Here is a 57,671-nt window from a genome sequence, read left to right as displayed (position 1 = left end):
TGTAACGACATCTGCGACAATCGGAAAAGTTATTGACATGGGATTGTCTGATCCTTTTAATATGGGTGGTGCCATGGCACCTGCCGCGGCTGATACGATTATGGCTCATTTTCGGGATATGGAAATAGATCCTTCTTACTATGATCTAATCATTACTGGTGATTTAGGAAGAATCGGGCATGATACAGCCTTTGAATTACTAGGCAAGAGTGGAATCAAATTAGAACGGAAACAATTCCAAGATTGTGGGCTGTTAATTTATAAGGATGATCAGCCAGTTCAGGCTGGGGCCAGTGGTGCAGGATGCTCAGCAACAGTCGTATACGGTCATTTACTAAATCAAATGAAAAAGGGGATTTATAAGAGGATATTAGTTGTTGCAACAGGTGCTTTGTTGTCGCCTCTTAGTTTTCAACAAAAGGAATCCATTCCATGTATTGCACATGCGGTGGCGATTGAAATGAATGAAGAGGGAAGGTAATGGTATGTTAGCAATGTTTTTTTGGGCTTTTGTGGTTGGCGGAATCATTTGTGTTATCGGCCAATTATTATTTGATGTGGCTAAGCTGACACCAGGCCATACGCTAAGCTTACTTGTAGTGGCAGGTGCCATTCTAGATGGCTTTGGCCTGTATGAGCCTTTAGTTGATTTTGCTGGTGCAGGTGCAACGATTCCAATAACAAGCTTTGGAAACTCTTTAGTGCACGGTGCCATGCAGGATGCAGAAAAGCATGGCATAATCGGAGTTCTAACGGGCATGTTCCAAGTTACTAGTTCTGGTATCTCAGCAGCGATTATTTTTGGTTTTATCGGGGCACTTATCTTTAAACCAAAAGGGTAAGAAATTCATAGGTTGTCTCTAGAGGAGCGCCCGGTACACTTTGAAGCTAAATCTCATATGTTATAAATGAGACTTACAAAGTGAGGTGACACTCTATGTTCGGTGGATATGGTGGATATGGCGGCTGTGGCTACGGCGGTGGATATGGCGGCGGTTGTTCAACTTTTGTTTTAATCGTCGTATTATTCATTCTTTTAATCATCGTCGGTGCAAGCTTTTTTTAAAAAAACTGCATTAAGGTGCAGGCGAAAGTAGAGGTTGGCCAAATCAGTGGCCAGCCTTTTCTTTTAGTCATTTCTTTCACGTTTTATATCTTCCTTCATACAATATCAGTAGCCTATGAAGGAGCGTGATATTTATCATGGATAATGGATTTTTTAAAAATGTCGAAAAGAAAACTGGCGTAAATATGAAAGATATTTTTGACTTAGCCAATTCCTTACAAAATGCAAATTTTAAAGATGAAAAGACCGTTCGAAATGTCATCAAACGTGTTTCGGAAATTGCGAATAAGCCAGTTAATCAAGAAACGGAAGATAAAATTGTTCAATCAATCATTGCCGATGGCAAACAGCTTGATATCAATACGATTTCTAAGATGATCAATAAGAAATAAAATAAAATGGCCTTTTTCCATAATGGAATCAGGCCAATTTTTATTATTTATTCTTTTTTTTCATTAATGGTGCTAAAAAGCGAGTAGGATGAGCCTTTTTCCCTCTTCGATTCTGGGGAACTGAAATAAACAGTTCTTGCATTGCACGGGTCATCGCTACATAAAACAGTCTTCTCTCTTCTTCAATTGCAGTAAAATCACCATTTCTACTACTATCTAATGCATAATCATGGGGCAGGCTGCCATCAACCGCTCCAATGATATATACGTTTATATATTCTAAGCCTTTTGCACGGTGAATGGTACTTAGGCTAATTGCTTCAGTAAAATGTTTACTCAAATTTTTGATTTCTTTATTCATTGCTGACATATGTTCTGCATGTGACAATAAAGCTTGAATGCTATCAAAGCTTTTAGCAGCTACTTTTAAATCTTTTAAATCATCAGAGCCTTTGTCTTGCTGATTCGATTCATTTCCTCTTTTTTTCAAGAAGTCGATGAAACCTAGTTCCTTTTCAATGGTTTCAATCGTCTTAAGGGGGGGAGAAAATTTCAATGAACGAATTAACTGAACAGCTTTCTTTAATTTCTTTTCTTGAAAAGCATGTTTTGTTTTTATATGTGAAAGCGCATCAAGATAGGTACAATCTTTGAGGATGCTTTCCGCTTTTAAATCTTTAAGGACAGTCTGCTTCAGAAATAAAATAGGTAAAATATCAGATAATGCCTGATGATTATCTTCATTTAAGCTCAATCTTAGAAAAGAAAGAACACTTTTTACAATTCGACGTTCGTAAAAAGCTTCTGAATCTAAATCAATTTTAAAAGGCAGGTTCGAACTTGCTAATCGTTCGAATACAGCCCGAGAACCGGCATTGGTCCGAAATAAAATTGCAAAATCAGATGGGTTTGCTCCATGCATAATTTTCTCGTGGATGTCGGTTACAATCATTGTTGCTTCCTCCTCCTCATCATAAGGGTAGAAGAGCACGGGATGTATTCCCGATTCAAATTGTGCCTTCATTTTCTTTTTTCTTCTTATTTTATTTTTCGAAATCATATCATTGGCAGCAGTTATAATTTCATGAGATGACCGGTAATTTTGTTCAAGTGTAACCATTTTTGCATTGGAGAAGTCTTTTTCAAACTCTAACAGATAGCTAGGATCGCTTCCTCGAAAAGAATAAATCGCCTGATCATCATCACCTACGGCACAGACATTTTTGTGCTTGCCTGATAGCAGCTTTATCAGTTCATACTGAACTTTATTGACATCTTGAAATTCATCAATGAGAAAATAGTGAAAGCGATTTTGATACACTTCGAGAATAGAAGGTGAAGAAACTAGAAGCTGATAGCAGCCAATCAGCATATCATCAAAATCAAACAGACCTTCTTGGACTTTATATTCCTCATATTTTGTATAGAGGAAGGCAGCCTTTTCCTCCCAATCTGATTTCGGCTTAATATCATGTGGGAAAAGTAACGAGTTCTTCCAAAGACCAATTTGCTGAAGTACTAAATCATAGGCAAATTCCTTTTCAGATAAATCGAGTTCTTTACCTGCTTCCTTCAAAATCCTATCCCGTTGCCAATCTTTTTTCAGAAGACGTTCCGAGGACCAATTACTCCCTTCATGGAACATAAGAATTCGATAAAAAATGCTATGGAAGGTGCCTGTCACCAACTTGTTTATTTGCTCCTTTTTAATTTCTGGGTACGAAAGTAAACGATTTTTCATTTCCCCAGCTGCTTTTGAAGTAAAGGTAACGAGCATAATCGTACGCGGATCAATTTTTTTAACATCGAGCATATAGGCAGTCCTTGCTGTGAGTACTCTTGTTTTGCCGCTGCCAGCTCCAGCTAGAACTAGTAAAGAGCCTTCTGTTTCAATAACAGCAGCTGACTGATTATCGTCAAGTACGACTCCATTTGAAGCCAACTGTCTTAAATAGGAGTCGTATTTAAGTGGGTTAGCAGTAGTATTTTTTTTAAAGGGTATCGTGCATTCTATCGGTTTTGCTGAACGGAATAAACTAGTGCCTTTTGTTGTTTCGATAATGGTTCTTCCTTGCGGGATACGAAATCCATTCCGCTCAATGATAATAGGATCAAATTCTTCTATAACAGGTTCCGGGCATGCTTTTTCCGGGGATTTTATATGATAAAAATGAGGATGTTCCTGTATTCCAAGAAACAAACGTACTTTTTCATTGCATACAGGGCAGGATAAATCACCATTTTTCCCCTGTAAGTATATTTGTTGATATTGTTCTCTGGCTATTTGGTCAAGAACAATCCTTTGATTATGTTTCATAGCAGTTTTCATTTTTTAGCCTCTTTTTTCAAAATACGACAAACTCCATCATAACAAAATACGTTCATATCGAAAAGTGCCTGAAATTTCAAGGAATATAAAAAGCACTTGCCGCGAAAGGGCAAGTGCATGAATTTAAATATTTTTTATCATTGTTTTATGAGGAATTCCTGCATCTAAAAATTCTTCCGAAACAACCTCATAACCAAGACCAGCGTAAAATGGGATGGCATGTGTTTGAGCATTTAACTTTAACTTATGTTGACCATTTTTTCGAGCATAGGCTTCAATTTCGTTCATCATTGCTTTTCCAGAACCCGTTTTTCTAGCTTCTTTTAACACACAAATGCGTTCTACCTTTCCGTAACCATCAACAACACGAAACCGGCCGGCAGCAATCGGTGAACCTTCTAGGTAGGATACAAAATGTGTTGCTTCATCCTCAAGCTCATCAATCTCTTCTTCTGCAGGGACGTTTTGTTCATCGATAAAAACGGTTCTTCTAACAGAAAAAGCATCTTCAAGTTCTTTTTCGTTTTCTACCACTTTTACATTCACAATCCATTATTCCTTTCCAAGTCGAAATGTTTCATATACTGTCCACGAACCATTATCTAATTGATAAAGAAGATGGAAGCGGTCAATTATTTCTTCATGGTCAAAACGTTTCATCCTTAATGATCCATAAACATCGGAATGTTCATCATTGGATAACTTTTGACCAATCGTAATATGTGGTACGAAAGCATAGTCTAGATGTTGCTCACTAAATTCTTGGTTGATTTCATTATACAATTTTGTAAGCTCTTCCGTAGGTTCTACTTTAAAGTAAATAACATTATTTACCGGCTGGAAAGAGCTGATTTTTAACGTTTTTAATGGGAAGACATTTGTATTGCTAGCAATTTGTCTTAATTTATCTGCAATATTTACAACTTCTTCTTCAGTTGCTTCAAATGCATTTTTTAATGTTAGGTGCGGAGTTATGAGTGAATAATGCGGGTCATAGCGTTTACGATACGAGTTTGCTAAATCTTGTAGCTTTTTTGATGGAAAAATTACAACCCCAAATTTCATATGATAAACCTCCATTAAAAAGAATTTTTCAGTAATTAGAAAGGTGTTATCGAAAAGAACTTCCTGTTATTATAGCAAATTTTCAAAAAATATGAAATGATCGCTAAAACATCATTTTTAGTGCCCTTTTTAAATCGGGCTGCCAATGGGTCCATGTATGGTCGCCATTAAATTCATCATAGTAATATGTAATTGACTTGCTTTTAATGATAGACGAGAGCTTCCGATTTGGAGTTAGAAAGTCACTTGTTTTGCCGTTCGTCATTTGGACTACTGTTTCTTGATTTCCAACGACATGATATATTTCTAAAAGCCCTTTTTCTGTAAAGCTCTCGACCAAACCATTCACTTGATCATCCACATATGGTGATTGTAGAATTATTTTTCCAAAGGTGTGCGGATAGTGGAGAGCAGTCATTAACGATACTGTGGCTCCAAGGGAGTCCCCGATTAGTGCTCTGGTGGAGCCCATATGGTAGGTTGGAAACTCTTTATCTAGGTATGGCACTAATTCATGGGCTAGAAAGCGAATATACGCCTGATTCTGTTTACCAGCGGGATGGTATTTCTTGCGACGATCCTTTACATCTTTATAGGGTATCCCAATAATAATTAAATTTTCAATTTCCCTCTCAAAAAGGTACTCATCTGCTATTCGTCCGATTTTGCCAAGTTGAAAATAATCCCGTCCATCCTGGGCAATTAACAGTGAGTATTTATATAATGGTGAGAAGTTTGCTGGCATATAGATAAGAAGAAGTACTTCTTCTCCCAGTTCATTGCTCTTTATTGTATGTTCTTTTATTGTGCCTTTTGGTATCTCCATGCAACAATTCCCCCCATGCTCGATAGATACAAATGAATTTTATCATAACTATGTTGGAAATGCTCAAGGGGAGAGGAGGAAAAAAGAATGTTAGATTAGTGTAGGAAGCGATTATTGGAGCGAGTATTTGGCATTAAGGATAAGATATTTTCCCGGCGGAAGGTGCGAACCTGTTTACGGAGCAGACAATAAGCGCGAATGTACTCATCATTCACTTCCTTCACAATTAATTTTCGTTGTGAAATTTGCTGGTCTTGTGATAGATAGATTATCTCTAACGGAATATTTTCCTCTATAGAACGTAACAAAAGTCCATCCATGTCATACCCGCCATTCTTAATGTATTGTACTATTATATCCGAACATTCGTTCTTTATTCAAAGTGTTTTAGAACGTGTGTTCTTTTTTTAAAAACTATTGACTTTTTGCGAGTTTTTACTATAATTATATTTGTAGCTTAATACGACTTGTTAGCTCAGTGGGAGAGCACTTCCTTGACAGGGAAGGGGTCGTGGGTTCGAATCCCTCACAGGTCATCAATAGAAACACAGTAATAACGCCACTTTCCGAGGGTATCAGAGAGTGGCGTTTTGCATTGGTATATAAAAAAGTAACGAAAAGGTAACGATTTAAAAAAAGTATCGAAGCAACGTGTATTATGAGCCGAGTAGGTTGTCCAATTTTTTAACGGCTTGAAGGAATTTCTTCATGTCTATCAGCGAAAGGACGTTCATCCTCCCAGGTATCAATAATTGCCTGCTCACCGTTTGGTAGGGTTATTTCCTTTGTTTTCACCAAGTTAAACAATTTATACTCTCCGAACAACCCATACTCTCCATCAGGTAATTTTTCAACAGACGCTTTTACAATTTTACCAATTGGCGGTAGTAAAACATCATGCTCAATTCCCATTCCTACTACAAATGGACCGTTAATTTGTTCTGCGGCTCTGTCCAATGCCGTCTTACTCATTCTCATGCCATGACGATCTACATGGGTTGATGATAGCAACTGTTTTTTTTCCATCTTTTGACCTCCAATCAGAAAGACATATGTATGAATACGATTTGATAAAAAAAAGTTTCGTCCGATTTCCATATCTACTGTTTTCGTTTGATGACTTTAATATAAAAATCTTTATTGGTCGCTGCTCTCTTAAAGTAAATTTCAGGTCATTCAGGTCATTATGACCTATGTGACCTCAAAAATAAATAAAACACATGTGTCCTTTTATTACATAAGCCTCCTTAACTGCAGTCTGACTGTACAAAAAAAATTACGCCTGTCCACTTAATATTTTTCCTTGAAACTTCCCCCAAAACCTCCCCCAACAAATTGGGGGATACTACATTATTCTACAATGCAGACAAAAATAAAAAACCCTAGAAACTGCGTTATATCAACGCTTCTAGGGTTTTTATGATTGCTTTTAATTAGCAAATCTATTAACGTGAGTAATGCTCTATGCCGCTTGAAAACTGGTGCAAGGTCCTGGTGGAAAGACTAACCTCAGCACAGTAGAAATTATTGTGGATAAGGAATCAAAAAGCAGCAGATGAAACATCCCCTGCTTTTCTTCATAAGTCGATTCTACATGCTCATGGTATCCGACTTATCATTTTTAAAAGGTTGATATTCAATGGTTTTAGCTATAGGGCTTTTATGATTAATCCACAATTCAACTAGATCGATCCCATTGATTAAATCGATGTTTAATCCTTCGGCATAGGAACGAGCATTTTCGTTGAATCCTGCGGTCGATACAACATATCCTCTTGATGCATTTTGCTTAACCATATTGGAATGAAGAATGGCAATCGGTTCATAGCCCATATCTTCCCGATAACACTTGACTTGACCTAACACCTTGCCGTCCCCAACTCCATGCTCTATGTCAACCCCAAAGTCTCCTGAGCTTTTGGTTACAAAGGCTTCAAATCCGTACTTATGTTTTAATACATCAGCAATAAAATGTTCAAAGTCTAAGGGATCACTTTTTAAAAATGTGGGGGAATATCTTTTTTCTTCTACTTCTTTGCAAAACCTTTGATAAAGTCCCAATGCAATGGTCTTTTTAAATTCTTCTGTCACCGTGATTTGTCTATAGTATTCTTCATCTTTTAAACTACGTCGATTCTTCCACTGAAAAATGAGTAATCCTAATAGAACCGCAATAATTAAATATTCCATATAGTAACATCACCTCAATTGTAAGGATTATCACTTCAATTGAAATATATACGGATATTAATCAATAATTGATTAATAAAGGCAATAAACTTTAAAAGTGTTTGTCCTCCTGTTTGTCCTCCTGTTTGTCCTCCTAACATTTTATTTTAATTAGAAAACATTAAAAGGAAATTTGGGAAAACAGCGATAAAAAGCGACCTTTTTAGTATTATTTCTCCTTATTATAAAACCAAATGAATGGGCGGCATGATGTAACTATTCGAATTGATTTTTGACCGCATTTTGACCGCGAATCATGTAACCTAAAAAAGCCTTTTAATCAGGCTTGCTTAGGTACTATATTGTTTCGTTTTTCTTCCTATTATATATATAAATTAAAGAACGTAAAAAAGTATGGTCTTAAAGGTGCTCGTCGTGCACCTCAGTTCTCAAAACGTTAATTATTGGCGTTTCAAAGGCTCTCAACCGATTTGGTTGGGGGTCTTTTTTTGCTCTAAAAAAGCTTTTGACTACGAAATGCTTCTTAAAGTGATCAATATTCTATTCACACCTTCAACGTAAAATAGGCTGTTAAATCAGTGGCAACAACCTAAAAAAATCATAATTTGATGAAGAGAGTACTCGTGGTACTTTAAAGTTTGATTTACACCAAACTGACATAATTACCTTCGTTTCCACTCTCTATTCAGGTGCATCCTGTTGAATAAATACAAAGGGGAGGAAAAAATGCATAATTTTCAAAATGATTTACAAATGTTGGGGATGGATAATTACCAGGTTGGTCAGCTAATTCCTATAGATTATCAGAGCCAAGATGCGCTTCAGGTTGGTGATATGCGTCGCTGTGGCGGCTGTGGTCGTTGCGGTGGCTTCGGACGTTGTGGCGGTTTTGGTTTTGGTTGTGGCGGTTTCCGTTGTGGCGGCTGTGGCGGCTGTGGTGGCTGTGGCGGCTGCTTCGGTTTTGGCTGTTTCGGTTTAGGTTTCGGTTTGGGTTTTGGCTGTTTTGGCTTCGGTTTTATTTAGTCGTTTTGGAATCTCAGAAAAAAATACGTTATTTTATAATAAGGAAGTGCCCCCTGCATGGATATGTGCCGCAGGAGCACTTCTTTTTTGGGGTAATATCAGAATTTATATCATTGGACGTTGAGAAATGTCCAGCTCCAGTGCCCTAGCGGCTAGTGTCCTTCGGTCTCCACAAGTAAAAATCTTTTAGGATTTTTACCTACCTATGATAAGTCTAGCACAATGCGCTTCGGGCTCTTCGTGTTTCCTTTATCTCATTTGGAGCGCTCCACAGGGAAAGCATCGGCAGCATAGGCATCGCACGAAGAAAAAGCGTTAGCTTTTTCGAGGAGGCAATACGCCGCTGACCACTAAGGAAAGCTCCTTTGAATAATCATCGCAGGACCAAGCTGCACTTTGGCTTGGTCCGAGGGCGCTTCCGCTTTTCTATTCATAATGGACAAATAAATGAACATATAATGATAGTGCATAATTAGGATTGCTTTGAATGAAGGAGGAGCTGAATGACAAAACTTACCTCGTCCACACGTTTGAAGGTCAAAAGGGATTCATTTTATCTACCAGATCCAAAGGGTGGTGTGTATTTTCGAAATAACTTAAATTCATTCCGAATGGAAGGAAATACAATCTATCAATGGATTGAAAAATTAATGCCGCTGTTTAACGGGGAGCAATCATTGGGAGATCTAACAGAGGGATTAACGGCGCCGTATCGCAACAGGGTATATGAGCTTGGAGAAACATTGTACAAGAATGGCTTTGTTCGAGATGTTAGCCAAGATAGGACACATGAATTAAACCCAACAGTCCTAGAAAAGTATGCTTCACAAATTGAATTTATCGAGAATTTTGTAGATTCTGGTGCGTACCGTTTTCAAGAATACCGTCAAACTAAAGTTCTGGCTATCGGTTCTGGGGCCTTTATGGTTTCATTGGCTGCCGCATTAATTGAATCGGGACTTCCCAAATTCCATTTCATGATGACTGATTCAGTACCAACAAATCAATTGCGGATAAATGAGTTAGTGCGCAATGCCTACTATGCTGATTCTGAAGTGGAGGTTGAGCAGGTACCACATGAAAAAAGGGAGGAAAGGAGTTTTTGGCAAGAAGCTTTGCGTCCGTATGATTGGATTCTATATGTCACACCGGATGGAAATGTAAATGAACTTAGGAATCTGAATATGGTTTGTAAAGAGCAAAAGAAAGCATTTTTTCCTGCCATATGTTTAGACCAAGTGGGGCTTGCTGGTCCATTGGTTCATCCGGAATCAGAGGGATGCTGGGAGTCAGCATGGCGACGAATCCATCAATCCTCATTGCAATTAGATCGGCAGCCCCAATCTTTCTCTACAACTGTCGGAGCCATTCTGGCCAATGTCACCGTATTCGAATTTTTTAAGAAGGCTACAGGAATTGCAGAGTCAAATCAGAGTAACCAAATTTACAAACTTGATCTTGAAACGCTTGAAGGAGACTGGATTTCATTCATCACACATCCATTGGTTTCCAATAAAGCTGCCCCTTCTAAACTGGTGGAAGATCTTGATGTAAGGATAAAGCAAGAAAAGAGTAAAAACGAACCTTCGAGTAACCTTTTGGAATATTTCAGTCTATTAACTTCGGAAGAAACAGGAATTTTCCATACCTGGGAGGAGCGAAACTTGACACAGCTTCCTCTTTCGCAGTGCTATGTTCAAGCGGCTAATCCAGTGTCAGAGGGGCCAGCAGACCTACTGCCAGAGGTTGTCTGTTCGGGTTTTACACATGAGGAGGCAAAGAGGGAAGCGGGACTGACTGGTATTGAAATGTATGTTTTACAAATGTTCAAGGAATGTAGTGATCTAAAAGATAAGGCTGGTGAAAACATAGCAGGGGATTTGATTGGCATTGGTGCAGGGGAAACAATCGAAGAGGCAGTTTGTCGCGGCATGCAAGCCTATTTAGAGAAAGAATTGAGAAATAAAAAGGACGATCCACTGAATCCTGTTTTTCGCGTACAATTGGGACAAATTGAAGATCAACGCTGCAGATTTTATTTAAATGCCCTGACTACCTTAAATGGTACACCGACCATCGGTTTAGAAAATGAAATACTAGGCTTCCCCGTAATATGGGTAAAGTCGCAGGGGCGTCGGTACACTTGTACAGGTTTAAATACAACGATGGCTTTACGGAATGCATTACAACAAGCGCTTTTGGATAAACAAAATCAGGTGCATGCAACCGAAAGAATATCGGAGTCAGCTGTTTTTTTGAAAGAAAAGGAATTTAAACTCGAAGTCCCTTCTTGTGAAGAAATAACACAATTGGAGCTATTACAATCTTCCATTCAGGTTTTGAACCAAAACAGCAAACATCTAATCGTTTATGATCTTGCGTTCGAACCTTTTTTAAAACAGGAATTAGCAGGGGTGTATGGTGTGCAGGTTCGAGAGGAGGAATCCTAATGGCCGCCCATATTCTCATTGACGGTGAGGGTTTATTAGCGGATTATGTTTTTGATCAATTGTCCGGCAATTATCTCGTTAGGCGTCAAAGCCTATTAGAAGAGGTACCCGAAGAAACAGAATTAGCTCTGGTGCTGCGCGATGCCTGGAATCCAGCCATTCATCAAAAAGCAGAAGAAAAATACAGGAACACTGGGATCCCGTGGCTTCGAGGTTTCGTTTCGTTTGGAGAGGGAATCATTGGTCCTTTAGTTCGCCCCAATACACCGGGATGTTCATTCTGCGCTGACATACGGCGCATGATAGCTGGATCCGATCGGAAAGAAATGTGGCAGCTACAGCTAAAGATGGCAGCAGGAGAAGGTGTCATGCAAGATGCATGGGCATCAAGAACAGGACTATCACAAATGGCAGCTTTGATATGTAATGAAGTGAAGAGGGTTCTTCAAGGAGAACCCTGCAATTTAGAAGAAAGAGTGTTCATTATTAACTTAAGAACGTTAACTAATTTTATTCACTATTTCTTGCCTAATCCCTCATGTCCAATTTGCAGTCCATTACCTGAAGATACACCAGAATTAGCTCAAATTAGGTTAGAATCTAGTCCTAAATTTAATAGCAGTGGTTATCGCAGCCGTTCGATGGATGAATTTAAAACAGTACTGGTCAAAGACTATCTGGATTACCGTACTGGTATCATGAATGGAAAAATGCAGGATTTCACCCTGCCATTTGCTGATGTTTTAGTGAACATGCCATTATTTGAAGCGGACGAGGGAGTCGCTGGCCGGTCTAATTCTTATGAAATGAGTGAGCTGACTGCCATTTTAGAGGGTTTGGAACGATATTGCGGAATCGAGCCTCGAGGCAAAAGGACGGTAGTTCGTGATAGTTATCATAATTTAAAGCAAAATGCACTAAACCCTGAAAGAGTAGGTTTGCATGAAAAGGAACAATATACAAAGCCACAGTTTCCCTTTAAACCGTTTGATCCTGATACTCCAATGAATTGGGTCTGGGGCTATTCGTTTTTACAAGAACGTTCTGTATTGGTCCCGCAGTTACTCGCCTATTACAGTTTGGGGCATGGGGAGGGCTTTGTTTATGAAACCTCCAATGGATGTGCATTAGGGGGTAGTTTAGAAGAAGCCATTTTTCATGCCATTATGGAGGTTGTCGAGCGAGATTCTTTCTTGTTAACCTGGTATGCAAAACTTCCCCTTCCACGTCTTGACCTTAGTTCGGCTAACGATAAAGAATTACAGTTGATGGTCGACCGTATGCGTGAGGTGGCGGGATACGACCTTCATTTTTTCAATTCGACGATGGAGCATGGAATTCCAAGTGTGTGGGCAGTGGCAAAAAACAGAAGATCCAAGGGTGTAAACCTCATTTGTGCAGCTGGAGCTAACCCTGATCCTGTAAGGGCTGTAAAAAGCGCAATTTACGAGCTTGCGGGAATGATGGTGCATGACGAAAAATTGGAGGCAAACGAGCAGAAATATCAACATATGTTACAGAATCCGTACGAAGTACGTACCATGGAGGACCATGGTTTGCTCTACGGGCTGCGGGAAGCAGAGGAACGGCTGAATTTTTTACTGGATGATCAACGTCCATTACGTACATTTGCAGAAGAATTCAAGGAGACGCCTGCAACTACTGATTTGAAGGAAGATCTTCAGGATATTCTTCAGAGGTTCCACCGGTTAGATCTGGAGGTCATTGTGGTGGACCAAACGACACCGATAACCAAACGGAATGGATTATTCTGTGTGAAGGTATTGATCCCTGGTATGTTACCGATGACATTCGGACATCACCTGACCCGCGTAAAAGGGCTGGAGAGGGTCCTTAAAGTGCCAATGAAACTTGGATTTATGGAACAGCCGTTATCGTATGAACAGCTTAATTCAGATCCCCACCCATTCCCATAATTGAAAAGGAGGAGGTGTTAAATTGGAACTAGAAACATTTGTACATCATCTTCACTTTGATACGGAAAAAGTTGCTCCTCCAGATTGGCAAGTGGATTGGGAGGATGCACCACTTCCCTATAAACTGTACCGGGGCTTGCCAGAGATTCCGCTGAACGCAGATGTACCGTTAACACTCAGCGGACGGGAAGCTAAGGCTGAACCCAGCCGGGAGGAGCTAGGTTATTTCTTATTGTATGTATACGGCCTTACTCATTACTCGCAAATCGCATTAATCGAGGACACCGAGGAAAAAGGTGCTGTGAGCTATGCCCAGTTATTACGCAGATTTGTACCCTCTGGCGGGGCGTTATATCCCAATGAATTATATGTGTATGTGAAGCTGAAGGACACACCAATGGGAATTTACCATTATGATGCGGCTCACCATCGCCTCCTCTTGCTGCGAGAAGGAAATTACGATTCATACTTATCAAGAAGTCTTGGAAATAGCTGTGATCTTTCTGACTGTTTCTGTACTGTTTTTGTCTCGACGCTATTTTGGAAAAATTTCTATAAATACAATAATTTTTCCTACAGGCTCCAAGGGTTAGATGCAGGCGTGCTAATTGGGCAATCTTTAGAAGTGGCCAATACGATGGGGTTTTCATCTCGGGTATGCTACCAATTTCTTGATAGGTCTATCAATCATTTGCTTGGGCTGTCTGATCAGGATGAAAGTGTATATGCCGTTATTCCTTTATCTGTTAATCAAAACGTCAATAGTGCAGGCAACGATCATAATAGAATGGAAATTGTTTCTGCCACTGAATTGTGCCGGGAAGTGCCGCTGTTGGAGCATGCCTCCTATAACCGTTCAAAGAAGGTAATAGATTATCCTAGCTTGAGAAAATTTAATGAAGCATCCATGTTTGAAACAACAGAGTCGTTTGTGAAGATAAAGAAAGATAGTAGTGTGAAAGTTTCCTTAGATTCGGAAATGATCCTGCTTCCCTTTGCAGAGCGCTTTTCATACGATCTTACATCCGTTTGCAGGGAGCGGCATTCTCCAGATATCGATTTTATGATGGGTCAAGTCCGTCAAACGCAGCTATCCACTTTGTTAAAAGAGACCTTTTCCTTCTCGTATCAGAATGACCTTGATGGTACACATGGGAATGTGGAGAGTCCTGTTTCTTTATATGGTAGTTTTTACAACGTGGAAGGAGTTCCAAATGGTGCCTATTCTTATGACAATGCCACTCATGCACTTCGAAGAATAACTCAGGGAGATTTTCGAGAGTTTTTACAAAATGGATTAACAATGCCCAATGTAAATCTGTTTCAAGTTCCGCTCTGTCTGCATGTTGTTGGAGACAGGGAACATCTCAAAAAGGAATTGGGATATAGAGGATACCGCATTCAACAAATGGAAGCAGGCATACTCTTGCAACGATTGCTCTTGGTATCGTGTGCTTTAGGAATGGGAGGGCACCCGCTATTAGGATTTGACGCAAACCGATGTGATGGACTTTATAGGATTAATTCGAAAGAAAAAACAAGCCTAATCCAAATCCCGGTCGGTCCATACCGTCCCCGCGCCTGGTTAAAAGGGAGTTTGATTAGCTAGGAAAAACAAGTGTGCACTAATAAAACCCGCATTCATGCGGGTCAGATTGTCGAGAAAGGGTATTTTTCTCGGCAATTTTTTATTTTTCTTGTTCTAACCAACCGAATTTAATTAAAAATAGTGCCTGCTAACTGGCCTGCTGATTTCCGCTCCAGGTGTTTCGCTTTCCGCGGGCGTGCCGGGGAGCCTCCTCGGCGCTATTACGCCTGCGGGGTCTCCCCCTGCCCCGTATTCCCGCAGGAATCTTCGCACCTTCCGCTCCAATCAACAGGGGAGAAATAACCTTAAGAGTTGCCACACACTATTTCCAACCTGGCTAAGTGTGTGGCAATCTTTTTTATATTTTGGCATGCTGCGGTGAGTAACACTTGCTCACTCGCATTATCCAATCCCCGTAACCTACAATAGCGAAGCCCATGCAGTTCTTTTGAATCTGCGAAGCTTCGCTCTACTTTTTCCTTTCTAAATTTATAAAGTACTTTCCCTGATTTTGAAAGCCGATTGAGTCGTACCTCTTCCTTATGATTTTCCCAAACATGTCTTGTAACAACTTTGGTTTTGTTTTGAGATTTTGTACACTCCGACAGGAGTGGGCAGTTGGCACACTTTTTAGAATCCGATTTATATTCCCGATATCCTTCTCTTGTAGTAGTGCGATATGGTAACTCTTGGCCATTTGGGCAAATATACACATCTTGCTCTTTATCATATGTAAATTTCCATTTCGGAAATAAACCTTTTGTTGGTTGATATTTTCTATGCGCAATAACTCCAAAAATATTACGGTCATGTAGTCCCTTACATATCGGATTTGTCAGGTAACCGGAATCAAGTGCAACAGCTTCCACATTAAATCCAAAACGTTCGACCTGACGGTCTAACCGTGATAGATATGGGACAGAATCATGAACATTTCCAGGTGTAACAAACGCATCGGTTATGATGTTGAACTTCATATCTGTAGTCCGATGATCAAGATAACAGAACATTTCCTGTTTATTTTCTCGTGACATAAACCCACATTCAGGGTCTGTTGTACTTTGGCGTATTTCCTTTTTCTCATTCACCTCTTCCTTTTCCTTTAGAGGCTTTTTTCCATGATTCTCCCGATCTTCCTCAACCGCTTTGTTAAGTTCTTCTATGTATTCTCGTGTTTCAACTTCCACTTCGACTCTAGTGAATTTATTTTTGTTCGCGTTCGCCTTTAAGGTGAGTGGAATCGGAAAATAAAACTCTTCCTCCTACCATCTTGTGATGCATCGCTAGGAAGACAATTTCATCAAAAATCTCCTGAAATATATTCGTATCTTTAAAACGGGTACGCCGATTCCAGCTGATGGTTGAATGATGGGGGACGGTATCGTTTAGCTTTAGTCCTAAGAACCATCGATAGGCAACATTTGTCTGAATCTCGCGTTCTAATTGGCGTTCGGAACGAATGCCATAAAAATACCCGATTAACATCATTTTAAAGAGTTGTATAGGGTCCGAAGGACGCCCATTATTTTCAGAGTAAAATGGACGAACTCTCTCACCAATAAAAGAGAAGTCGATATATTTGTCCACCTTTCTTAACAGGTGATCTTGGGGCATTAAATCATCAATAAATACAAATTCGGCTTCATTTTGAAATTCTCTTTTTGGCTTGAACATTTATACACCGTCCTATACTTAATACATATATTATAACAAATTAACGCGGTGAATTGCTAAAGTAATAAGAAAAAATAATGGCTGTCGTGACTTTCTCGACAGCCTGAATCCTAACATCTAATTGATGTTAGGATTTTTTGTTTTTTGAAGGTAATCAAAAACCCAATAAATATATGTAAAAACTGTATGAAAAAGGAGATTGATAAGAAATGTACAAAACTATTTGGGTGCTTTAACACTATACTGGGTTACAAAAAGGAGGCATTCAGTTGGAAGCCTCCTTTTTATATTTGAAGAATGAAAAAGATTTGCTTATTCCGTTACTTTAAACTTTTCATATCATAACCCATTTTTTTTAATTTTCGATAAAGGGTGCTTCGGCTCATTTTCAATTCTTTCGCTGCATCTGTGACGTTCATCTGTGAACGTTTTAACGCTTGTATAATCCAGTCTAACTCAGCCTGTTTGACGGGATTAATGCTCACCGAATTAATAGGTAAGGTCTGTTGGTTATGGAAATGCATTGGTAGACTTTCGGGGGTAATAATGCCGTTGGCTGAAAAATTGACGGCATATTCCACCACATTCTCCAACTCGCGAATATTTCCAGGCCAAGAATAATTTTTTAAAATCCCCATAGCTTCTGCCGTTATATGATGAGGACCGTGGTGTTTTTTTACTGACAGCTTTTGAACAAAATATTCAGCTAATAAAGGAATATCTTCTGACCGTCGACGTAAAGAAGGTAACTCAATTTGAATGACATTGAGACGGTAATAAAGATCCTTACGAAATTTCCCCATTTGAATTTCTTCCACAAGATTTTTATTCGTTGCTGCGATCACTCTTACATCTATAGGGGTACGTATTTTATCACCGATACGAATGATTTCTTGTTCCTGAATTACCCGAAGCAACTGGACTTGTAACTCCAGAGGCATATCCCCTAATTCATCTAGAAAAAGGGTTCCCTTATTCGCCAATTCAAACTTTCCAATGCTGCCTTTCGGATTAGCACCCGTAAAGGCACCTGCCACATATCCAAAAAGCTCACTAGGGAGCAAATCCTTTGGTATAGCAGCACAATTCAGGGCTATAAATGGATGGTCAAATCGATTGCTGGCTTGATGAATGGCATTCGCAACTAACTCTTTCCCTGTGCCGCTATCCCCAGTAATCAGAACGTTAGAATCACTTGAAGCAGCAACTTGTGCTAAATGAATAGTACGCTTAAATTCTTCTGAATTACCAATTAAGCTTTGAAAAGAGTATTTTGCAAAGTGATTATGAATAGTAGTTGAATGACTTAATCTACTTTTTTTCTCTAAAATAGAAATAAACCCTATGAATCTATCGTACCAAAAAATTTTTTTGTGAATAGCCCGATACTGACTGCCATGAAGCGTTACTTCATCCTCCCATTCCTTTTTCGTGGTACATTCATTGTTTTCTACTGTAACTGACATTAATGATGTTATTTCATTGATTTGAGTATCATTGTTTATCTTTAAAATTTTCCCCTTTGAGTTACATAAGATAACGATTTGGTTTTTCCATTTACTAATGGCTTCAATATATATGTTTTGCATCATTTCACGTACTTGGTAGTAATTGTGAAATAGGATTCTTTCTATTTGATTCACTAATCCAATCGTTTTCATCATGCTGAGGTAATGAAAACTATTAGCCGTAGTAGAAAGGTTTATTACCCCTAACAGTTCGTTTGTTAGCGGATCCAAAATTGGCGCCGATGAACACACCCATTCATGACAATTATAAGAAAAATGTTCGGAAGAAAAAATTTGAATAGGCTGTTTCAAAATGATGGAGGTCCCAATTGCATTCGTACCGGCCCAACGTTCTGACCACTGAGCTCCATTATTTGCATTCACTGAGTTTCCTATATTTCGACTTACAGAGTGATTCCCATAGTTATCTATGATTATGCCATCACTGTCACAAAACAGGAGTACATGGTTTTCATCAGAAAGTTCTTGCCCCGCCTGTTTAAGTACTGGTTCCGCTAGGTGAAAAACTTCATTTTTTTTCCTTATTTCTTTGAGCTCTTCATCCGAGATATTTTTTACAGAACCTTCAATCATCGGATTCAGATCTTGATATTCCTTACTCCGATTCCAAGATTGTAAAATAACATCTCTTACTTCTGTAAATTCCGTATGCTTTTGCCCGATTTGAATTGGATTTAAGAAGTAGTGTTCCCATTTTTCAAACTGTTTTTTTCTTAGTAGAGTAACCTCATTTTTTGTTAACGGCTGATAAACTGAATATGGAACATAGGACATATAGTACTCACCTCTTAATTATTCCGAATATTATTAATTTACATACTAATAGTAGGAAATGTCAACTATCACCGTTGTGTAAAATTATTTCCATTTTTAGCAGAATTTTTTTCTGGCATATGTACTGTAGCAATAGTGAGAATTACTGTTGCAAAATTAAGAATAGTTGACTATATGGGAGTTCATTTACCCTTTTTTTTATATTGTTGTTTCAAATTTGCTACAAAAATAAAAAACAAAAATTAAGAAAAGGCTGAAATATCCTAAAATTCAGTTTGGCACGGTACTTGCATATTAGTTAAGCGAATCACCCAAGAACACTCAGTAATGAAACCGTATTCAAATGAACGAATATAAAAGGGAGGAAAACAATTATGAAATCAATGGAGCAAACAACAAAAATTATATCGAAGGAAGCAGAATATCTGCGGGCATTGTACCAGGATTGGAGCGACCGTATGGAGGCCAATCCGAACATGACAATAGCGGACTTCCGAAGCCTTTTTGACGAATGGGAAAAACCTACGTTTGAGCCTGAGGATGTGACTTATAAGACGGATAAGGTAGGTGGTGTCGATGTCATCTGGGCATACCCTATTGGATGCGACAAATCAAAAGTATTAATCTACACTCACGGCGGCGGATTTGCCGTAGGATCTTCCACAAGCCATCGGAAGCTGGCTGGCCATATGGCCAAGGCACTGGGCGTGTCCTCTGTAGTATTAGACTACCGTCGCAGCCCGGAGAATCCTTTCCCAGCACAATTGGAGGATGCTGCTGCTGTATACAAAGCCTTGCTAGCGTCAGGCATTAAGGCAAAGGATATCGGCACAATCGGCGATTCTGCTGGAGGAAACCTTGCCATAGCATCGGTGCTGAAATTCCGTGAATTGGGACTTGAGCTTCCAGGTGCTGTCATTGCTTTCTCGCCATGGCTCGATATGGAACTAACCGGCAGCACGCTTGAGAGCAACGCCGCTACTGACGCACTAATTACCGTCCCATTGCTCCAAGGAATGATTGGAATGTTCTTCGGAGATGACAGCACGAAGGCCCGAAATCCATTTGCCAACCCGCTGCACGCCGATTTCAATGGTTTTCCGCCGCTTTACATCAACGCGGGTGGAGTTGAAATGCTGCTGGACGATGCGCGCCGACTGCATGCTCGCGCCACTGAAGCAGGTGTACAAGCTACACTATCCGTTGTCGATGGAATGCAGCATGTTTTCCCATGCCTCGCCGGACGCGCTCCTGAAGCGGATGAGGAAGTCAGCAGGATTGCAGCTTGGTATCAGGCACTGCAAAAATAAGAAATAACCTTTCAAAATATAAGATTGTGATCCAATGAAAAACCAAACTGAAACTCAATAATAGGGGGAAGCAATGTGAATCAACTGAATAATCATAAGACAAAAGGGTTAGAATTTGATGCGGTTGTTGTTGGGGCTGGGTACGGCGGCCTTTACGCTGTTCATAAACTCCGCAATGAGCTAGGCCTAAACGTACGCGCTTATGATAATGGCTCTGATGTCGGTGGTACTTGGTATTGGAACCGCTATCCGGGAGCGCTTTCGGATACCGAAAGCTTTGTCTACCGCTACTCTTTCGACAAAGAACTACTTCAGGATGGAAATTGGAAGCACAATTACCTGACGCAGCCGGAAATCCTATCCTATATGAGCGACGTCGCCGATCGTCTCGACCTGCGACGCAGCTACCAGTTTAACACTAAAGTTACAGCAACCTATTTCAACGAGGAAAAGAACGTTTGGGAAGTCACCACGGATAAGGGTGAAACCGTCACGGCAAAGTATCTTGTGACCGGACTTGGTCTGCTATCAGCAACGAATGTGCCGAATTTTAAGGGCAGAGAGACCTTCAAGGGTGAACAATATCACACTGCTAGATGGCCAAAATCAGGCGTTGATCTGAAGGGTAAACGAGTAGGCGTAATTGGTACAGGTTCAACCGGGGTTCAGGTAATTATTGCCACTGCCCCTGAGGTCGAGCATCTGACGGTTTTCCAGCGGACTCCGCAATACAGTGTACCAATCGGATTAAAGCAACAATCCGATGCTGAGAAAGCGGAAATAAAGGCAAATTACGAAGAAATATGGAAACAAGTGAAATCTTCCGCCGTGGCCTTCGGATTTGAGGAAAGTACGGTATCAGCGGTTGAAGTTTCGAAAGGGGAACAAGAGCGTGTGTTTGAGGAGGCATGGAATATTGGAGGTGGATTCCGCTTCATGTTCGGTACCTTCAACGACATTGCCATCAATCCAGAGGCTAATGAGGCTGCAGCCAATTTCATCCGCAAGAAGATTCAAGAGATCGTTAAGGATCCTGAAACGGCACGCAAGTTGATGCCAACCGGTTTATATGCCAAACGTCCGCTTTGTGACAATGGCTACTACAATACATTTAACCAAGACAATGTCTCACTCGTCGATGTCAAGGAGAACCCAATCGTGGAAATTACACCAAAAGGTGTGCGCACCACGGATGGCGAGTATGAATTGGACGTACTGATCTACGCAACCGGATTCAATGCGGTGGATGGCAACTATACCAAGATCGACATGCGCGGACGCGGTGGTGTCACGATGCGCGATAAGTGGGCGGATGGACCAACGGGGTATCTCGGCATGACGAATACTGATTTCCCTAATTTGTTCATGATTCTCGGACCAAACGGACCGTTCACCAACCTGCCGCCAAGCATTGAAACTCAAGTTGAATGGATTTCGGATACCGTGAAGTACATGATTGAAAAAGGCATCAGCACGATCGAACCAACGATAGAAGCTGAGAATAATTGGGTTGAAACCTGCCGTACAATTGCAGATATGACCCTGTTTCCAAAGGCTGAATCGTGGATTTTCGGTGCGAACATCCCTGGTAAGAAAAATGCGGTCTATTTCTACATGGGAGGCTTGGGGAACTATAGAAAAGCCTTGGAAGAGGCGGGTTATAAGGGCTTTGTTCTCGACAGTGCCATGGCAAACGTGGAATAAAATTAGTCCTACTAACGGAGCCGGGGACAGTCAGGCCCGGCTCTAATAAATCAAACCCTGTATGGGTTTGATAATTGGATTATGCCTTAAGGGCGCCACAATCATGGGAATAATAACTAATCCCACTGTTCCCAATCCCTGCTTTACGATCAAACTCTAAAGGAGAGTACTAGGGAGGAATATTATGTATTTAAGTCAGCAATTTTTTAATTCTGCATTACCTACAAATGTGATTTTTGGAGTAAACAGTGTCGAGGAAGGCTTAACAATAAAAATTAAAGAATTCAATAAATTAAACGTTTTTATAGCCACTGATCCAGGGCTTGTTCAAGCTGGAATTCCAAATAAAATACAATCTCTTTTAAAAGAAAACGGGATTCATTCAATCATATTTTCAGAAATTGAGCCAAATCCTCATGCCGTAACTGTCATGAAGGGGGCTGAAGTTTATAAGGCCGAATCTTGTGACATGATTCTCGCCGTTGGCGGAGGAAGTGCGATGGACTTCTCAAAAGCCGTTGGTGTAATGGTTAGTCATCCTGGCCATATCCTTGATTATCGCCGTGGGAAAAAACCAGTTGTTAACGATATTCCCACGTTGTTTGCTATTCCAACAACTGTTGGTACTGGCTCTGAAGTAACCACTGTTACAGTGGTCACTGATCATGAGGCAGGCAGGAAATATGTTGTTGTTTCACCAGAATTGGCACCTAAGATTGCATTTGTTGATCCATCGTTAACCAAGTCACTTCCACGCCATGTAGTTGCATCTACAGGAATGGATGCTTTGGTTCATGCGATAGAAGCTTTTACTTCTGTACGTTCAACCCCAATAACTGATGGCCTAGCCCTGCAAGCAATTAAAATGCTCAAAGATCATTTGCTGCCTAGTTATGCACATCCTAATAACCTTGAAGCAAGATCACAAGTGCATTTAGCAAGTACAATCGCTGGTATGGCTTTTGGTCTTGGCGGTGTTGGACTTGTTCACTCTTGTTCACATCCGATGTCAGCTATATACCATGCACCCCATGGACTGGCGAATGCAATTATATTACCTTATGTTATTAAACACAATCTAATCTCAAACTATAAAAAATATGCTGATATTGCTAGAATCTTTGAACCTTCTTTAACATTTGAGAATGATAAAGTTGCTGCGGAAAAACTAATAGACTTACTAAATGATTTTAACCAATCATTGAATATACCAAAAGATTTTAGTTATTTAGGAATTGAATTTACAAAGGAAATGGTTGATCGTTTAGCACATGATGCCATGGATGATAAAGGGACCATTCCAAATAATCCGCGAAAAGTTGTCAGAGAAGATGTTATTAAAATCTATAATCAGGTTTTACCATTCTATCAAGAAGGGGAATCAGCAGAATAATGTACATTAATGGAAAGTGGTTAGAAGCTGAACAAATATTAGAAGTAAAAAACCCCGCTAATGGTCAAGTGGTTGATAGAGTCTTTTTAGTAGGAAAAGAAGAAACAAATCGAGCTATAGAAGCAGCAAAAAATGCGTTCCCGCTATGGTCTGGATTGACTGGTGAACAGCGAGGGGCTTATTTGCATAAAGTAGTTGAACTATTGGAGGAAAAAAAAGAACACTTTGCCCAGACCATTACGAAAGAGATGGGCAAATCAATTCATAATGCTCGCTATGAAGTGGGGAACACGATCGCCTTTTTTAGATGGTATGCAGAAGAAGCTCGCCGCGTCTATGGAGATATCGTCCCTGCATCTGCACCAAATAAAAGAATTTCTGTAATAAAGCAGCCAATTGGGGTTGTTGGGGCAATTACGCCATGGAACTTTCCGTTATCTATGGCTGCAAGAAAATTAGGGCCTGCATTAGCTGTTGGTTGTACGGTTGTATTTCGGCCATCCCGTGAGGCACCTTTATCATCTCTAGAGCTTTTTAAAGTGCTTGATGAAGCCGGTCTTCCAGAAGGTGTTGTGAACCTTGTCATTGGGAATTCTTCTGATATTGTTGGAGAACTAATGGCTAGTGACACGGTTCGTAAAATTTCATTTACAGGATCAACAGAAGTTGGAAAGAAGCTCATTCGTCAATCGGCTGACACAGTAAAACGTGTATCCATGGAGCTTGGTGGACACGCTCCATTTATCATTTTTGAAGATGCTGACATTGATCTTGCCATTAAAGGTACCATCGCCAGTAAGTTTGCATCAACTGGTCAACAATGCGTTTGTGCGAATCGTATTTACGTACATGATTCGATTTATGACACATTTGCACAGCGTTTTGCAGATCAAGTTGCATCCATGGTGGTCGGCGATGGATTAAATGAAGATACTCAAGTAGGTCCAATGGTTAACCAAGAGGCTGTTGATAAAGCACACGATCATGTTACCGATGCGGCAGGGAAAGGCGCTAGAATTCTTTGCGGTGGTAAAGTGCCAACTGAGAATGAATATGAAAATGGCTATTTTTATCTACCAACGGTACTAGCAGATGTTAACGAAGAGATGAAAATTACCTATGAAGAAACTTTTGGTCCAGTAGCACCATTAATCCGTTTTAGTACTGAGGATGAGGTTGTCGAAAAAGCAAATAATACTGAATATGGGCTGGTCTCTTATTTCTATACGAATGACCTTTCAAGAGCACACCGGGTTTCAGAAAAGCTTGACTATGGAATGGTAGGAGTAAACGATCCCGCCCCATTTGCTGTTCAAGCGCCATTTGGAGGAGTGAAACAAAGCGGGTTAGGAAGAGAAGGTGGTCGCTATGGTTTGGAAGACTATCTTGAAACAAAATTAGTTTCTATAGCAATACGTGGTGAAAATCGGTAAAACTATGAAACTATTAGAAAAGTTGACACAAATTGTTTAGTAATGAAAGGCTTAGTTCAAAAATTGGAATTGAGTTATCCTGATTACGAAAAATTGCCTGACCAATGAGTGGTTGCTGTGTAAACCAGTATCCATCTAATATAATTGAATAAATTTTAAAATAAAATTTGGCAAAGGGGGAGAAAGCTAGATGAATTTTTCAACAAAGCTTCATGAAACGGCAAAATACTCCGGCAGCAAGATTGCGTATTGCTTTATGGACCAATCAAGTACATATGCTGAATTGAATCAAGCGATTACACAATTCGCTTCGGGTATGGAAAAATTAGGGATTAAGAAAGGAGACCATATTGCATTATTGTTGGATAACTCTCCTCAATTTGTGATTAGTTTACATGGGGCGTTCCGATTGGGAGCGACTGTCATTCCGATTAATCCTATTTATACAGCCGATGAAATAGGGTATATCCTTGATAATGGTGATGTTAAGGCTGTTGTTGCCTTGAAATCGCTAATCCCATTACTGGAGCAAAAGCAAACATTGATGCCAAAAGTAGAGCAATATGTGTATGTTGATACGGATCAAAAGACAGAGGATTCAGATAGCCTTTCTAATTACTCTAACTTGAAATCTAAATTGAGATCGTTTACTAGTCTACTGGCTTCCGGGAATTTGGACTTTCAAGAACCGGAAATTCATGGTGATGATGTTGCCATTATTCTTTATACATCCGGAACAACTGGAAAACCCAAAGGTGCAATGCTGACCCATAAGAATTTGTATTGTAATGCCATGGATGTAAGCCATGATTTAAAAATGACCAGCGATGACAGAATTATTACAGTACTGCCAATGTTTCATGTCTTTAGTTTAACGGATTGCTTGAATGCACCGATTTTATCTGGGGCAACTATTCTGATTGTACCCAAGTTCAGCCCGAGGGAAATTTTCCGTTTAGGTAAAAAATATAAACCAACGGTATTTTTTGGCGTACCAACGATGTATAACTTTCTCTATCAATTCCCTGAAGGAAACCCGGAGGATCTTGAATCACTAAGGTTCTGCTTCTCAGGCGGAGCCTCCCTTCCTGTTTCCCTGTTAAGAAATTTTGAGGAAAAATTTAATGTGGTGATTTTAGAAGGATACGGATTATCCGAGGCATCGCCAACAACTACCTTTAACCCTCTTGACCGTGAACGTAAACCGGGATCAATTGGGACATCAATCACCAATGTGGAAAATAAAATTGTGAATGAGTTTGGCGAGGAAGTTCCTGTTGGAGAAGTAGGAGAGCTTATTGTCCGCGGCCCAAATGTCATGAAAGGCTACTATAAAATGCCTGAAGAGACAAAAAGGGCGATTAAAGATGGCTGGCTTTATACAGGTGATCTGGCAAGAATGGATGAAGATGGATATTTTTATATTGTCGATCGGAAAAAGGATATGATTATAGTAGGAGGGTATAACGTTTACCCGAGGGAAGTCGAAGAAGTCTTCTATCATCATCCCGACATAGTGGAGGCAGCGGTCTTTGGGGTACCAGATCCAAATCGCGGTGAGGCAGTGGTAGCTTATGTTGTCACCAAAGACCCTTTAATAACAGTGGAACAACTGCATGCCTACTCTAAGGAACATCTGGCAAAATATAAACTTCCTTCGGTCATTGAAATCATCGAGGAACTGCCGAAAAGTGGAACGGGGAAAATTTTAAGAAGGGCTTTAAAAGAACAGCTGGTGGAAAAAGTTGCACTTTAAAAAAAGGGCTGTTTAAAATATAAAACTCCTAATTCGGAAGAATGGGTCTAATCTTTCCGGATTCGGAGTTTTTATAAAAGTCTAATTGTTATTTTGGACTGGCAAAGGGAAATAAGTATCTTGCAGGTGTGTTTGTATAGGTTGCAATCAATGATGCAACTGTCATTTCTGTAGAAAATAGTAGGGTTAATTTTCAGAAACTTAACATTATTATGAATAAGTCAAAAATCAGGAGGTTTCAAGATGAAAATGGATGAAAGCGTTAGAAAAAAACAGATGAAGAAGGTTGCCATAGCTAGTGTTGTAGGAACTTCTATCGAGTGGTATGACTTTTTCCTTTACGGAACCATGGCTGCACTCGTTTTTCCACAATTGTTCTTCCCAGAATCTAGTTCTTACATGGGAATCTTACAATCTTTTATTACACTATTTGTAGGTTTCTTGGCTCGTCCTATTGGAGCCATGGTCTTTAGCAGTTACGGTGACAAAGTTGGGAGAAAGGCTGCTTTGGTTACTTCCTTATTGTTAATGGGGATTAGTACTACCCTTATGGGATTATTACCAACCTATCATAGCATTGGTGTTGTCGCACCGATATTACTTGTCATATTAAGATTTATTCAAGGGATTGGTGTCGGTGGAGAATGGGGTGGTTCGGTCACTCTATCAGTTGAATGGAGTTCGGAAAAATCAAAAGGTTTAATGGGAAGTATGACGCAATTGGGTGTTCCAATTGGGATGATATTCGCTACTATAGTTGTTTCTCTTTGTATGTCCTTAACAGGAGATTTCTTTGAAGCTTGGGGTTGGAGAATTCCATTTCTTCTGAGTTTTGCTCTAGTGTTTATTGGTTTATATATCCGATTAGGGATTGAAGAGTCTCCAGAATTCGAGAAGTTGAAAGAAGAGAAGGCCACAGCAAAGCAGCCAGTCTTGGAAGCTATTAAAGGATATCCAAAACAGATTCTTTTAGCTGCTTTTACACGTCTTGCAGATAATGTACCTTTTTATATTTGTACAACATTTACTGTTTATTACGCTACAACTCAGCTTAATATGGATAAACAATTGATCACGAATGCTGTAATGCTCGTTGCGATCACATTCTTATTTATTGTACCTTATGCAGCTCATTTGTCTGATAAATTTGGACGAAAGAAAATTATGTTCTCTGGAATGATCATGACACTTTTAGGAGCTTTGCCGTATTTTTATTTAATAAATACAAAAGAGATCGTACTTATTGCAATCGCTATTGTACTTTTAAGTATCGGGCCAGCTGTTATCTATGGTCCACAAGCAACTCTACTTGCTGAAATCTTCCCTGCACATATAAGATTTAGTGGATCATCTCTTGCCTATCAATTTGCTGCAATCATTGCAGGTGGATTAGCACCTACAATATCCTTAACATTACTTGAGAAATTTAAAAGTCCCAATGCCATCACCATGTATATCATCGTTTGTTGTGTCATCTCTATGACATGTTTATACCTCCTTAAACCAAAAGAAAAACAAACAATCGTTGAGGAGCTACCTCGAGCTAGCAATGAGTAAAAAGTCCGAAAATGCATGAATTATCTAAAAAGTTATAATTGACCGAAAACAGTTTTAATAGTATCATTGATTCGTATAAGGAACGCTGTGCCATATACGGTACAGCGTACGAAAACAAACCTGATGAGGGCTAACTATTTGAATTGTTGAAACTCACGTAGAATGGCGAACGTAAAAGTAAACAAGAGATCTTCCTTTAAATTTTCATTTATATAATGTTGCTCTCATCTAGTGAAGCCCCATTCTTAAAAGGACAAAATACATAAGGAGGGTAATACGTGAAAAACGTTGTTATCATTGACTCAGTAAGAACAGCGATTGGGAAAATTGGAGGTAGTATAAAGGATGTAGAGGTTGACCACCTCGCTGCGAAGGTTATTCAAGAAGTCCTGCTGCGAACAGGAATGGAAAAAAGTGTAGTAGATGAAGTAATTCTTGGACAGACAAAACAGAGTACAGATACGCCTAATCTTTCCAGACTGGCTCTTTTGCGTGCAGGACTTCCTGTTGAGGTACCGGGTTATACCGTCCATAGGCAATGTGGTTCAGGACTTCAGGCTATTAACAATGCAGCCTTGCAAATTATGAGTGGTTTATCAGATGTAATAATAGCAGGTGGAGCAGAATCCATGAGTACAGCCCCTTATTATATAAGAAAGGCTCGCTATGGATTCGGTTCAGGAAATGGAGAAATTGTTGATCCTAATACGGAAAGTCAACCGCGTTCACAGCCAATTGAGATTTATGGAAATCTCACAATGGGTTATACAGCTGAAAATTTAGCGGAGATATACAAGATTTCTCGAGAGGAACAGGATGAATTTGCGCTTCGCAGTCAGGAACTTGCACAACAGGCAATTTTGGATGGGCGGTTTACCAAGGAAATCGTCCCTTATAAAATCAAACAAAGAAAAGAAGATAGGATCTTTGAGATAGATGAACACCCACGATTAACCAGTTTGGAAAAATTGGGCGGTTTAAAACCAGTGTTTAAAGAAAACGGTACCGTGACTGCCGGAAATAGTAGTGGACGAAATGATGCGGCTTCTGCAGTATTAATGATGTCAGAGGACGCGGCACATAAGCAAGGTCTTAAACCAAAAGCAAAAATTATTGCACAGGCTGTTTCAGGAGTTTCACCGGAAATCATGGGGATTGGGCCGGTGCGGGCAACGAAGAAAGCGTTATCTATGGCGGGACTCTCATTAGATGATATCGATTTAATTGAATTGAACGAGGCCTTTGCAGCACAAGCTCTTGCTGTGATAAAGGAACTTAATTTGGATTTGGAAAAAGTAAATGTAAATGGTGGAGCCATTGCATTAGGTCATCCCCTCGGAGCTACAGGTGCCATTCTAATGACGAAATTATTGCACGAAATGGAACGAAGAGGAAAAAAATATGGATTGGTCACTCTCTGTATTGGCGGAGGCCAAGGGATTACAACGATTGTGGAAAATTTGCAAGTTTAGTGCCAATTAAAATGAATCCGGCGCAGTTTATCAAAGAAATAAGGAATGAACCTCTTGTAAAACAAGCTCCACAAGAATCTTGTGATGTCTCTCAAAAGACTATGAATAGTTAGAGTTACAATTTTTTTTGAAATTAGTGTTCCGTATATGGGTTGATAGTCCGTATATGAGATTTTGAAAACAGCAAATACTTGGAGGGTTTAGAATGGCTGGTCCACTAGAAGGGATAAAAGTATTAGAACTTTCGAGAACACTTGCGGGTCCCTTTTGCAGTATGCAATTAGCAGATATGGGAGCGGAAGTTATAAAGGTTGAACAGCCGGGACTTGGCGACGAAACCCGTAGTTATATTCCGCCTGAAATAAATGGAGAATCTACTTATTTTATGAGCCTAAACAAAAATAAAAAAGGCATTACGTTGAATCTCAGAACGGAAGAAGGACAACGTATCGTAAAACAGCTGATAAAGGATTCCGATGTATTAATTGAAAATTTCCGAAACGGAACAATGGAGAAGTTTGGATTAGGGTATGACGTGCTCAAAGAAATCAACCCTCGGCTGGTCTATTGTGCTGTCAGCGGATTTGGCCGGACGGGTCCGATGAAAGATGAACCGGCTTATGATCTGCTGATGCAGGGTTTCGGAGGATTGATGAGTGTTACCGGTGAGGAAGGAAGGGCCCCAGTTAAGGTTGGATTTTCGATCGTCGATTTAGCAACGGGCCTTTATGCATCGCTTGGGGTTGCCCTTGCGCTGCTGGCCAGAGAAAAGACAGGAAAAGGCCAATATGTGGAATCATCATTGTTGGATACCATCGTGTCGTTGACCAGTTACTTGGGGCAAGGTGTATTAGCAACAGGAAAGGTTTCTGGACGTTTAGGGTCTGCACATCCAAACCTTGTTCCATACCAGGCGTTTGAGGCGAAAGATGGTTATGTCATCATTGCGGTACCAAATGATGGGCTATGGAGAAAAATGTGTGATGCACTTGATCTTCATGATTTGAAGGATCATCCGAAATTTGCAGTAAACGTGAACCGCGTGGCAAACAGAGAAGAACTCGTAGGGATTCTCACGGAATATACGAAGAGCAAAGATTCTTCGGAAATTATTGAAAGGTTAAAACGTGCGGGTGTACCAAGTGGTCCAATTAACAACATTGCCCAACTCCTGGCTCATCCTCAGGTTGAATACCGGGAAATGATTCAAGAAGTAGAGCATCCTACCATTGGTATGCTGAAAATGCTGGGTATACCTCTTAAATTATCGGCTACGCCGGGTTCTGTTCGAAAGGCACCTCCTTTATTAGGTGAGGATACAAATGAAGTGTTAGCAAACCTGGGCTATAGTAGTGAAGTTATTGCAGAATTTAAAGTAAAGGGGATTATTTAAAATGATTAATCAAATCGCTGTGATTGGCGGAGGTACCATGGGGCGTGGAATAGCCTATACCGCTGCTTTATCTGGGTTTGAAGTAATTTTACAGGATATATCTGAAGAAGCAATCGGAAATGCAAGAGAATATATCGAAAACCTGTTAAATAAGAACGTGACTAAAGGATACATCGAATCCTTACAGGCAGAAGAGGCAAAGAAAAATTTAAGTTATGCCACTAATCTGCAAGAAGCCGTTCGTAAAACCGACCTGGTAATCGAAGCGGCGTTAGAAACTATGGAGATTAAAATCAATATCTTCAAGCAATTAGATGAGTTTGCACCAGCTCACGCTATCCTAGCTACAAACACCTCAACGATGAGTCCGTCGGAAATTGCTGCATGCACAAAAAGACCGGATCAATGTATTGCAATGCACTTCTTTAATCCGGTCCATCGCATGAAATTGATCGAGATCATTCGAGGATTGGATACATCTGATTCTACGGTAGAAGTAGTAAAACAAGTGGCAGAAAAGATGGGGAAAGAAACTGTCGAAGTCAATGAGTTTCCTGGTTTTGTAACAAGCCGAATGAATTGTCTAATTGGAAATGAAGCGATGAACATGTTAATGGAAGGTGTAGCATCTGTCGAAGACATCGATAAAGCCCTCAAGCTCGGTTTAAATCATCCGATGGGGCCGCTTGATTTGGCGGATCTTGTAGGATTGGACAGCCGTTTGCGAAATATGGAATATTTGTATCACCATTTAGGAGAAAAATACCGTCCATCTCCGATTCTTGTGAAATATGTGAAAGCAGGACGTTTAGGAAGAAAATCAGGTCGCGGATTTTACGATTACACTAATAAATAGGAAGGAAAGTGGATGTTATGAATTTTCAATTATCAGAAGATATCAAGTTTTTAAAACAAAGTATTCGTGATTTTATTGATAACGAGGTGGATCCTCTTGCGATGGAAATCGAAGAGAAGGATGAAATTCCGGAAAAAATTATGAAAATGTCCAAGGAAATGGGCTTATTTGGACTAAGTATCCCTGAAGAGTATGGTGGTACAGGTGTTGGAATGGTAGGAAAGTGCGCAATTTATGAGGAATTAGGCAGAACGCATAACGGCTATACTACCGTCATTGGTGCCCATACAGGAATTGGTTCAGTTGGGATTGTAGAAATGGGGAATGAAGAACAAAAGAGGAAGTACCTCCCAAAAATGGCCAGTGGAGAGATGATCGGTGCCTTCGCATTGACTGAACCAAGTGCTGGTTCACATGCTACCAACTTAAAAACAACTGCGGTGAAAAATGGAGATAAATATATCTTAAATGGAAGTAAGCATTATATTACAAATGCTCCTATTGCAGATGTCTTTACTGTTATGGCTGTAACAGACCCGTCAAAGGGAGCTAAAGGGATTACTTCTTTTATTGTAGAGAAGGATTTTCCTGGATTTACAATCGGGAAAAATGAGAAGAAAATGGGTCTTCGCGGGTCACATTCTGCAGAAATTTTCTTTGAAGATTGTGAAGTGCCAGTAGAAAATGTACTAGGTGAAGAAGGCCAAGGATATGTTAATGCATTAAAAATACTTGCGAACGGACGTGCAGGGCTGGCAGCTCGTAATCTAGGATCTAGTGAGAAATTATTGGAAATTTCTATCCAACATGCGAATTCACGTGTACAGTTTGGTAAACCAATCTTTGAACAACAAATTATTCAACATTATTTAGCTGACATGGCACTTGATATAGAAGCATTAAGAAGTATGACTTACCGAGTGGCGTGGATGGTTGACGAAGGGATGAAAGTCCTTAAGGAAGCAGCTATGGTTAAACTGCTGGGATCTGAAGTTTATAATCGCGTGGCAGATAAGGCTGTACAGATTCATGGTGGAATTGGTTATATTGCAGAATATCCAGTCGAACGTTTTTATCGTGACGCCAGAATCACTAAGATCTATGAAGGAACATCCGAAATTCAAAAAAATATTATTGCCGCACAGTTAAAGAAGCAATATCTATAAATCTTATCTTACGTATTTAAGAATAGGAGGATAAAAGAAAATGAATATATTAGTTTTGATAAAACAGACTTTTGATACCGAAGAGAAGATTGTCATTAATAACGGGGTGATTAGTGAGGATAATGTAGAGTTTATCCTCAATCCCTATGATGAGTATGCAGTAGAAGAGGCAATCAAGATCAAGGAAGAATCAGGTGCGGAAGTAACGGTATTAACAGTTGGCCCTGAACGCTCTGAGAAGGTTTTAAGGACAGCTCTTGCGATGGGAGCAGATAAAGCGGTTCTAATTGAATTAGAGGAAGAGGCGGATGAGTATAAAATTGCTAAATTAATCACAGCAGCTGTTAAAGGACATGAGTATGATTTAATTCTTGGCGGAAATATGTCTGTTGATTCTGGATCTAGCCAAGTGGCTGTTCGGGTAGCAGAAGAATTAGTGATCCCGCATGTCTCTTCCATTACCAAATTATCGTTTGATGGCAATAAAGCAACAGTAGAACGTGATGTGGAAGGTGATGTAGAAGTCGTGGAAGTCAATCTCCCGTTTTTGGCAACAGCCCAACAAGGATTAAATGAGCCTCGGTATCCTTCTCTTCCAGGGATTATGAAAGCGAAGAAAAAGCCTCTTGAACGTTACCAAGTAGAGGATTTTGAACTTGCTGAAGACGATACCACTGCAAGAACTTCTGTCCGTGATCAATTTTTACCATCGAAGAAACAAAATGGAAAAGTATTAGAAGGTGAAATGCAACAACAGGTTCAAGAACTTATTTCACTGCTGCGTACGGAAGCAAAAGTCATTTAATCATGAATGAGGAGGATGAAGAGAATGAATAAAAAAGTACTCGTTTTGACAGAAAGCAAAAACGGCAAATTACGTAATGTTTCTTTTGAAGCTTTGACTGTCGCACAACAATTAGCTGATGGCGGCGAAGTGATTGCCGCGTTGCTCGGAACGGGAGTATCTGGATTTGTTGAGGAAGTTAATCAGTACGGACCTGATAAAGTATATGTTCTAGAAAATGAGGAACTAAATACCTATACAACTGATGCATATGTTCAAGCTTTGACTCAGTTGATTAATGAAGTGCAGGCGGATGTAATTCTGTTGGGGCATACAGCTATTGGGAAGGACGTGGCTCCAAGGGTGGCTGCTAAATTTGCTGCTGGACTTGTTGCAGACTGCACAGGAGCAGACTTGGAGAATGGAGAGATTGTCTTTACTCGACCTATTTATGCCGGTAAAGCATTCCAAAAGAAAGTATTTAATCAAGGTAAAGTTTTTGCAACACTGCGACCAAATAACGTTGAGTTAAAAAAGAATCCTGTCCAGGCAGAAGTTATTCCATTTCAGCCGGTGATCAAGGATTTAAGAACAGTAGTGAAAGAGATTGTTCGCAAAGCTACAAGCGGGGTTGACCTAAGTGAAGCAAAAATCATCATATCCGGAGGACGTGGAGTCAAAGGTAAAGAAGGATTTGAGCCTTTGCAGGAATTAGCAGAACTATTAGGCGGTGCTGTAGGAGCATCTCGGGGAGCATGTGACGCTGAATACTGCGACTATTCTTTACAAATTGGACAAACTGGAAAAGTTGTAACTCCTGATTTATATATCGCTTGCGGGATTTCTGGTGCGATTCAGCATTTGGCTGGTATGTCAAACTCAAAAACCATCGTTGCTATCAATAAAGATCCAGAGGCACCTATTTTTCAAGTCGCAGACTACGGCATTGTAGGTGATTTATTTGAAGTGGTTCCTCTATTAACAGAAGAATTCAAAAAAGCCCTTGTTTCTGTTTAATATTAAATTCTAAATTCACATCGGGGGGAGAAACAGGATGCTTTCACTGCTGAATTTATTAGCTTTCCTGGCATTGTCAGGATATGCAGTATATTTGTTTGTCCAGGTTGTATACACCCGCTATTTATTTGTGAAACTGGGCAAAAAAGCGGAATTTGAACCAAACCTTAAAGAGCGAATCACTGCTTTGTTAGTGAATGGGTTTGGCCAGAGAAAATTGTTTAAAGATAAGAAAAGCGGGTATATGCATTTAGTACTATTCTATACCTTTTTTATCATTCAAGTAGGACTTATCGAACTCATCATAAAAGGATTTATTAAAGGCTATGAGTTTCCTTTTGGTGAAGGACATAAATATTTCAGTCTTCTGCAGGAGTGGGCTACATTCCTTATGCTGTTGGCTGTCTTATATGGACTTTACCGCCGGTACGGTGAAAAGTTAAAGCGATTGCAATGGAAGCGTAATGGAAAAGCTGCTTTTGTCTATATCGCTTTATCCATTCTAACCACATCAATCCTGCTTTCATTAGGATTCGAAGCAATTATGTTAGATCATGAACCGAATCTGACTTATGCCCCATTTTCCGGTGCTATTGCGTTATTGTTTTCTGGCGTTGGATCAACGGCAGGTACTGTTATATTCTATATATTTTGGTGGATGCACATGATAACCGTCTTTTCATTCATGGTGTTTGTGCCTCAGTCCAAACAAGCACATGAGTTATTCGCTATGATCAATATCTTTTTCAAGAAAACAGGCCCTGTTGGGAAATTGAGAAAAATAGATTTTGAGGATGAAGATGCTGAGGAATTCGGAGTAGGGAAAATCGAGAATTTTACGCAGCAGCAGTTAATCGATTTGTATGCTTGTGCAGAATGTGGAAGATGTACGAATATGTGCCCTGCATCAGTTACTGGAAAGACATTATCACCAATGGAGCTCATTGTGAAGATGAGGGACCATTTAACAGAAAAAGGAGCCGTTATCACTTCACGCAGTCCATGGGTGCCGAGTTATGTGTTTGGTTCTCGAGCGTCGTCCCTTTCCTCAATGGCTGGATTAGCAGAGCAGCAAACAGCGGCAACGCTTGAAATGCCTAACTTAATTGGTGATGTCATTACAGAGGAAGAATTATGGGCTTGTACAACCTGTAGGAATTGTGAAGACCAATGTCCAGTATCTAACGAACACGTAGATAAAATCATTGATTTGCGACGTTATTTAGTCATGACAGAAGGCAATATGCCTCAGGAAGCGACTCGTTATTTTCAAAATATTGAAAGACAAAGCAATCCTTGGGGCATCAACCGTAAGGAACGTATTAAGTGGCGTGAAGAATTCAACGATGTCGTTGTTCCAACGGTTAATGAAGTAGAAGAATTTGAATATTTATTTTGGGTCGGCTCCATGGGATCTTTCGATAAACGAAGTCAAAAGATTGTACATTCCTTTGCTAAAATTATGAACAGTGCAGGTGTCAGCTTTGCCATTCTCGGTAATGAAGAGCGCAATTCCGGAGATACAGCACGCAGAATGGGGAATGAATTCTTATTCCAGCAATTATGTCAGGAGAATATCGCCAACTTCCAGGCTTATGGGGTGAAAAAAATTATTACCATCGATCCCCACGCTTTTAACACATTTAAAAATGAATATCCAGAGTTTGGATTAGAAGCCGAAGTTTTTCATCATACCGAATTGATATGGAAGTGGATCCAAGAAGGCAGTATTAAGCCGGTGAAGGAAGTCAGAGAAGCTATTGCCTATCATGATTCCTGTTATCTGGGCCGCTATAACAACATCTATGATATCCCGCGCCAAATTCTTAAATCTATTCGCGGCGTAAAAATCTTAGAGATGGAGCGGAATAGAGAAGATGCCATGTGCTGTGGAGCTGGCGGCGGCAGGATGTGGATAGAAGAAACCCAGGGAAAACGGATAAACGTAGAACGTACAGAACAAGCGCTTAAACTTAGTCCGACGATGATTGGAAGCAATTGTCCATACTGCTTGACCATGTTAAGCGATGGGACAAAAGCGTTGGAAGCAGAAGAGCAGGTCAAAACAATGGATATAGCAGAAATTGTTGCCCGTTCATTGGCAGGTTAATAGTTTGCGGGACTTATGCTTATATAGGGTCAGCAGCCATTTCTATTAATAAAACACGAAATGCGGTTAAATTTCTTAATACCAGAAACCCTTTTAAATCAAGGAGTGGATAGAAATGAATTATCAAAATATTTTAGTGGAACTAGAGGATCGAATTGGAATCATTAAGATCAATCGGCCGGAAGTGAGAAATGCGTTGGATAACCAAACATTATCAGAAATAGATCATGCTTTTGACTCCTTGGAGAATGACAAGCAAATCGGAGTAATCATCGTAACAGGTACTGGAGAAAAATCTTTTGCAGCTGGTGCGGATATAAAGCAGCTTAGTAAAAAACAACCGATAGATGCTCTAATCCCTGGGATGTCTGGGCTCTATCGAAAAATTGAAAACAGTAGTAAAGCGACAATTGCAGCAATAAACGGATTCGCACTAGGAGGCGGCTGTGAACTAGCTTTGGCATGTGACATTCGTATTGCTGCTGAACATGCTAAGATTGGACTGCCAGAACTCAGTTTGTCAATCATTCCAGGAGCAGGGGGTACACAAAGGTTAGCTCGAATTATTGGAAAAGGCAGAGCTTTAGACATGATTTTGACTGGTGACATATTAACGGCAACCCAGGCTCAGGCAATTGGATTAGTATCTTCAGTTGTGCCATTAGATGAGCTTTTCCAGGCTGCCAAGGATAAAGCTGACAAGATATTAAAGAAGGGACCGCTTGCTATTAAGATGGCTAAGCTGGTTATTAACCGTGGTTTGGATATAGACATGGACACTGCACTTATGATGGAAAAAATGGCACAAGCTATCTTGTTCGGATCCGACGATAAAAATGAAGGTACACAGGCTTTCCTTGAAAAAAGACAAGCAATATTTACAGGGATGTAAATAGTTGTTAAGGTATAAATGGAGTTTTCATGCAACGAACTCTAATATTTAATAAACGAGGTTTTTGTATGGAAAATAAAAAAGATCGATCAGAGGTACCAGCTTTAGAGTCGACTATAAAGATATTAGAATATCTCAGCCGTTATAATCATCGTGCAAGCAGTCTTGCTGATATTTGTAAAGATGTAAATATCAATAAAAGTACCTGCCATCGGATACTTAAGGTACTTGAAAACCATAACTATGTCGTTTACAACGAAAATAAAAAACAATACAGCCTTGGCTCTTCCCTTGTTGTGCTTGGTGCAAGGGCCTCTGAATATATTGACTATCTTGAACTTTGCAAACCTCACCTAAAGGAGTTATGTGAAGAAACGCAACAAACGGTTGTTTTGTTAGAACCAACCTCAAATGACAGGTTAATGTATGTAGCAAAGGAAGAACCGCATTTAACAGTTCGAGTAACCGTCAGCATAGGGCAACGATTTCCCTTAACTAGTGCTTCTTTCGGTAAATGCTATTTAGCATTTATGAATGAGAGTCGTGCAGATGAATTTATACAGAAAAGCGGAATTAAGCAATTTACAAGCAAGACGATAACCAACATAGAAGAGTTTAAACAGGAACTTAATAATGTTAGAATGAAAGGTTATGCTGAAAGTTATGAGGAACATACGCCTGGTGTGTGCGGAGTTGCAGCTCCTATTTTTAATTTGCATGGTGAGGTAAAACTTGTTGTCAGCTGCTTATTTCTATCAAGCCAACCAGACGCAGATGCATCTTTCTATGGAAATAAAGTATTAGAGGTTTCCAGAACATTAACAAATGCCATGGGTGGTAAACCTCCAATTAGAGGTTTATAAAAAATAAAGTATATGTGATAATACATGTTTTTATCATTTCAAAAACAGCCAGTTTGCTAACTAGCTGTTTTTAGTTAGGGTCAGTTTCCTTAGGGGGCTGACCCTTTCTACATCTCTAGACCTAATCGAAAATCAAGCTCAGGTTCAATTATGTGAAACGCTGAAAAAAGGTAAGATGATATCAAGAAAACAAAGGAGGAAAACAAAATGAAAAAATTTGGTTTAGTTTTAGCAGGAGGAATTGCCGGGATCATCTTACTTTCTACACTTGGTCCGATGGTGGGGTTATTAATAAGTTTGGCGATACTATATTTCATCTATAAACAGTTTTTAAAAGCAGAATCAGCTGGAGGGAAAATTGCGCTAGGAATTATCGGGGTTATTTTTCTAATGGCTTCTATTTCTAATGCACCTGCCATTATCGGTGTAGTGGCTGCCTACATTCTTTATCTTATTTATAAAAACTGGAATTCCAGCAAACACGCTGTAATTAAAGAAGAAGCTGATCCATTTGTAAATTTTGAAAAGCAATGGAACGAAATAAAAAATTACTAATCAAAGGAGAGAAAATAAATGACAAACCTTTTTACAAGAATTAAAAATACCATAACATCTGACTTAAATGAGGCCCTTGAAAAAAAGGAAAAACAAAATCCAATTGCTTTACTGAATCAATACCTTCGCCAATGCGAACAGGAAACCGAAAAGGTTGCAAAGTTCTTGGAGCGTCAAGTTGCACTTAAGGATGAGTTTACAAAAGAGTTATACCATGCGGAGCAGTTAACTGAAAAAAGGAAATATCAAGCTGAAATTGCTTTAAAAGCTGGAGAAACTGAGCTTTATCAATTTGCCTCAGAGGAGCAGCAATTATATTCTAATCGTGCAGAAAGAGTAAGAGCATCGCTTGAGCAAGTAAAAGGTCAGCTTGAAGGCCTAGAAAAAAAGCATGGAGAAATGAAGAACAAACTAAAAGATATGCAGCTTCGTCGCATGGATCTGATGGGACGTGAAAACGTAACAAGAGCTAACCATCGAATCGATCGGGTATTAGAATCTAACTCTTACTCCGATAAATCGGTCTCAAGATTCGCAGAAATTGAAAATTACATCGACAGTCTGGAGAATCAAGTAAATCGTTCATATAATCAAACAACGATTGACGCACGTATTGAACAGTTAGAAAAAGAAATGAATCACTCAAATTAGATTTAGCACAATGCAAAACGCATGGATATAGGTATCCATGCGTATTTGCCTTTATCTACTTTGTTTTTTAATCCAATTTATGTAGTTATCCATCACAGTATCAATGAACTGTACTGTTGGCTCATGAACCAGTTTTCCAGATTCGTCGAGTTTTTCATGAACTGAACCAATAAATACTTCATTTCCCGGTAGTGTTAATGCAGATATACCAGGAGAATTTAAGATCTGCCGTAAATGCATTTGCGCACGGACCGTACCTAATGCCCCTGGTGAACTGCCGACAATCATGACAGGTTTGTTTACCATTACTTTATCGACACGAGAAAACCAATCAATTGCATTTTTTAAAAAGGCAGGAATAGAGTGGTTATACTCAGGTGTTACAAAAAGAACACCGTCACTTTCAGCCACCTTTTTCTTAATCTCGGTTACGATTTCTGGCGGTGTCAGCTCATCATCTTGGTTATACATCGGTAGTTTTTCAATCGGCAGAATTTCAATATCTGCCGTCGTTTGATACCGATTTTGCATATATACAGCTAATTTTTTGTTAAATGATTCCTTCCGATTACTACCCACAAGTGCTACAATTTTCACGCATATCTCTCCTTTCAAGTCATTATTAATATTATCACTATCATGATTGTAATTCATTTTTAAAGAACCTTTTTAAATATCCTATTACTTCTCAAGATTAAAGTAGTAGTAAATTATTAGTAAAGCATTAGAAAAGACGAAACCTTCTTCCTACTTTGTCGTATAATTAAAAGGAAGATTTTACATAATTGGAAACAGGGGTGTAATAATGGAAAATCAAACAGAAATCATTACAAAGGAACAAAAGCCTTCATTATTAGGAATGTTTACGAGTCCGAGTGAACAGTTTGAGAGGATTAAGCAGACTCCAAAAATTTGGGTACCGCTCTTAATTGTTAGTATTCTATATGCAATTGGAATGACATTAATGGCGTTATCCATGGATGCTTCAACATTAATTGACCAGGGGGTTCCGGAAGATCAAGTTAATCTCGTCTTAGGTATTACAAAAATAACAGTTGCAATAACAGGTATCCTTACACCAATTATTGGTGTCCTCATCAGTAGTGCAATTCACTTAATTATTACCAAGATTGCTAATTCTCCCGCTACATTTAAACAATTATTTTCAATGAATACGTATATCATGGTGATTGGTGCAGCTGGAGTCATTCTAAATACTGCGATTCGATATGCTATTGGCGGGAATCCAGAAATATATGTTACTAGTTTAGCAGGGTTACTTAATCAAGAAAAAGCGGGTATTTTAGGTTCATTTGAAATATTCACAATCTGGACTATGATCGTAACGGCTATTGGACTTCATAAAACAGCCCTATTATCAAAGGGACTATCGTGGACAATTGCAATAGTTTTCTTCTTAATCGGAATTGGCTTTGCTTTAATCGGTAGTTTGTTTCAAGGAGCGCCGATGCTGTAGTCAATAACCCAACACTTGCTTAACGGCTGAAGTGTGGACTTGCAAAAGTTCTTATTGACTACCCTCAGTCTCTTGCAGACTACGTTGGTTAGGTCATGACACCTACGGATGCTCCTCAAGTCCGTGGCTCTGTCGCTTATAGTTAAAAGCTCTGATGGGTAGGAGCGGTGCTGTAAGCTCAAAAAGCCTTTTCAACATTGGGTATGAGGCAATCACTCCAAAAGGAGGCACACGCTATGTTCGTGTATGTGATAAACAAGCACGGAGAACCGCTTATGCCATGTTCTCCACGTAAAGCAAGGATTCTTTTAAAACAACAAAAAGCGAAGGTTGTAAAACCTACACCTTTTACGATTCAATTAATTTATGGAAGCAGTGGCTACAAACAACCCATTTCATTAGGTGTGGATACAGGCACCAAGCATGTTGGGCTATCTGCTGCCACGGAAAAACAAGTGTTGATTGAAGGGGAAGTCCAACTTCGCACTGACATCCAGGAATTGTTAGCCACTCGCTCACAATTCCGTCGTACCAGAAGAAGCCGAACCACCCGTTACCGCCAACCGCGATTTTTAAATCGTACACGGAAGGTTGGATGGCTTGCTCCTTCGGTACAAAACAAGGTGGATGCCCACATCAAATTGGTTAACTTAATTCACAGGATTCTCCCCGTGACCAACTTAACAATAGAAGTCGCTCAATTTGATACACAATTACTCAAAAACCCTACTATTCAGGGAGAAGAATACCAACAAGGCGGCCAAATGGGTTTTTGGAATACAAGAGAATACATCTTTTACCGTGACGGACATACCTGTCAATGGTGCAAAGGCAAAAAGAAAGACAAAATCCTTAATGTTCACCACATCGAAAGCCGTAAAACAGGAGGGAACAGCCCTGATAATTTGCTAACGCTATGTGAAAGTTGTCATACCGAACTTCATCAAAAAGGGCTGGAACATTTATTTCAACGGAAAAGCAAACCATTACGAGATGCATCACAAATGACTGTCATGCGTTGGTTTATTTATAATGGATTAAAGAATGGTTATCCTGATGCCCAATTGACGTATGGATATAAGACGAAGCATACCCGCATTTCCCATGGGTTAGCAAAAGAGCACTGTATAGACGCTCGTTGTATCAGTGGTCATCCATTAGCTGTGCCAACCGATACCACTTATTTATGGAAATGCGTGCGCAAGAACAACCGACAGTTGCATAAAGCGAATACGCTTAAAGGTGGCAAACGAAAATCCAATAAGGCAAAACGCTTAGTCAAGGGGTTTCAACTCTTTGATAAGGTGTGTTACGAAGGTCAGTCTTGCTTTATCTTTGGCAGACGAAGTAGTGGATATTTTGATCTTCGCCTGTTAGATGGGACAAAAATTCATGCTTCTGCCAGTTATAAAAAGCTAAAAAAAATGGAGTATGCCACTACATTATTAGTAGAAGGGAGGAGGGCAAGCGATTCCTCCCCGACTTCGGTGAAGTCGGGGTATTCTCGCCCAAATATAGATGAAAAAGAAAACATGGCTCATAATTAGCGTTATCAGCTTGGTCATTATCATGATTTCTGTCAGTGTTTATCGGGAGGTTTTTGCAAAAGGACCTTCCGTTGAAACCACTAATATGAAGCAAGAGGAAATCTCCTCTACGTTAATGATTCCAGGTACAGTAAAACTCGAAGAAGAACAAATTATTTATGCTTCTCCAGAAAAAGGGGAACTTAATGAGATTCTTGTAGCAGAGGGTCAGGAAGTTAAGAAAGACACGGTAGTAGCAAAGCTTCAAAATCCACAACTGGAACTAGAAATGGAACAAAATAAGCTGTCTATTGAATCTGCTAATCTGAAAATAAACCAACTTGATAAACAATTGAAGCTTTTAAAAGAGAAAGAAAAGACACTTGCTGACCAGGTGGGGAAAGAGGAAGCGAAAAAGCAGCTTGAGCCAGAATATGAGCAGCTCGATATGGAAAAGAAGCTTGCCAATCTGGATTTGAAACAAACAACACTTCAAAAGGATATGATTGAAAAACGTCAAAGTGAGTTAGAGATTAGGAGTACAATTGACGGTGTTGTTCTATCCGTTAATAAGCCAGATTCATCCTCTCTCGAAAACAGCATGGCTGAACCTATTATACATATTGGTAAGCTTGATGCAATCGTAGCAACCGGACTGTTGTCTGAATATGACACATTGAAGGTAATCAGCGGACAGAAGGTTATTCTTCGCTCAGATGCTGTTCTAGATCAAGAATGGCAGGGGGAGATTACAAAGATAGCCCTTCTCCCAGTACAAAATCAAACTGCTCTCCAAAATGGAAGTCAGGCTGTCCAATATCCATTAACGGTTAAGCTTACAGGCGATACTAAAACATTAAAGCCAGGTTTCCAAGTCATCATGGAAATTGAAACAGACAAAAAACAAGCAAATGTTCTTTCAATAGACGCTTTATATGATGATGGGGATCAGCCCCATGTTTATATTGTGAAAGATGGCAAAGCCTTTAAGAAAACCGTTCAAACGGGTATTACTTCAGGGACTAAGATAGAAATTTTAGAGGGTATATCAAAAGAAGATCAAGTCATCATTAACGGACCTGATTCAATAAAGGGCGGTATGGAAGTGACCGTAAAATGATCGTGCTAGAATCTATTACCAAAACCTATGTGCTCGGAAAAGAGAGCGTTAATGTATTAAATGATATAACCTTGACTATTGAGCAAGGGGAGTTTGTTGCCATCATGGGTCCTTCTGGTTCAGGAAAATCGACCTTAATGAATATGATTGGCTGTTTAGATAAACCAACTGCTGGGAACTACTTCCTTAGCGGAGAAAATGTTTCACATTATAATGAAAATGAACTGGCAAGGGTACGGAATCAATCTATCGGATTTGTATTTCAGCAATTTCATTTACTGCCCAGATTGTCGGCATTGAAAAATGTGGAGCTTCCCATGATTTATGCAGGAGTATCCAAATCGGAACGCCAGGCAAGAGCAGAAGAAGCATTAATGAAAGTGGGATTATCCGACCGCATGGATCACCTCCCAAATGCCTTATCCGGCGGACAAAAGCAGCGTGTCGCCATCGCTAGAGCCATTGTTAATAAACCAAAAATTATTCTAGCAGATGAGCCGACGGGTGCACTTGATTCAAAGACAAGTATTGATATTATGGAGCAATTCAGGGAACTAAATGAGGAAGAGGGCGTTACGGTAATTATTGTTACCCACGAATCTGAAGTGGCAGAGTATGCGAAGCGTACCATATTTGTTCGAGATGGGATGATTCAGATTCCTTCAGCATCCATTATGGGGGTGTCTGAATGAGTTTTATGGAAAATCTTTTGATGGCGTTAAGTTCATTAAAAGCGCATAAAATGCGAAGTATTTTAACGATGCTTGGTATCATTATTGGAGTTGGAGCCGTTATAATCGTAGTGGCAATCGGTCAGGGCGGAGAAGCGATGCTTAAAACACAAATCACAGGTCCAGGAAATACGGTAGAACTGTATTATCAGCCTTCTGATGAAGAAATCCGTGCAAATCCAAACATTTTCCTACAGGCTCCATTTAGACAGGAGGATATTCGGGCTCTTGAACAAATACAGGAGATTAAAAGCATTGTCGCCTCGAGCACGCAAATGTCATCTATCAGATTTCAGCAGGAAACCGCTGATGTGTCTTCAACAGGTATTAATCAAGCATATATAAAATTGAATGAAATGAAAGTTGAAAAAGGGAGAAGTTTTTCCACTTCAGATTTTCTAGGAGGCCGTCGAGTAGGGTTAGTAAGTCATGTCATCCAGGAAGAATTATTTAAAGGTGATAATCCTGTTGGGAAGGTAATCACTGTCGCGAATCAGCCGATAGAAATCATTGGTGTATTAGAAAAACCGACAGGCCTCCTTTCGTTTAGTTCAATGGAGATTTATCTACCTTTTCAAACATGGCGAACCATATATGGAAGTAGTGACTATACGCAGGTAACGCTTCAAGCAGACTCTTCAGACCAGTTGCAGGCTGCAGGCAAAAAGGCAGCTAGAATATTAAACAATATGCATAATACGGAAGATTCCTATCAGGTACTTAATATGGAAGAAATCGCCGCTGGAATTGGACAGATTACAAGAATCATGACCCTTATTATCGGAAGCATTGCTGGTATCTCGTTGTTCGTTGGCGGTATTGGTGTGATGAATATCATGCTCGTTTCCGTAACTGAACGGACAAGAGAGATAGGAATACGAATGGCACTGGGTGCAACAAGAGGTCAGGTTTTAACACAATTCTTAATTGAATCGATGACGCTAACATTAATTGGCGGGATTCTCGGAATTTTTCTTGGTTGGGGGACAGCTAGTATCGTAAGTATTTTTGCTGGATGGCCATCATTAATATCGTGGCAGGTTGTCTTAGGTGGTGTTGTCTTTTCGATGGTGATAGGTATCGTGTTTGGACTGCTTCCAGCAAATAAGGCATCCAAATTAGACCCAATTGAATCACTGAGATATGAATAAATATTTTATTTGAATATTCTGTAAACATATACTATAATAATTTCAACTCTAGGCATGATTAAAATTATAGTAGCAGGGAGACGAGCTGAGTATGGAAAAAGTTAGTGTAGAAAATAGAGGCTATTTTGGTGAGTTTGGCGGTAGTTTTGTTCCAGAGGAGCTTCAGCTTGTACTGAACGAGATGGAAACACAATTTCTAAAGTATAAAGATGATCCGGATTTTATCGAGGAATTCAACTATTACCTTAAGGAATATGTTGGGCGAGAAAACCCGCTGACTTTTGCAGAAAATTTAACGAAACAAATGGGCGGCGCAAAAATCTATCTAAAACGGGAAGATTTAAATCATACCGGTGCCCACAAAATAAATAATGCAATTGGTCAAATATTATTGGCGAAACGAATGGGTGCGAAACGTATTATCGCTGAAACGGGAGCAGGTCAGCATGGTGTTGCAACTGCTGCTGCATGTGCAATGTTTGGAATGGAATGTATTATTTATATGGGAAAACTCGACACTGAGCGGCAGGCATTAAATGTCTTTAGAATGGAACTATTAGGGGCGAAGGTGATCCCAGTAGAGAAAGGGCAAGGGCGTTTAAAGGATGCAGTTGATGAAGCACTAGCTGACCTAGTTCAAAACTATCAATCTACTTTCTATTTATTAGGTTCAGCGGTTGGTCCACATCCATACCCAACGATGGTTAAACATTTTCAAGCTATTATTAGTGAAGAGTCAAAGCGCCAAATCATTGAAAAAGAAGGAAGACTGCCAACTGCGGTCATTGCCTGTGCTGGCGGCGGAAGTAATGCCATAGGTGCTTTTGCCCACTATATAGATGAAAAATATGTACGTTTAATTGGCGTGGAGCCGGAAGAAGCACCGACCTTAACAAAAGGAACTCCAGCCATCATCCACGGCTTTAAATGTTTAACGCTTTTAGATGAAAATGGTAATCCGCAGCCCACCTATTCGATTGCTGCCGGATTGGATTATCCAGGTGTTGGACCAGAGCATAGCCACTTGAAAACAAGTGGAAGAGCAGAATACGTTACGGTCACAGGACAGGAAGCATTAGAAGCATTTCTACTGCTAAGTAAAACGGAGGGGATTATCCCAGCCTTAGAAAGTTCACACGCCGTTGCTTATGCTATTAAATTAGCTAAGGAATTAACAAAAGAGGATGTCCTAGTCGTTAACCTATCAGGTCGTGGTGATAAAGATGTAGAGCAGGTATATAAAATGTTGAAAAAGTAATATGGGTGACGAGACGTATCGGTTAACGGTGCGTCTTTTTGTTTTTTAATCGAACAATAGTAGAATGAGCTTGTAAATCCCTGGTAAAAGTGAGAATCTTGATTCGAGGAACTATTTAATTAATATAGTTCAACAGGAGTGACATAGATGATTAAGAAAAAAATTCGCCATATTCAACGATATCGAGACATTGTCTATGCCTTTACCAAGTATGGATTTGGTTTTGTAATGAAAGAATTAGGGCTCCTAGATTTGTTATCGGTACCGAAAAGAGTATTTGTTGAAGGGAATATATCTCTGAATAGCAGAACAACAGGTGAACGAATTAGGTTGTTTCTCGAGGATCTTGGTCCAACCTTTGTGAAAATAGGCCAAATTGCCAGCACTAGACCGGATATTATTCCTGATGATATCCTTCAAGAGCTTGTAAAGCTCCAGGACCAAGTTTCTATTTTTTCATTTGATGAGGTTAAAAGAATTCTAGAGCAGGAATTGGCTGATTCTCTCGAAAATTCATTTGCAGAATTTTGTGAAACACCATTAGCTGCAGCTTCCATTGGACAAGTGCATTCTGCAGTTTTGCTTACAGGAGAACGTGTTGCAGTAAAGATTCAACGTCCCAATATTATAAGTGTAATTGAAACAGATTTAGAAATTCTACAGGATTTGGCTAGACTTGCAGAAAGTAGAATTGATTGGGTGGAAAGGTACCAAATCCGGACGATAGTTGAAGAATTATCAAGGTCACTTCGAGAAGAATTAGATTATGAAAATGAAGGCAGAAACGCTGAAAAGATTGATAAGCAATTTAGAAATGATTCTAAAGTCCATATCCCAAAGGTGTATTGGGAATATACGACCAAAAAGGTATTGACGATGGAATTTATAGATGGAGTTAAATTAAATGAAATAGATATGCTTGACCAAGTAGGCTATGATACGAAGGTTTTAGGTGAAAAAGTAGTAAATGCATTATTTCACCAAATATTAATAGATGGATTTTTCCATGGGGATCCACATCCAGGGAATATAGTCGCACTTCCAGGTCAGGTTATTGCCTTTATGGATTTTGGTATGGTGGGTCGTATCACTTCAGAAATGAGGTCTCACATTGCTTCTTTTGTTATTGCTTTAATGCGTAAAAATACAGCAGAAGTAGTGAGGACAATTATTAGTATGGGTTTGGTTCCCGATGATGTAGAGTTGAAACAGTTACATGCAGATGTAGATAAGCTCCGGGAAAAATACATCGATGTCCCTTTTAGTCAAATGAGTGTAGGAACCGCTGTTAACGAACTCTTTTCCGTAGCTTATCGTCATAAAATCCAGATTCCAACAGACTTAACGATATTAGGAAAAACGCTACTCACTTTGGAGGGGACCGTTGAAAAACTTAACCACGAAATTAGTATTTTAGCAGTGGCTGAACCATTTGGGCGGCAACTTCTCATGGAGCGTTTTAAGCCGAAAAATGTGGCGGAGTTTGCTTGGTCTAACTTTACGGAATATGGGGATATCCTTCAAGAATTCCCCAAAACCATCAAAGAGTTTACATCTGTTATGAAAAAGGGCAAGATGCAGATTGAAATAACAACCCCAGAAATGGATCCTGTCCTTAAAAAACTTAATCGTATAAGCAACAGGCTCTCCTTCAGCATTGTATTACTGGCTTTTAGCATTATATTGGTAGGAATTATCATAGGTGCTTCGTTATCAGGACAAACATCGATACTCTTTTCGAAAATACCTTTAATAGAAATAGGATCCGGAATAGCTGCTACTATGTTCCTCTTACTATTATATTCGATATTTAAATCCGGAAGGTTTTGAATAATATTTAGTAGAATGCCTGCCAATTGGCCGGGCATTATTTTTATAAAGAAGAATATAATGAACCATACAAAGGAGAGATAATTTGAGCTAAAAGGGGCGGAATATGTATAAGAAGAGAGTTAATTATTATCTAAGTTATTACAGATCTGCCTTTATATATTTCTATAAAAGATTATTTTACATCTTCTGCGGTGCTTTACTTGTATCCATTTCTTTACAGTTATTTTTGATAAAGAATCATGTAATTGATGGTGGAATCGTTGGTGTAAGCATTATTCTCTCTCATATCTCCAGTATTGAGATTGGTTTGTCTCTCCTCCTGTTAAATACTCCTTTTTTCTTTATAGGATATTCTTATCTTGGAAAAAGATTTCTAATTCTAAGTCTTTTTGCTATTTCCGTTCTTTCATTGGGTACTCATGTTCTAGAACCATATCCCTCTATAACAAATAACCCATTTCTAGTAATCGTCTTAGGAGGGGTGATTTTAGGACTAGGTGTAGGGATTGTTATTCGATTTGGAGGCTCTTTAGATGGTACAGAGGTTTTGGCTATTTTATTTAATAAACGCTCCACGTTTTCAATTGGACAAATTGTTATGTTTATTAATTTTTTTATTTTTAGCAGCTCTATTTTCATATTTGGTTTAAAAGAGGCAGTGTTTTCTTTAGCAACCTTTTTTATTGCCTATAAAACTATTGATTTTTCATTAAAATTATAAAGTAATAGAAATATAATAAAAATGCCCATTCAATTGAATTGGGCATTTTTTTCCTTATTGATTATTTAGAAACTCAAGCACACTATTATTTACTAAATCATTGGCTTCTGTAAAATAAATGTGACCGGCACCATTTATGGTCAGGAATTCGGAATTTGGTATTTTTTCAGCCAGTGTTTCTCCATTTTCATAGGGTACTAATTTATCCGCATCACCATGTATGACCAAAACAGGTACCTTTATTTGTTCAATTTCATTGTAGGTGTCATGCGCAGCACAGGCTTGAAGCTGAAGCATATAGGCATATGGAAAGACCGGTTCCTCAATTCGTCTTTGTACATCATCGGCCACTAGGTCTCTATGATTTTCGAGGAAAGATTGACTATAAAGAATTGGGGCAGTTGCCCATGCCAATTCCTCAGGTGTGGCAGTAGAAGAACCTCTAGATAGCATTAACATGGAGACCTCAGCACCAGGTTGTACATGTTTTTCTCCTCCAGATGTTGTACAGCCTAGGATAAGCGACCTCACTCTCTCTGGATATTGAATAGCTAGCCTTTGGGCAATCATTCCACCCATTGAAATGCCGTAGACATGAGCTGATTCTACACCTGCTGCATCCAAAACAGCTCTAGCATCTTCTGCCATTAGTTCAATTGAATAGGGGGAGTTAGGCTTTCCGCTCTGACCTACTCCACGATTATCAAACAAGATTACTTTATATTGTTCACTTAAGGCTGGTAGTGTTTTAAACCATGATTTAGATGTAAGTGACAGCCCCATAATTAAAAGTAACGGTTCACCATCACCATGAATTTCATAATATAAATCAATCCCATTAGCCTTCGTAATTGGCATTCTAAACAACTCCTTTTTTACTATATATTCTCATTTTTATTAAAAAATCCTTTAACATATGACAAACTCTTATATGAAAATTTTTATTTATTTTGATTAAGTGGAAAAATCTAAAAATATCCTAGTAAATTGATGATATAAATTGATATAATATTATACGAGGAAAAAAGCAATAACAGACATCATACTAAGCGGTTAGATTCGAGGGAGTTTATGGAATCACGGCATCAAGATCCAGCTACTTTTTACAAAAATCTAGAAAAAGAGTGGAATCAGAGAATTCATACATATACCAATAGTCTAACTTTTACACATGCGCTTGGAAAGTGTTTGGAGAACCACTTAGACCATGTTGTGGTCCAACAAAAGATTATCAACAACTTGTTAACGGAATTGGATATTCCAAAGAAAGATGATTATGCTGAAATTGCAGAAAGAAAAGTAGTTTGTGAGGAAAAGATTGATAATCTGGAAGATACAATTTTTAATCTTAACAGGTTGTTGAAAAAGGGCAATACCGAGTTAAAAACACTCGATCATTCACTAAAAGAGATGCTTGGTTTACTTGAAAATGAAGTGGAAAATGTAAAGGCTACCAAATTAAAAACGTTGAAGATGGAGTTAGAGGGATTAAAGATGTTATTTAATGATTAAAAAAGTGGAGGGAAAAACAACATGGCTAAAAGAAATGAAGTAGAAATGGATAATCAGCTTTCAAGTTTTGAATTAATGTGGAGAACTGCCTTTGAAGAGGTGGATGAATGGGCAGGGCGTTTAAACCATCACGACGAATTATTTTTAAATGCAACAAAACAATATGTTGAGAGTATTAAAAGAAACCAAGAAAATAGCAAAGCCATTACGGAGCAATTTAAGAAAGAGCTTGCTGATTGGGAAAGATATGCTCGTGAGGAATTACTCATGACCACGACTACCTTTCAACATTTTTACCCAGTCAAATCGTATGAAGAAATAAACCAAGTTGTTGATGACATTCAGAATAAAGCAACATCTCTTTTAACAACCCCTATTCGTGCTTTAACGAATGGTCAAGCAATTGACAAGTACTTAGACATGGTCGAACAATATATTTCATTTAGAAAGAGGAGCAGAGAGAAATATATTGAAGGTGTGAAGAGTACAACCAATGTTTTATATGAAAATCAAAAACAATTTGTAGACCTCTTTGCAAATCAAGTAAAGTCAGCAATTTTTCCATTTCAGCAATATATGAAGAATGTAACGGATTCAACAAAATCTTAAAATTATGAGGTGGGCTTAAATGTCAACAAAAAGACCGAATGATCGATATGATTCTTTTAAAAAGTATAGTGAATTGTGGGAAAAACAGATAAATGATTTTATTTATCTATGGTCAAATAACAATGAATTTGTAAAAATGTCAAATGATGGGTCTGAAGCGCATTCTCGGACCCTTGAAATATTTAGGAAAAACCAGGAAGCACTTGCTAGTGTACTCAATATTCCCACTAAAAATGACTTGGCGAATCTGGCTTCGTTAACGATTCAAACGGAAGAAAAAATAGAATCGCTTGAGGAACAAATTTGGAATTTACAGGATTCAGTGAAATCACAAAGTAAAGAAATTGAAAGTGTTGTTGAGGTAGCCAAGGAAATTATTAAACTGACTAAACAACTAAAAACTGAATTAATGAAAACGAAAAAAGAACAGGCTGATTCTAAAGACGTACAAAGGGAACTGCAAGAGATGAAGCTCGAATTAACGAAATTAAATAATTTTAAAGATGAATTTGAGATACTAAAAAATCTAATTGAAAAAGGTAAACAGGTAGAACCAGCCTTAGCTGGGGTGGATTCAGCAAAATAGAGCTGAAGGGAGCTCGAAAAAGTGTCAGTTGAATTATCGTTTAAGGATCTAGTTTCAGAATTTGATTATGAGAAAGAAATGAATCGTTGGAAGCATGTTTATCAACTATTAAATGAACCTGAACCGAAAATCGGGCATACTCCAAGGACTGAGGTTTGGAGAAAGAATAAATCAGTTTTATGGCATTACCCTGCCAAACAAACAAAATATCGAATTCCTTTATTTTTCGTGTATTCCTTATTTAATAAACCCTATATTCTAGACATTGCCCCAAAGGCGAGTGTGATTGAGGGTCTTACAAATCGTGGTTATGATGTGTATTTATTAGATTGGGGTACACCAGGACATGAAGATAAGAAAATTGGACTGGATACATACATCCAAAAGTATTTAAAAACAGCCGTTAAGAGGGCACTCCGTCATTCTGATGCTGAGGAAATAACATTGGTGGGTTATTGTTTAGGCGGCACGATTGCTTCTGTTTACGCTTCCATTGCGGAAGAACCGATTAAAAACCTGATTGTTGCCACTGTTCCAATCGATTTTAGTTCCTTCGCAGGACCGGAAAAATGGGCAGAGGGTCTCAAAAATGGAGATTTTAATGTCAACCGCTTGGTTGATGTTTATGGTAATATCCCGGCTTCTTATGTAGAAGCTATGTTCCGCGCAGTTTCAGCGCCAATTTATTTTAGCCACTATACCACGCTTTTAAATCGAGCGCATGATCAGCGCTATGTGGATAAATGGCGTCGAATGAATAAATGGAGTACTGATCAGGTCTCTTTTGCAGGTGAAGCATTCAGACAATTATCGAATGATTTCTTTAAAGAGAACAAGCTTGTAAAGGGTGAATTAATTGTTGGGGATAAAAATGCAAACTTGAAAAATATTAAAGCAAATATGCTTGTTGTTTCCTCATCAAATGATAATTTAGTTTTAGAGTCTCAAAGCTTGCCAATCATGGATTTAGTTTCTAGTGAGGATAAAACTTATAAGCTGGTTGATGCAGGTCATGTATCCTTGGCATTGACCGGGTTGTTGGCTGTAGTTGTGGATGAATGGGCTTCAACTCGTTCAAATCCACTCTAAATTGGGAGTACATGATTATTTAATGATAATGTGAGAAAGGGAAGGAGTGGTCCTTCCCTTAACTTGCCTTTTTATGTTTGTGTAGAAAGTTTTGCAGTACCTCGTTAAAGGCATCTTTAGCCTCAAGCTTGGCAACATGTCCTGTATTTCTGAAAATGACAAATTCAGAATGTCTAATCTGTTTATGCATTAAAAATTGTAACCAAACAGGTATGACAGTATCGTACTGACCGCCAATGATTAAAGTAGGGACCTTTATCTTTGAAAGCAGGCATATGTTATTAACCTCAAGACAAGCTTTCATTGATGGCAGATAATATTCACGGTTCGGCTGATAAAATTTATAGAAATTCTCAAAGTTTTCCTCCGTCCATGAGTAAAGGCAAATACGTGCAGCTAAATTTTTTTGCTCTTCAATGGGCCGCGACTCTGCTCTTAGCTTTCGAAATTTTAAGAATAGCTGTCCGAAATGTTTTGGTGCATAATGAAATGTACTTACGAGCATGAGGGACCGACACATTTCCGGTGCCTGACGATAGATTTCTTGCGCAACCATCCCTCCCATTGATAATCCACAAATGTGAGCGTTTTCAATTCCGAGTCCTCTCAATAACGTAATAACATCTTGTGCAAAGTTTGAAATAGATATTTCTCCATCTGTAATATATTCTCCATGTCCCCGTAAGTCTGGAATAATCAGGTCATACTGCGCTGCAAACTTAAACTGGGTGGACCATCCCTCCTTTATTGCACCAAGGCCATGAATAAAAACAAGAGGCTCACCAGCACCCAAACGTAAATAGGGTATCCCCGAAAAAAACTCACCCAAATAAACTACCTCCTATGGTTTCATATTAAACTTATTTTCCATATTTAGGATAGTGTTAAAGGTTTATTGTTGTGATTAACATATTATATATATTTTTTTGTTTATTATTACCAATAGGTGTAAATCACATATATATGGACATGAAAAAGGACAATCGACTTACCGATTGTCCCAGCTTAAACCTATCCATCAATCCCGCTTTCATCACTACCTCTGCCCTTATCATCATCGTCATCATCATCATATCGATCATCTCTGCTGTCATCATCAAACTTCACTCTTGTGATTTTTCCGTTTTCAGCATCGACTCGAACATCAACCTCGCCCCGATCCGACTGAATCTCAAATTTATATTCGAGTCTGCCATGTTCCATTTCTTTTTCAACCTCGGTAATCTTGCCGTTGACTTCATTTGTTGCTATTTTTGATGCTTCTTCAACTGAAAGTGCTGAAGTGTTTGTTGGTTGGGAAGGTGAAGTCTTACTACTGTCATCATCATCATCATCAGATTCTACCTTGTAAAAGGTTTGGCCATGCTCCGTTTCAAGCTCCACTTCCTGACCTTCTTTGATTTCAGGGATGTTTTGTGTTTCAAGATTTATGACTGACGTCTTGTCATCTGCATGGATGGAATCCTCTGGACGTGTATCGTTCTTTGAAGCACCTACAGCAATTGCACCACCCAAAACTAGTAAACCTGACAATGCACCGATTAATATTTTCTTATTCATTTTTGTTTCCTCCTTTTTTGTATTACCTTTCTACAATTACAGTATATCCAGCTAAAATGAGAGAAAAAGGATAGAAACATTAGAAATTGATGAGAAATGCTTGGTTACTATTAACTTACTAGTCGTCATCTTTGTCTTTTCTGTCACTTTCATGATCATCCCAGGTGACAGATACCACTTCACCGGTTATGGCATGGATTTGTACAGTAGCTTCACGGTCATCATTGGTTTCAATTTTAACAAAGTAATAGGTTTGGTCGTTCACTGTTTCCAGCCAAATGTCATCTACCTCACCCTCAACTTGTGTACGCGCGATTTGAACAGTCTCCGGCTCTGCCAATCGCTTCGGCGGCTGATTGATTACTGTAGATGTGGAGGAGAGGATAGTACCTGAAACGGCATCGACGATTATCGTAGTCTGTTTTTCAATCTCATTCACGATAGCCTTATATGTTGTTTCCTGGTTATTAACAACTTTTTCTAAGGATACTAGCGAGCCATTTACTGCTGACAGGACAATTTTTTTTATTTCTTCCTCTGTTAACTCAACTTTAAGAGGAGGAGTGGGTGTTGGTGGTGGTGTGCTTGTTCTAGAACTAGTTTCGGCAAATGATAAAACCTTTCCACTTTCTGCGTCTAACTTAATGGCATAAAGTCGATCCATTTTTTCTAGTTCTATATGATATTGCTGACTGTCAAATTTTATTAAAGAAACCTTACCTTGATAACGTTCTTGGACAAGCTTCTGAGCTTCCTTTTCAGTTAAAATGTCAGCAGAGGGGGTAAGTTTTCCAAACTGCTGCCAGCTGACAAATACAATAATTATGAATAAAGAACAAATGGAGACCCAAAACCAAGATATTTTTTTCATTTTAATCACCACCTTATTACATCTATTTTCTTACATGAAAATTAGAAAAGGGTGAGAAATTGCTAAGATTTTTCACTTTTTCTTGTAAAAAAGTGTGGCTGTTGTTCCTACACCTAATTTACTTTCCAAATGTAGCCTAACGCCAATGGCATCGGCAATTTCTTTGGCAATCGACAATCCAAGACCAGAACCACCTTGTTTTCTGCTCCTAGCTTTATCTACCCTGTAGAAGCGATCAAACACCTTTGAGAGTTCATCTTCTTGAATGCCAATTCCACGATCTATTATTTTGATAAATACCTCATCCTGCTCTGTTCCTGCTGCTACCGAGATTATTTCATCACTGTATTTCCTTGCATTATCTAAAAATATAAAAAGCAGCTGCTTTAGTTTTTTTTCGTCGGTTTTAATAATTAGTGGGGTTTCATTCTCCGCTATTAATTTGATATCCCGATTATATGCATTCTTGAATGCATTCACGGTTTGGTTAATTAATTCGTGAAGATTTACCTGGTCTAGCTCGATATTCCATTGTTCCTGATTTCTGGCTAACATTAACAGCTGTTCGGTCATTTCCTTCATGCGAATGGCTTCGGAGTGAATGGCCTCAATCGACTCAGAGAATAGTTGTGGTTCTTTTAAGCCTCTTCTTTTTAACAAGCTTGCATAGCTTTCAATAATAGTTAATGGAGTTTTAAGCTCATGTGAGGCATTTGAAGCAAATTGCTGCTGTTTTTCAAAGTTTACTTCTAATAACTCAATCATATGGTTAAAGGTTTGACCCATTTGGAACAGTTCATCTTTGGACTTTCCTTCAAGCTTTATGGTTTTAAAACGACCGCTTTGTCTTATTTCTGTCATAGTTTTAATCATGGATGTGACTGGCTTGGTAATGAGATTACTGAGAAAACGGCTAGAAATTAAAACAGGAATCAGTGCCAGGAGTGTCACCATGAATAGGACTAGACGAAGGATGGATAAATTATCAGTTGCTGTTTCCATACTTTTGATTATCTGTAGGTTTGCAATTCTTCCGTCTTGCAATATAATCGGCATTGATTCAAAGGTATATGGATTGCTCTGATATTCAATCGTTTTGCTTACTTCATTACTATAAAAAACACTTTTGCGTTTGCTTAAATTTGATTCTCCAGGGCTAGTCACTGCTGAAAAACTTTTGTTATCTTCTGTTACGATTTGAATCATTCCATTTATTGGAAGATAAGATCTCAGCAGGGTATCCTTTGGAATCGATCCTAAGGATTTTCCAACATTTTCGGATACTTTTTTCATTTCCATATTTGCTGTACTGAGTTCACTATCAAGAATTAACTTGTTGAATGAATAATAAACCGTAATATTGATAAGGAGCAGCAACAGTGCAAACAAAAATGCAGTATAAAGATTGATTTTATTTCTTAGTTTCATTTGGCATCCTTCATAACATAACCCACGCCTCGAACGGTATGAATTAACACGGGTAAATGTGGCAGGTCTATTTTTTTCCTAACATAGCGAATATAAACATCGACTACATTCGTATCACCGAAAAAGTCATAACCCCATACGGCCTCTAAGATTTGGTCTCTGCTCAGCACTTGTCGTTTATTCACAATTAGATAAACGAGTAAATCAAATTCTCGGGGGGTCAATTCAATGGGTTTACCAGCTCGGATTACTTCCCTTGATTTTTGATCAATGGTTAAATCAGTAAAACGCAACAAATCATCGTTTTCATTCTCGGGTTGTTCAACTTGCTTTATTCGTAAGGCTGCTCGAATTCTTGCCAACAATTCTTCAATTTGAAAAGGCTTTGTAATATAATCGTTTGCTCCAAGGTCTAGACCAGACACTTTGTCTTCAACAGAGCTT

At 39.1% G+C, this 57,671-nt stretch carries 53 protein-coding genes and 1 tRNA gene (2 of these 54 running past the window's edge); 38 read left to right on the top strand and 16 right to left on the bottom strand.

Going from position 1 to position 57,671, the window contains the following annotated elements:
- From spoVAD to spoVIF, 4 genes are all read left to right on the top strand, one after another.
- A protein-coding gene (spoVAD, locus tag J2Y03_RS07910) for a stage V sporulation protein AD (RefSeq protein WP_310192627.1) crosses the window boundary here: on the top strand, positions 1 to 481 show its final stretch. 545 nt of this gene lie to the left of the window's left edge; only the last 481 of its 1,026 coding nucleotides appear in the window; its start codon lies off the left edge, out of view; the stop codon is at positions 479 to 481.
- Positions 482 to 485: 4 nt separating this feature from the next.
- The gene (gene spoVAE / locus J2Y03_RS07905; protein ID WP_132085595.1) at positions 486 to 842 is read left to right on the top strand and encodes a stage V sporulation protein AE; all 357 of its coding nucleotides are present in this window, start codon (positions 486 to 488) and stop codon (positions 840 to 842) included.
- A gap of 95 nt (positions 843 to 937) precedes the next feature.
- Entirely contained in the window at positions 938 to 1,066 is a 129-nt protein-coding gene (locus J2Y03_RS07900) for a YjcZ family sporulation protein (RefSeq protein WP_132085597.1), read from the top strand.
- 137 nt (positions 1,067 to 1,203) lie between these two features.
- Complete coding sequence (gene spoVIF / locus J2Y03_RS07895; RefSeq protein WP_310192623.1) at positions 1,204 to 1,458, top strand: sporulation-specific transcription regulator SpoVIF; 255 nt, start codon at positions 1,204 to 1,206, stop codon at positions 1,456 to 1,458.
- A 43-nt stretch (positions 1,459 to 1,501) separates the two neighbouring features.
- On the opposite strand, the gene J2Y03_RS07890 is transcribed toward spoVIF, so the two are convergent.
- The 5 genes from J2Y03_RS07890 to J2Y03_RS07870 form a co-directional block, all read right to left on the bottom strand.
- On the bottom strand, positions 1,502 to 3,787 hold the full coding sequence (locus tag J2Y03_RS07890) for an ATP-dependent helicase (RefSeq protein ID WP_310192622.1): 2,286 nt from the start codon (positions 3,785 to 3,787) through the stop codon (positions 1,502 to 1,504).
- 123 nt (positions 3,788 to 3,910) lie between these two features.
- On the bottom strand, positions 3,911 to 4,333 hold the full coding sequence (locus J2Y03_RS07885; protein ID WP_132085603.1) for a GNAT family N-acetyltransferase: 423 nt from the start codon (positions 4,331 to 4,333) through the stop codon (positions 3,911 to 3,913).
- Between the two features lie 6 nt (positions 4,334 to 4,339).
- Positions 4,340 to 4,852 (bottom strand): YjcG family protein, encoded by a 513-nt coding sequence (locus J2Y03_RS07880; protein WP_310192615.1) that lies wholly within the window; start codon positions 4,850 to 4,852, stop codon positions 4,340 to 4,342.
- 103 nt (positions 4,853 to 4,955) lie between these two features.
- On the bottom strand, positions 4,956 to 5,678 hold the full coding sequence (locus J2Y03_RS07875) for an alpha/beta hydrolase (RefSeq protein ID WP_310192613.1): 723 nt from the start codon (positions 5,676 to 5,678) through the stop codon (positions 4,956 to 4,958).
- Between the two features lie 95 nt (positions 5,679 to 5,773).
- A complete protein-coding gene (locus tag J2Y03_RS07870; protein WP_310192610.1) occupies positions 5,774 to 5,998 on the bottom strand; it encodes a hypothetical protein in 225 nt (74 codons plus the stop codon).
- 144 nt (positions 5,999 to 6,142) lie between these two features.
- On the opposite strand from J2Y03_RS07870, the gene J2Y03_RS07865 reads away from it, so the two are divergent.
- Positions 6,143 to 6,214: transfer RNA gene (locus J2Y03_RS07865), tRNA-Val, on the top strand.
- A gap of 148 nt (positions 6,215 to 6,362) precedes the next feature.
- Here J2Y03_RS07865 and J2Y03_RS07860 read toward each other — a convergent pair.
- Positions 6,363 to 6,704, bottom strand: a complete 342-nt coding sequence (locus tag J2Y03_RS07860; protein ID WP_310192607.1) for a hypothetical protein — start codon at positions 6,702 to 6,704, stop codon at positions 6,363 to 6,365.
- A gap of 564 nt (positions 6,705 to 7,268) precedes the next feature.
- Positions 7,269 to 7,868: a restriction endonuclease gene (locus J2Y03_RS07855; RefSeq protein ID WP_310192605.1), complete on the bottom strand. Its 600-nt coding sequence runs from the start codon at positions 7,866 to 7,868 to the stop codon at positions 7,269 to 7,271.
- 699 nt (positions 7,869 to 8,567) lie between these two features.
- On the opposite strand from J2Y03_RS07855, the gene J2Y03_RS07850 reads away from it, so the two are divergent.
- The 4 genes from J2Y03_RS07850 to J2Y03_RS07835 all read left to right on the top strand — a co-directional run bounded on the left by J2Y03_RS07850 (position 8,568) and on the right by J2Y03_RS07835 (position 14,887).
- On the top strand, positions 8,568 to 8,891 hold the full coding sequence (locus tag J2Y03_RS07850) for a heterocycloanthracin/sonorensin family bacteriocin (protein WP_207909533.1): 324 nt from the start codon (positions 8,568 to 8,570) through the stop codon (positions 8,889 to 8,891).
- A gap of 503 nt (positions 8,892 to 9,394) precedes the next feature.
- Positions 9,395 to 11,341, top strand: a complete 1,947-nt coding sequence (locus J2Y03_RS07845; protein WP_310192602.1) for a putative thiazole-containing bacteriocin maturation protein — start codon at positions 9,395 to 9,397, stop codon at positions 11,339 to 11,341.
- Positions 11,341 to 13,278 carry a TOMM precursor leader peptide-binding protein gene (locus tag J2Y03_RS07840; RefSeq protein WP_310192601.1) on the top strand — a complete coding sequence of 646 codons (1,938 nt, stop codon included), beginning with the start codon at positions 11,341 to 11,343 and terminating at the stop codon, positions 13,276 to 13,278. Before J2Y03_RS07845 ends, J2Y03_RS07840 begins: the two co-directional genes overlap by 1 nt.
- 22 nt (positions 13,279 to 13,300) lie before the next feature.
- The gene (locus tag J2Y03_RS07835) at positions 13,301 to 14,887 is read left to right on the top strand and encodes a SagB family peptide dehydrogenase (RefSeq protein WP_310192599.1); all 1,587 of its coding nucleotides are present in this window, start codon (positions 13,301 to 13,303) and stop codon (positions 14,885 to 14,887) included.
- Between the two features lie 284 nt (positions 14,888 to 15,171).
- Here J2Y03_RS07835 and J2Y03_RS07830 read toward each other — a convergent pair.
- A protein-coding gene (locus J2Y03_RS07830) for an IS1182 family transposase (RefSeq protein ID WP_310192598.1) occupies positions 15,172 to 16,540 on the bottom strand; the annotation gives its coding sequence in 2 pieces (ribosomal slippage) (positions 15,172 to 16,095 and positions 16,097 to 16,540; 1,368 coding nt in all).
- Between the two features lie 320 nt (positions 16,541 to 16,860).
- Entirely contained in the window at positions 16,861 to 18,843 is a 1,983-nt protein-coding gene (locus tag J2Y03_RS07825) for a sigma-54-dependent Fis family transcriptional regulator (RefSeq protein ID WP_310192596.1), read from the bottom strand.
- A gap of 374 nt (positions 18,844 to 19,217) precedes the next feature.
- Between J2Y03_RS07825 and J2Y03_RS07820 the strand changes: the two genes are divergently transcribed.
- From J2Y03_RS07820 to J2Y03_RS07740, 17 genes are all read left to right on the top strand, one after another.
- Positions 19,218 to 20,153, top strand: a complete 936-nt coding sequence (locus J2Y03_RS07820; protein WP_310192593.1) for an alpha/beta hydrolase — start codon at positions 19,218 to 19,220, stop codon at positions 20,151 to 20,153.
- Positions 20,154 to 20,228: 75 nt separating this feature from the next.
- Positions 20,229 to 21,857 (top strand): flavin-containing monooxygenase, encoded by a 1,629-nt coding sequence (locus J2Y03_RS07815; RefSeq protein ID WP_310192591.1) that lies wholly within the window; start codon positions 20,229 to 20,231, stop codon positions 21,855 to 21,857.
- 184 nt (positions 21,858 to 22,041) lie between these two features.
- A complete protein-coding gene (locus tag J2Y03_RS07810; protein WP_310192588.1) occupies positions 22,042 to 23,250 on the top strand; it encodes an iron-containing alcohol dehydrogenase family protein in 1,209 nt (402 codons plus the stop codon).
- Positions 23,250 to 24,683 carry an NAD-dependent succinate-semialdehyde dehydrogenase gene (locus J2Y03_RS07805; protein WP_310192585.1) on the top strand — a complete coding sequence of 478 codons (1,434 nt, stop codon included), beginning with the start codon at positions 23,250 to 23,252 and terminating at the stop codon, positions 24,681 to 24,683. Before J2Y03_RS07810 ends, J2Y03_RS07805 begins: the two co-directional genes overlap by 1 nt.
- A gap of 190 nt (positions 24,684 to 24,873) precedes the next feature.
- A complete protein-coding gene (locus tag J2Y03_RS07800; RefSeq protein WP_310192583.1) occupies positions 24,874 to 26,439 on the top strand; it encodes a fatty acid--CoA ligase family protein in 1,566 nt (521 codons plus the stop codon).
- A gap of 243 nt (positions 26,440 to 26,682) precedes the next feature.
- The gene (locus tag J2Y03_RS07795) at positions 26,683 to 27,996 is read left to right on the top strand and encodes an MFS transporter (protein ID WP_310192580.1); all 1,314 of its coding nucleotides are present in this window, start codon (positions 26,683 to 26,685) and stop codon (positions 27,994 to 27,996) included.
- A gap of 278 nt (positions 27,997 to 28,274) precedes the next feature.
- On the top strand, positions 28,275 to 29,468 hold the full coding sequence (locus J2Y03_RS07790; RefSeq protein ID WP_310192577.1) for a thiolase family protein: 1,194 nt from the start codon (positions 28,275 to 28,277) through the stop codon (positions 29,466 to 29,468).
- Between the two features lie 205 nt (positions 29,469 to 29,673).
- A complete protein-coding gene (locus tag J2Y03_RS07785) occupies positions 29,674 to 30,861 on the top strand; it encodes a CaiB/BaiF CoA transferase family protein (RefSeq protein ID WP_310192574.1) in 1,188 nt (395 codons plus the stop codon).
- Positions 30,862 to 30,865: 4 nt separating this feature from the next.
- Entirely contained in the window at positions 30,866 to 31,717 is an 852-nt protein-coding gene (locus J2Y03_RS07780) for a 3-hydroxyacyl-CoA dehydrogenase (protein ID WP_310193032.1), read from the top strand.
- 17 nt (positions 31,718 to 31,734) lie between these two features.
- Entirely contained in the window at positions 31,735 to 32,883 is a 1,149-nt protein-coding gene (locus tag J2Y03_RS07775) for an acyl-CoA dehydrogenase family protein (protein ID WP_310192571.1), read from the top strand.
- A gap of 40 nt (positions 32,884 to 32,923) precedes the next feature.
- A complete protein-coding gene (locus tag J2Y03_RS07770; RefSeq protein WP_310192569.1) occupies positions 32,924 to 33,688 on the top strand; it encodes an electron transfer flavoprotein subunit beta/FixA family protein in 765 nt (254 codons plus the stop codon).
- 24 nt (positions 33,689 to 33,712) lie between these two features.
- A complete protein-coding gene (locus J2Y03_RS07765; RefSeq protein WP_310192566.1) occupies positions 33,713 to 34,684 on the top strand; it encodes an electron transfer flavoprotein subunit alpha/FixB family protein in 972 nt (323 codons plus the stop codon).
- A 37-nt stretch (positions 34,685 to 34,721) separates the two neighbouring features.
- Positions 34,722 to 36,794, top strand: coding sequence for a (Fe-S)-binding protein (locus J2Y03_RS07760; RefSeq protein ID WP_310192563.1), 2,073 nt, complete (start codon positions 34,722 to 34,724; stop codon positions 36,792 to 36,794).
- A 115-nt stretch (positions 36,795 to 36,909) separates the two neighbouring features.
- Positions 36,910 to 37,686: an enoyl-CoA hydratase/isomerase family protein gene (locus J2Y03_RS07755; RefSeq protein ID WP_310192561.1), complete on the top strand. Its 777-nt coding sequence runs from the start codon at positions 36,910 to 36,912 to the stop codon at positions 37,684 to 37,686.
- A gap of 29 nt (positions 37,687 to 37,715) precedes the next feature.
- Positions 37,716 to 38,549: an IclR family transcriptional regulator gene (locus tag J2Y03_RS07750; RefSeq protein WP_310192560.1), complete on the top strand. Its 834-nt coding sequence runs from the start codon at positions 37,716 to 37,718 to the stop codon at positions 38,547 to 38,549.
- A gap of 207 nt (positions 38,550 to 38,756) precedes the next feature.
- The gene (locus J2Y03_RS07745; protein ID WP_310192558.1) at positions 38,757 to 39,104 is read left to right on the top strand and encodes a lmo0954 family membrane protein; all 348 of its coding nucleotides are present in this window, start codon (positions 38,757 to 38,759) and stop codon (positions 39,102 to 39,104) included.
- Positions 39,105 to 39,122: 18 nt separating this feature from the next.
- Positions 39,123 to 39,755, top strand: coding sequence for a PspA/IM30 family protein (locus J2Y03_RS07740; protein ID WP_310192556.1), 633 nt, complete (start codon positions 39,123 to 39,125; stop codon positions 39,753 to 39,755).
- Between the two features lie 51 nt (positions 39,756 to 39,806).
- Here J2Y03_RS07740 and J2Y03_RS07735 read toward each other — a convergent pair whose 3' ends face one another.
- A complete protein-coding gene (locus J2Y03_RS07735; RefSeq protein ID WP_310192553.1) occupies positions 39,807 to 40,352 on the bottom strand; it encodes an NADPH-dependent FMN reductase in 546 nt (181 codons plus the stop codon).
- A gap of 208 nt (positions 40,353 to 40,560) precedes the next feature.
- Between J2Y03_RS07735 and yknW the strand changes: the two genes are divergently transcribed.
- The 8 genes from yknW to J2Y03_RS07695 all read left to right on the top strand — a co-directional run bounded on the left by yknW (position 40,561) and on the right by J2Y03_RS07695 (position 49,572).
- Positions 40,561 to 41,232 (top strand): YknW family membrane protein, encoded by a 672-nt coding sequence (gene yknW, locus J2Y03_RS07730; protein WP_310192552.1) that lies wholly within the window; start codon positions 40,561 to 40,563, stop codon positions 41,230 to 41,232.
- 203 nt (positions 41,233 to 41,435) lie between these two features.
- On the top strand, positions 41,436 to 42,779 hold the full coding sequence (gene iscB, locus J2Y03_RS07725; protein WP_310192550.1) for an RNA-guided endonuclease IscB: 1,344 nt from the start codon (positions 41,436 to 41,438) through the stop codon (positions 42,777 to 42,779).
- Positions 42,751 to 43,878: an efflux RND transporter periplasmic adaptor subunit gene (locus tag J2Y03_RS07720; protein ID WP_310192547.1), complete on the top strand. Its 1,128-nt coding sequence runs from the start codon at positions 42,751 to 42,753 to the stop codon at positions 43,876 to 43,878. Before iscB ends, J2Y03_RS07720 begins: the two co-directional genes overlap by 29 nt.
- Complete coding sequence (locus tag J2Y03_RS07715; protein WP_310192544.1) at positions 43,875 to 44,570, top strand: ABC transporter ATP-binding protein; 696 nt, start codon at positions 43,875 to 43,877, stop codon at positions 44,568 to 44,570. Before J2Y03_RS07720 ends, J2Y03_RS07715 begins: the two co-directional genes overlap by 4 nt.
- Positions 44,567 to 45,760 (top strand): ABC transporter permease, encoded by a 1,194-nt coding sequence (locus J2Y03_RS07710; RefSeq protein WP_310192541.1) that lies wholly within the window; start codon positions 44,567 to 44,569, stop codon positions 45,758 to 45,760. The genes J2Y03_RS07715 and J2Y03_RS07710 overlap by 4 nt, the downstream gene beginning before the upstream one ends.
- Positions 45,761 to 45,851: 91 nt before the next feature.
- On the top strand, positions 45,852 to 47,018 hold the full coding sequence (gene trpB, locus J2Y03_RS07705; protein WP_310192540.1) for a tryptophan synthase subunit beta: 1,167 nt from the start codon (positions 45,852 to 45,854) through the stop codon (positions 47,016 to 47,018).
- 147 nt (positions 47,019 to 47,165) lie between these two features.
- Entirely contained in the window at positions 47,166 to 48,848 is a 1,683-nt protein-coding gene (locus tag J2Y03_RS07700; RefSeq protein ID WP_310192537.1) for an ABC1 kinase family protein, read from the top strand.
- 106 nt (positions 48,849 to 48,954) lie between these two features.
- Positions 48,955 to 49,572 (top strand): YitT family protein, encoded by a 618-nt coding sequence (locus J2Y03_RS07695; protein ID WP_310192535.1) that lies wholly within the window; start codon positions 48,955 to 48,957, stop codon positions 49,570 to 49,572.
- A 54-nt stretch (positions 49,573 to 49,626) separates the two neighbouring features.
- Here J2Y03_RS07695 and J2Y03_RS07690 read toward each other — a convergent pair whose 3' ends face one another.
- A complete protein-coding gene (locus J2Y03_RS07690; RefSeq protein ID WP_310192534.1) occupies positions 49,627 to 50,430 on the bottom strand; it encodes an alpha/beta fold hydrolase in 804 nt (267 codons plus the stop codon).
- 213 nt (positions 50,431 to 50,643) lie between these two features.
- Here J2Y03_RS07690 and J2Y03_RS07685 point away from each other — a divergent pair, with 213 nt between their 5' ends.
- Genes J2Y03_RS07685 through J2Y03_RS07670 form a run of 4 tightly spaced genes read left to right on the top strand, consistent with a single transcriptional unit; the run spans position 50,644 to position 53,368 of the window.
- Entirely contained in the window at positions 50,644 to 51,084 is a 441-nt protein-coding gene (locus J2Y03_RS07685) for a hypothetical protein (RefSeq protein WP_310192533.1), read from the top strand.
- Positions 51,085 to 51,105: 21 nt separating this feature from the next.
- The gene (locus J2Y03_RS07680; RefSeq protein WP_310192531.1) at positions 51,106 to 51,693 is read left to right on the top strand and encodes a hypothetical protein; all 588 of its coding nucleotides are present in this window, start codon (positions 51,106 to 51,108) and stop codon (positions 51,691 to 51,693) included.
- 19 nt (positions 51,694 to 51,712) lie between these two features.
- Positions 51,713 to 52,279, top strand: a complete 567-nt coding sequence (locus J2Y03_RS07675; protein ID WP_310192529.1) for a polyhydroxyalkanoate biosynthesis repressor PhaR — start codon at positions 51,713 to 51,715, stop codon at positions 52,277 to 52,279.
- 21 nt (positions 52,280 to 52,300) lie between these two features.
- Positions 52,301 to 53,368, top strand: a complete 1,068-nt coding sequence (locus J2Y03_RS07670; protein WP_310192528.1) for an alpha/beta fold hydrolase — start codon at positions 52,301 to 52,303, stop codon at positions 53,366 to 53,368.
- Between the two features lie 58 nt (positions 53,369 to 53,426).
- Here the strand turns inward: J2Y03_RS07670 and J2Y03_RS07665 are convergent, their stop codons facing one another.
- From J2Y03_RS07665 to J2Y03_RS07645, 5 genes are all read right to left on the bottom strand, one after another.
- Complete coding sequence (locus J2Y03_RS07665; RefSeq protein WP_310192526.1) at positions 53,427 to 54,197, bottom strand: alpha/beta fold hydrolase; 771 nt, start codon at positions 54,195 to 54,197, stop codon at positions 53,427 to 53,429.
- Between the two features lie 182 nt (positions 54,198 to 54,379).
- Positions 54,380 to 54,928 (bottom strand): PepSY domain-containing protein, encoded by a 549-nt coding sequence (locus tag J2Y03_RS07660; RefSeq protein WP_310192525.1) that lies wholly within the window; start codon positions 54,926 to 54,928, stop codon positions 54,380 to 54,382.
- Positions 54,929 to 55,046: 118 nt separating this feature from the next.
- Positions 55,047 to 55,799 carry a PepSY domain-containing protein gene (locus J2Y03_RS07655; RefSeq protein ID WP_310192522.1) on the bottom strand — a complete coding sequence of 251 codons (753 nt, stop codon included), beginning with the start codon at positions 55,797 to 55,799 and terminating at the stop codon, positions 55,047 to 55,049.
- A gap of 72 nt (positions 55,800 to 55,871) precedes the next feature.
- On the bottom strand, positions 55,872 to 57,227 hold the full coding sequence (locus tag J2Y03_RS07650) for a sensor histidine kinase (protein WP_310192520.1): 1,356 nt from the start codon (positions 57,225 to 57,227) through the stop codon (positions 55,872 to 55,874).
- Positions 57,224 to 57,671 carry the 3' portion of a response regulator transcription factor gene (locus tag J2Y03_RS07645; protein WP_463675876.1) on the bottom strand. 257 nt of this gene lie beyond the right edge of the window, so the window shows 448 of its 705 coding nt (coding positions 258-705); the start codon falls outside the window, past its right edge; it ends in the stop codon at positions 57,224 to 57,226. The genes J2Y03_RS07650 and J2Y03_RS07645 overlap by 4 nt, the downstream gene beginning before the upstream one ends.

The sequence above is a fragment of the Neobacillus niacini genome (assembly GCF_031457145.1).
GTDB lineage: Bacteria > Bacillota > Bacilli > Bacillales > Cytobacillaceae > Neobacillus > Neobacillus niacini_J.
The sequence above is the reverse complement of the archived record's forward strand: the minus strand, read 5'-3'. Positions and strand labels throughout refer to the sequence as shown.

Coding starts and splice junctions, on each gene's coding strand:
- spoVAE (WP_132085595.1), top strand. CDS start 486: ATGTTAGCAATGTTTTTTTGGGCTTTTGTGGTTGGCGGAATCATTTGT.
- J2Y03_RS07900 (WP_132085597.1), top strand. CDS start 938: ATGTTCGGTGGATATGGTGGATATGGCGGCTGTGGCTACGGCGGTGGA.
- spoVIF (WP_310192623.1), top strand. CDS start 1,204: ATGGATAATGGATTTTTTAAAAATGTCGAAAAGAAAACTGGCGTAAAT.
- J2Y03_RS07890 (WP_310192622.1), bottom strand. CDS start 3,787: ATGAAAACTGCTATGAAACATAATCAAAGGATTGTTCTTGACCAAATA.
- J2Y03_RS07880 (WP_310192615.1), bottom strand. CDS start 4,852: ATGAAATTTGGGGTTGTAATTTTTCCATCAAAAAAGCTACAAGATTTA.
- J2Y03_RS07875 (WP_310192613.1), bottom strand. CDS start 5,678: ATGGAGATACCAAAAGGCACAATAAAAGAACATACAATAAAGAGCAAT.
- J2Y03_RS07870 (WP_310192610.1), bottom strand. CDS start 5,998: ATGGATGGACTTTTGTTACGTTCTATAGAGGAAAATATTCCGTTAGAG.
- J2Y03_RS07860 (WP_310192607.1), bottom strand. CDS start 6,704: ATGGAAAAAAAACAGTTGCTATCATCAACCCATGTAGATCGTCATGGC.
- J2Y03_RS07855 (WP_310192605.1), bottom strand. CDS start 7,868: ATGGAATATTTAATTATTGCGGTTCTATTAGGATTACTCATTTTTCAG.
- J2Y03_RS07845 (WP_310192602.1), top strand. CDS start 9,395: ATGACAAAACTTACCTCGTCCACACGTTTGAAGGTCAAAAGGGATTCA.
- J2Y03_RS07840 (WP_310192601.1), top strand. CDS start 11,341: ATGGCCGCCCATATTCTCATTGACGGTGAGGGTTTATTAGCGGATTAT.
- J2Y03_RS07825 (WP_310192596.1), bottom strand. CDS start 18,843: ATGTCCTATGTTCCATATTCAGTTTATCAGCCGTTAACAAAAAATGAG.
- J2Y03_RS07820 (WP_310192593.1), top strand. CDS start 19,218: ATGAAATCAATGGAGCAAACAACAAAAATTATATCGAAGGAAGCAGAA.
- J2Y03_RS07810 (WP_310192588.1), top strand. CDS start 22,042: ATGTATTTAAGTCAGCAATTTTTTAATTCTGCATTACCTACAAATGTG.
- J2Y03_RS07805 (WP_310192585.1), top strand. CDS start 23,250: ATGTACATTAATGGAAAGTGGTTAGAAGCTGAACAAATATTAGAAGTA.
- J2Y03_RS07800 (WP_310192583.1), top strand. CDS start 24,874: ATGAATTTTTCAACAAAGCTTCATGAAACGGCAAAATACTCCGGCAGC.
- J2Y03_RS07795 (WP_310192580.1), top strand. CDS start 26,683: ATGAAAATGGATGAAAGCGTTAGAAAAAAACAGATGAAGAAGGTTGCC.
- J2Y03_RS07785 (WP_310192574.1), top strand. CDS start 29,674: ATGGCTGGTCCACTAGAAGGGATAAAAGTATTAGAACTTTCGAGAACA.
- J2Y03_RS07775 (WP_310192571.1), top strand. CDS start 31,735: ATGAATTTTCAATTATCAGAAGATATCAAGTTTTTAAAACAAAGTATT.
- J2Y03_RS07770 (WP_310192569.1), top strand. CDS start 32,924: ATGAATATATTAGTTTTGATAAAACAGACTTTTGATACCGAAGAGAAG.
- J2Y03_RS07765 (WP_310192566.1), top strand. CDS start 33,713: ATGAATAAAAAAGTACTCGTTTTGACAGAAAGCAAAAACGGCAAATTA.
- J2Y03_RS07760 (WP_310192563.1), top strand. CDS start 34,722: ATGCTTTCACTGCTGAATTTATTAGCTTTCCTGGCATTGTCAGGATAT.
- J2Y03_RS07755 (WP_310192561.1), top strand. CDS start 36,910: ATGAATTATCAAAATATTTTAGTGGAACTAGAGGATCGAATTGGAATC.
- J2Y03_RS07750 (WP_310192560.1), top strand. CDS start 37,716: ATGCAACGAACTCTAATATTTAATAAACGAGGTTTTTGTATGGAAAAT.
- J2Y03_RS07745 (WP_310192558.1), top strand. CDS start 38,757: ATGAAAAAATTTGGTTTAGTTTTAGCAGGAGGAATTGCCGGGATCATC.
- J2Y03_RS07740 (WP_310192556.1), top strand. CDS start 39,123: ATGACAAACCTTTTTACAAGAATTAAAAATACCATAACATCTGACTTA.
- yknW (WP_310192552.1), top strand. CDS start 40,561: ATGGAAAATCAAACAGAAATCATTACAAAGGAACAAAAGCCTTCATTA.
- iscB (WP_310192550.1), top strand. CDS start 41,436: ATGAGGCAATCACTCCAAAAGGAGGCACACGCTATGTTCGTGTATGTG.
- J2Y03_RS07720 (WP_310192547.1), top strand. CDS start 42,751: ATGAAAAAGAAAACATGGCTCATAATTAGCGTTATCAGCTTGGTCATT.
- J2Y03_RS07715 (WP_310192544.1), top strand. CDS start 43,875: ATGATCGTGCTAGAATCTATTACCAAAACCTATGTGCTCGGAAAAGAG.
- J2Y03_RS07710 (WP_310192541.1), top strand. CDS start 44,567: ATGAGTTTTATGGAAAATCTTTTGATGGCGTTAAGTTCATTAAAAGCG.
- trpB (WP_310192540.1), top strand. CDS start 45,852: ATGGAAAAAGTTAGTGTAGAAAATAGAGGCTATTTTGGTGAGTTTGGC.
- J2Y03_RS07700 (WP_310192537.1), top strand. CDS start 47,166: ATGATTAAGAAAAAAATTCGCCATATTCAACGATATCGAGACATTGTC.
- J2Y03_RS07695 (WP_310192535.1), top strand. CDS start 48,955: ATGTATAAGAAGAGAGTTAATTATTATCTAAGTTATTACAGATCTGCC.
- J2Y03_RS07690 (WP_310192534.1), bottom strand. CDS start 50,430: ATGCCAATTACGAAGGCTAATGGGATTGATTTATATTATGAAATTCAT.
- J2Y03_RS07685 (WP_310192533.1), top strand. CDS start 50,644: ATGGAATCACGGCATCAAGATCCAGCTACTTTTTACAAAAATCTAGAA.
- J2Y03_RS07680 (WP_310192531.1), top strand. CDS start 51,106: ATGGCTAAAAGAAATGAAGTAGAAATGGATAATCAGCTTTCAAGTTTT.
- J2Y03_RS07675 (WP_310192529.1), top strand. CDS start 51,713: ATGTCAACAAAAAGACCGAATGATCGATATGATTCTTTTAAAAAGTAT.
- J2Y03_RS07660 (WP_310192525.1), bottom strand. CDS start 54,928: ATGAATAAGAAAATATTAATCGGTGCATTGTCAGGTTTACTAGTTTTG.
- J2Y03_RS07655 (WP_310192522.1), bottom strand. CDS start 55,799: ATGAAAAAAATATCTTGGTTTTGGGTCTCCATTTGTTCTTTATTCATA.
- J2Y03_RS07650 (WP_310192520.1), bottom strand. CDS start 57,227: ATGAAACTAAGAAATAAAATCAATCTTTATACTGCATTTTTGTTTGCA.